This is a genomic window from Pseudomonas sp. Pseu.R1, assembly GCF_045764065.1.
Lineage (GTDB): Bacteria > Pseudomonadota > Gammaproteobacteria > Pseudomonadales > Pseudomonadaceae > Aquipseudomonas.
The window spans coordinates 6346707-6403573 of record NZ_JBJGEE020000001.1 but is presented as its reverse complement, the minus strand read 5'-3'; the positions used below and the strand labels follow the sequence as shown (position 1 = coordinate 6403573).

Here is a 56867-nt window from a genome sequence, read left to right as displayed (position 1 = left end):
GGCGAAGGCTTCGATACCGCTCATCAGTTCGAAGGTTTCACGAATTTCCAGCTCCGACATGCGCGCCACCGTGGCGCCTCGGTTCGGATTGATCTCAATCAACCCCTCTACGGCGAGGACTTTGAGCGCTTCACGCAGCGGCGTGCGGGAAATGCCGAGGATTTCGCACAGCTCACGCTCGTTGAGTTTCTTTCCTGGAGCCAAAACCCCCTCGGTGATGAAACCGCGCAAGTGTTCGACGACGACATCGTGCAAGCGCTGACGCTCGACCTTGAGCAGCGGGCGGGCATTTTCCGGTTCGGCAAACGCTTCGAAATTTTGCATACAAAATCCTCTACAGCGACGTTTTGGACCAACGCCTTATGCTGAAAACACTCATCAGACCCCGGATATTAGCTCAATTGTGACGTTTGACACACTTGGACCCAGTGCTAATGTATTTTGCATTCAAAACACAAAGAACAAAAAGGAGTCATCGAATGCTGAAGCTCGATTACCACCCGGCCGGTCGTCACTTCCTGCAAATCCCTGGGCCAAGCCCGGTTCCGGACCGCATCCTGCGCGCCATGAGCTACCCCACCATCGACCACCGCGGACCGGAATTCGGTGAGCTGGGGTTGAAAGTGCTGTCGGGCATCAAGCAGATCTTCAAGACTCAACACCCGGTGATCATCTACCCCGCCTCAGGAACCGGCGCCTGGGAAGCCGCGCTGTGCAATACCTTGAGCGCTGGCGATGAAGTGCTGATGTTCGAAACCGGCCATTTCGCCACCCTGTGGCAGAAAATGGCCCTGAGCCTGGGCCTCAAGCCACAGTTCATCGGCAAGCTCGGAATCGAGGGCTGGCGCGGCGGCGTTGACGCACAGATGATCGAATCCCACTTGCGTGCCGACAGCGCCCATCGCATCAAAGCCGTGTGCGTGGTGCACAACGAAACCAGCACCGGCGTGACGTCCGACATCGCTTCGGTGCGCAAGGCCATCGACGCCGCAGGCCACCCGGCGCTGCTGCTGGTGGACACCATTTCCGGTCTGGCTTCGGCTGATTACCGCCATGACGAATGGGGTGTTGACGTTACGGTCTCCGGCTCGCAGAAAGGCCTGATGTTGCCGCCGGGCATCAGTTTCAACGCCTTGTCGCCCAAGGCCATCGACGCCAGCAAAAGCGCGAAACTGCCGCGCAGCTTCTGGGGCTGGGACGAAATCATCGAGATGAACAAGACCGGCTACTGGCCGTACACGCCGAACACCAATCTGCTCTATGGATTGTCCGAAGCGCTGGACATGATCCTCGGCGAAGGCCTGGACAACGTGTTCGCTCGCCACAAACGCCTGGCGCAAGCCTGCCGCACCGCTGTCAACGCCTGGGGTCTGCCGATCCAGTGCGCGGACCCCACCGTCTATAGCCCGGTGCTGACCGGCGTCATGACCCCGGAAGGTGTCGATGCCGACCAAGTGCGCAAGCTCATTTACGAGCGCTTCGACATGTCGCTGGGCACAGGCCTTGGCAAAGTCAAAGGTCGCATGTTCCGCATCGGCCACCTGGGCGACTGCAACGACCTGACCCTGATGGCGACCCTGACTGGCTGCGAGATGGGCCTACAACTGGCGGGCGTGAAGCTACAGTCCAGTGGCGTGCTGGCAGCGATGGATTATCTGGGAGGGCAATCGGTCCCGCTGCGACGCGAATGACATGATCCGCGCTGCGGCACTCTTCGCAGCGCCTGTGCAAAACTGACTTACCTATCCCGAATCAACGCGCTGGCCCCAGCGCGAACAACAAGAAAATGGAGATAGAACATGAAGTTTTTACGCCTGCGCCCCACTACGGTGGTGCTCATCATGCTGTGCGCCATGTATTTCATCACCTACCTAGACCGGGTCAACGTCAGCACGGCAGCGGTGGGTTTTGGCAAGGAATTCAACCTCACGAAAACTGAAATCGGGCTGGTGTTTTCTGCCTTCGCTTACCCGTATCTGGTGTTTCAAATCATTGGTGGCTGGGTCAGTGACCGCTTCGGCGCCAAGCGCACGCTGGTGGTGTGCGGTCTGATCTGGGCCGGTGCGACGGTGCTGACCGGGCTGGCCGGTGGCTTCGTCTCGCTGATCATCGCTCGCGTCCTGCTGGGCCTGGGTGAAGGCGCCACCTTTCCCGCCGCAACGGCAGCAATGTCGCGCTGGGTGGCCAAGGATCAACGCGGCTTCGCTCAAGGCATCACCCACGCCTTCGCGCGCCTGGGTAACGCATTGGCACCGGCGGCGATGATTGCAGTGATGGCCGCCTATGGCTGGCGGGAATCGTTCTACGCCTGCGCTGCGATCAGTTTCGTCTGGGTCATGCTATGGATGCTGGTGTTCACCGAGCCCCCCAAAGACCATCCGCGTATCAGCAAATCAGAACTGGACGTACTGCCGCCGCCCAAACCCAAGAGCAAGATCCCGCTGCCGTGGGGCCGCCTGTTCAAGCGCATGGCGCCGGTCACCATTGTCTACTTCTGCTACGGCTGGACGCTCTGGCTACTGCTCAGTTGGGTGCCGATGTACTTCATGAACATGGGGCTGGACCTGAAGAACACGGCGATCTTCTCTTCTACTGTGTTCTTCGGCGGCGTGGTCGGTGACACCCTGGGCGGCATCGTCAGCGACCGCATCTACAAACGCACGGGTGACCTGAACAAAGCCCGCAGCCGGATGGTCGCGATCTGCCTGACCTGCACGCTGTTGGCGCTGGTGCCGTTGATGTTCACCCACAACATGTACGTGTCGCTGGCGTGCCTGGCGGTGGGGTTCTTCTTTTCGGAAATGACCATCGGCCCAATGTGGGCGATTCCCATGGACATCGCGCCCGATCATTGCGGCACCGCCAGCGGCATGATGAACACCGGCTCGGCCATGGCAGCGATTGTCAGCCCGGTCGTCGCAGGCCTGTTGATCGATCAGTTCGGTAACTGGCAGTTGCCGTTTCTGGTCAGCGTCGTGCTGCTGGCGATTGGCGTGTTGTTGTCATTCCGTATGCGCCCACAGAGCAAATTCGATTACGGCAACACTGCTCAGGCAGCGCCCTCGAAAACCCCGGAGGCTCCAGCCGCCGTCGTCACCAGCAAATAACCCCGAACGGCTCGCCTGCGGGCGGGCCATTTTTGATAAGGATGCTTATACACCTCGACATCTTCCCCGGCACGACTCGCGCAACTGCTCGTTCAGGCGCAAACAGACCGCCAACCGCCGGGCAATCTGCCCCCCCTCGTAACGGGTAGATGACGCGTTTCAAGGAGCCTCCAGACGGCGCGATAAGCCCTGATCCCGCTGCCGCATCAGACCTTCCAGCGTAAAGCGGGCCTGGGTCAGCACTACCTCCCTCACCTGCTCCATTTCCTTCTGGTTGATCTGCGTCCACTTAAGCGCTTCGAGCAGCTTCGGTTTCTGCACCCTGAACGCCAGGCCCTGAGTGAACAGCGCCATGGAATGAATCACTGTACGGTCATCCTCGACGGCAAAGCCGGACAGGCGCGCGATCAACTGACGAATGACCACACCAACGCGCTTTTTGAAGCGGTCTTCGAAGGCCATGGTCGCGCTCTCCGGGCACAACCCGGCCTGATGGCGGTCGAGAAAAGCCCGCCACGCAGTGGTCTGCGGGCTGTCCTGAATGGTCGACACCACCGCGCCGAGAATCCCCAATGACGCTTCGATCAACGCCTGATCATCAGCATCGGCGGCGGCCAGCGCGCTTTCGGCGATGTCCACCGTTGGCCCCATCTTGCGCCATAACAGGCCAATCAAATGTTCGACACAGGCCAGGTACACCCCTTCCTTGCCATCGAAGTAGTACTGCAAGGCCGGTGAATTGACCCCGGCGGCGGTGGCGATGTCACGCGTCGATGCGCCGTCGTAGCCGCGTTCACCGAACACCGAAACGGCGGCCTCGATGATCCGTGCGCGAGTCTCTTCGCCGCGTTGATAGCCACCCTCGGCGGCGGGTTTGTGTCGTGCCATGTGCAGCTCCCGTTCGGTACCGGGCCAAAATATACCAGTTGACAAAAATTCGCGAAAAAACGAATTTATTCCACCTGATATAAATTCTGGAGTGACCTGATGTCCGCCGCACAACCCACGCCTCAGGTCGCCCCTGAAGACGCCGCCGACACCACCAACGGTCAACGGGGCAAGGCCCGGCGAATTTTGTTGAGCCTGGTCGGCGTCGCCTTGTTGATCGCGCTGTTCTGGGGCGCCTGGTGGTGGATCACCGGACGCTTCATCGAATCCACCGACGATGCCTATCTGCAAGCCGACAGCATCAGCGTGGCACCGAAAATCAGCGGCTACGTTGGCGAGGTGCTGGTGGTCGACAACCAAACCGTCAAGCGCGGAGATGTGCTGGTGCGGCTGGACGCGCGCAAGTATCAGGCCGTCAGTGATGAAGCATCAGCCACGATTGCGGCTCGCAGCGCTGATCTGGCCAAGGCTCAGGCCGACCTCGTACAGCAGGACTCGACCATCGCCGAAGCCCGCGCGCAATTGCAAGGCGCCGAAGCCGATGCTCGCCACGCCCAGACCGAAGTCGCTCGTTATGCTCCGCTGGCCCGTTCTGGCGCCGAACCCGAGGAGCGTCTGGCGCAGCTCAATAATCAATTGGCTCAGGCCCGCAGTACCGTCGCGGCCAAACAGGCAGCGCTGCGTTCCAGCGAAACCCGTTACGGCACGCTGCAAGCCCAACTCAAACAGGCACAGGCGCAACTCGGCGTGGCCAAGGCCAGCGAGGCGCAGAGCCAACTGGACGTCGACGACGCGGTGATCCGCAGCCCCATCGACGGGCGCATCGCTGACCGTGGCGTGCGTCTGGGCCAATACGTTCAGCCCGGCACACGCCTGCTGACGGTGGTGCCGGTCGATGCGATCTACCTGACCGCCAACTACAAGGAAACGCAGATCGGCGACATGCGGCCCGCCCAAACCGTGAGCGTTCACATTGATGCCCTGCCAGGGCGCACGCTGCAAGGTCATATCGACAGCCTGGCCCCCGGCACTGGCGCGCAGTTCGCCTTGCTGCCGCCGTCCAATGCCACGGGCAACTTCACCAAGATCGTGCAACGGGTTCCAGTGCGCATCGCGCTGGACATTCCCGACGACGTGCGCCCGGCGCTGGTCCCCGGCCTGTCGGCCACCGTGGAAGTCGACACCCGCACCGGCAACGCGGACGCTCACCATGGCTGAAGCCACTGCAACCGTGGCGTACGCCGAGACGCCACGCAACGCTTCGCTGACCGACTGGATCGCCGTCGCTGCGGGTTCGCTAGGTGCGTTGCTGGCAACACTGGATATCTCGATCACCAACTCGGCGTTACCGCAGATTCAGGGACAGATCGGCGCGACCGGCACTGAAGGCACCTGGATCGCCACCGGCTACCTGATGTCGGAGATCGTCATGATCCCCCTCGCTGCGTGGCTGACCCAGGTGTTCGGCCTGCGCCGCTTTCTGATCGGCACCACGCTGATGTTCACCTTCTTCTCGATGTTCTGCGGCCTCTCCTCCAGCCTCGGCGCGATGATCGCCGGGCGTATTGGTCAAGGGTTTGCGGGAGGCGCGATGATTCCCACCGCACAAACCATCGTGCGCACGCGGCTGCCTGCCCATCAACTGCCCATCGGCACCACCATGTTCGGCATGACGGTGATCCTCGGCCCCTTGCTGGGGCCGGTCATCGGAGGCTGGCTCACGGAAAACATCGACTGGCGCTGGTGCTTCTTCCTCAACCTGCCCATCACCATTGCCCTGATCACCCTGCTGTTGACCGGTTTGCCGTCCGAACGCATGAACCTTGAGCGCTTCATCAAGGCCGACTGGGCGGGGATCCTCGGCTTGGCGATGGGCTTGAGTTCGCTGACCGTGGTGCTGGAAGAAGGCCAGCGCGAACACTGGTTCGACTCATCGCTGATTGTCTGGCTGAGCATTGCGACCGTGGTCGGTTTCTTCCTGATCGCCGTCGGCCAGTTGCGTTCACGTACGCCAATCCTGCGCCTGCAATTGATGCTCAACGGCAGCTTCGGCAGCGTCTTGTTGATCGCCACGGCAGTGGGTGCCGGTCTGTACGGAACGGCCTATCTGGTGCCGCAGTTCCTCGGCATCGTGTCGGGCTACAACGCCGAACAGTCCGGTTCGATCATGCTGTTGTCGGGCATTCCGGCATTTCTACTGATGCCGATCCTGCCGCGAATGCTCGGCCGTTATGATTTGCGAATCATGGTCGGGCTGGGGTTGCTGCTGTACTGGGCCAGCTGTTTTCTCGACACCGAACTCACGGCGCAAAGCGTCGGCCATGATTTCGTCTGGTCGCAATTGCTGCGCGGGTTCGGGCAGATTCTGGTGATGATGCCGCTGAGTCAATTGTCGATGCGCTCGGTGGAGGCCAAAGACGCAGGCGACGCCGCCGGGCTCTACAACATGTCGCGCAACCTGGGTGGCACCATCGGCCTGGCGCTGCTCGGCGTGCTGATGGACCGTCGCAGCCACTTTCACGACGACGCCCTGCGCGAAGGCATTCTGGCCAACAGCCAATTGGCCCAGGACCAGATGGCCAGCAGCACGGCCAGCCATCTCGCACAGACCGGCGATGCCTCGACCGCACAACTGCGAGCGTTTGCCCAACTGGCCAACGACATCGCGCAGCAGGCCTCGGTCATGGCCTACAACGACGCGTTTTACGTGCTCGGTCTGGCCATGCTGGCGTGCCTTCCCTTGATCTTCATTCTGAAAAAGCGCGCGGCGCTGGCAGGCACACGAAAATGATTGCTCGCACGATTCCCCTCTTCCTGACCCTCGGCCTGTTTTCCGCCTGCACCGTGGGGCCAGACTACAAAGGTGCACCGGACATAGCCCCCAAAACCCTCGCCGCCGGGCAACTGCCCCATGCCGACAGCACGGCGAGGAAAGCCCCCGCCGTTGCCCAGTGGTGGCAGACCCTGGGCGATCCGCAGCTCAACGGCTTGATCGAGCACGCCATGAACAACAGCCCCGATATCGCCACTGCGCAAGCACGTCTGCGCCAATCCAGGGCCAGCCTGAAAGGTAACCAGGCCAACCAGATGCCCAAGATCAGCAGCAACGCGGCGATGTTGAAACTGCGTTCCCCCGACACCTCGGCCTTCGGCGGTGAAAGCGGCGGCGGTCGAGGCCCGTTGACCTTGTATCTGGCGGATTTCGACGCCAGTTGGGAAGCTGACCTGTTCGGCGGCACCCGGCGCGCCATCGAGGCCGCACAGGCTGAAGCCGAATCGTCTCAGGCCCGGCTGGCCGATGCACAAGTGCAACTCGCCGCTGAGGTGGTGCAGACCTACGCGGATTTGCGTGATCAACAGACCCGACTGGCACTGGTGGACGCCAGCGTCGAGATCGAAGAACAGGCCGTAGACCTGACGCAACAGCGTCGTACCCAAGGCGTCGCCTCGCAGTTACAACTGGAACAAGTGCTGACCCAGGCCGAGAACACCCGCGCACAACGCCTGCCTTTGCAAGCGTCGATCATCGAGTCGATGGATCAACTGGGCCTGCTGTGCGGGCTGGAGCCGGGTGAATTGGACACGCAGTTGAATACCGCGCGCCCATTGCCAAACATTCCGAGCCAGGTGCCCTTCGCTGACCCGGCGGCGATTCTCAAGGCCCGGCCTGACATTCGCGTGGCCGAACGCGCGCTGGCGTCCAGCAACGCGCAGATCGGCGAGAAGAAAGCCGACTGGTTCCCAAAACTGAGCCTGATGGGCGACTTGTCGTTCTCGGCTGCCGATCCCGCCCATCTCGCACGCAAGGACAACGGCACCTGGTTACTGCTGCCACGGCTGAGCTGGAACATTCTGGATTTCGGTCGCGTGGCCGCCAGCGTCGAAGGCGCAGAAGCCGGACACGACGAAGCCCTCGCCCAGTACAAAAGCGTGGTCTTGAGTGCTCTGCGAGACGCCGACGTCGCCCTCGCCCGTTATGGCCATCAGCGGGAAAATGTGGTGCTGTTGAGAAGTGTCGAAGCCTCCGCTGTGCGCGCCGCCGACCTGACGCGCCAACGCTATCGCGCGGGCACCGCGAGCACCCTCGACTGGCTAGACGCCGAGCGCACGCGCTATCAGGCGCAGGAAAGCCGCATCTCTGGCGACGCGGCACTGCTCAAGGATTTTGCCTCGCTGCACAAAGCCCTGGGGCTGGGCTGGACGCTGTAATCATCCGCGATCACACGCAGTCTTTGGCGGCCTGACCGAAACCGGTGGTCAGCAGGCTGCGTTCATAAATGAACACCTTGCCCCCGGCAGGCGCCTTGTACGCTTCGATCACGTTGTCAGCGGCCACCGAACTCGACACGACGATTCGGTAATGGCGTTGGGCCTGAGACAAGATCGGACTCATCGAATGGCCCTGTAACTTGGGCACCACACAGGCGGCGAATTGTTCGGGCGACTTTTTGGTTTCCAGCGTGAGGGTCGGCTCATTGGGTGCCGAGGCGCAGCCGGTCAACAGTGCGAGAGCGGTCAGGGTGGCGGAGATCATCAGAGTGCGCATGGTCAGGTCCTGTCAAAAATGCTGCTCATCAGGCAGTTCTTCTATGCAGGCCATTGTCCGGATTGATCGCCAGAACTGAACTTGAAAGGGCTGATGCTCACTATCACTGCAAGCGATAGTTGAAAACCTATGACGCAAACTCAAAAAAAAACGCTGCATCTTCATGCAGCGTTTTTTATTCATCCATTTCAATCATACCGATAGCGCCAATCCATTAACCGTTTTGACGGCCATAACCTTGAGTGGTGTATTCCAGATTGTGCGAGGCGCCATTGCTGTCGACATAAGTCATTTGAGTTTTGACCAGACCGTCGACTTTCTCAGGGTCTTGAGCGGTTTTGACGCTGACGACCTTGGCAACGTCCAGGCCTTTGTGACGGTTGTACTGCTCGACCTGAGTCAGTGGCTGGGCGCTGGCGGCGCTGGTGGCAAGCTCATTAGCCGAAGCGAAGACACTAAAAAACGAGAGAGCGGCGAAGGCAACGTATTTCATTTTGATTCTCCAGAAGTCGGTTTAAAACGTGAGTGAGCAAAGCGCGGTTTCGTTTGCTTCTGGAATTCATTCTTATGGATTTTTTATCGAAGGATAAATACTTGCTGTCGATAGGAAACATTAGCGGCATCAATACCCGCGATTGTACTATTTGCTGCAACAGTGTTTATTCATATTAAACAACAATAACACCTCAACTAAGTTACACCGCGCAGGGTGGCGCAACCCTGCGCGACCCTTGAGTCTTAACGCAAACCGAAGCCCAGGCGTTTCAGCTCTTCAACCAGATGCTCCCGGCCATGCAGGTTGGCCACGCTGCCCAGGCGAGCGACCACCTGCTCGGACCACCCTGCCGCCTTCAGGCCTTCCTGCCTATAGAACGCACCCAGCCGCGCATCGTACTGTTCAATGGCGGACTGCTCGGGCGCCACCGAGTAAGTCTCACGGTGCAGCACGGCCGACTGAGGCAAACGTGGCTTGACCTGCGCTGGACGCTCAGGCGCCGGATAGCCAATGCACAGGCCAAACACTGGATAGACCTGAGGAGGCAGTTCCAGTTCTTTCGCCACGCCCTCGATGTCATTGCGGATCGCGCCAATGTAAACGCTGCCCAACCCCAACGACTCCAGCGCCACGACGGCGTTCTGCGCGGCCAGTGCCGCATCGATGGTGCCCAGCAGCAGGCTTTCCAGATAAGGCACGGCTTCGAGTTCAACCTGCTGGCGCTCCCCCAGACGCGAGACGCGAGACAAATCGGCGAGCCACACCAGAAACAGCGGGGCCTGATGAATATGCGTCTGATTCCCTGCAAAGCTCGCTAACCGAGCCTTACGCGCGCTGTCTTCAACCGCCACCACGCTCCAGACCTGCAAGTTTGACGAACTGGCCGCCGACTGGGCAGCCGCGATCAAGGCTTCCAGCGTGCCATCAGGCAAGGGCCGATCGGTGAAAGAACGGACGCTGCGATGATTGAGCAGCTCATCGAGCATTGGACTCCAGCTCCCTGGGACCTGAATGTCGGGCTGACCATAGCGAGTGGCGAGGCGTTGTTGAGCGGTGTCTGTCATGGGGAAGTTCCGGAACCGATGAATAAATCGTCTGAGACCGGCATTTCAGGACAGAACGCCCGCAAAAGGCAAGTTTTCGGGCAAACAAAAAAGCCAGCTACATGAGCTGGCCTTTTTGGTGTTTCGTCTGGCTCCACGACCTGGACTCGAACCAGGGACCCAGTGATTAACAGTCACTTGCTCTACCAACTGAGCTATCGCGGAATGAGCGCTATCTTACTGATTGAAAAAGAGAAGTCAAGCAATCGAGTGAAAAAAATTCGCCGGGTAAGTCGACTCCACGTGCGAACCCGCCCGACGCACTTTTCGCCCTCAACGCTTAACGACGGTCCAGCCACACCGTTTGCGCGTTGCAGAATTCGCGGATGCCGAAGTGCGACAGTTCGCGACCGAAACCGCTCTTCTTCACGCCACCAATCGGGACGCGGGCGTCGGATGCAGTGTAGCCGTTGATGAACACGCCACCGGTTTCCAGACGCGCCGCAATATCGCGCGCCTTCTCGACGTCGGCAGTCCAGACGCTCCCGGCCAGGCCGAATTCGCTGTCATTGGCCAGTTCGACCGCATGCTCGGCGTCGCGAGCGACGATCAGCGACGCGACAGGACCGAACAGCTCTTCCTTGAACGAAGTCATGCCAGGGCGTACGTTCGACAGAATGGTCGGCGCGTAGTAGTTGCCCTCGCCTTCGATCTTCTCGCCACCGAACAGCAAGGTCGCGCCTTCGCTGACGGTCTTGAGCACTTGCTCGTGCAGCTCGTCACGCAGATCGTAACGGGCCATCGGGCCGATGTAGTTTTCTTCGTTCAGCGGGTCGCCGATTTTCAGGGCTTTGACCGCCGCCACGAACTTCTCGGTGAACGTAGGCAGCACGCTCTCTTCAACGATGATGCGTTTGGCCGCCACGCAGATCTGGCCACTGTTCTGATAACGGCCGATGGTCGCGGCTTTGACGGCCTCGTCCAGATCGGCGTCGGCCAGTACGATGAACGGATCGGAACCGCCCAGTTCCAGCACGCACTTCTTCAACGCAGCGCCCGCTTGGGCTGCAATCGCAGAACCGGCGCGCACACTGCCCGTCACGGCGACAGCAGCAATGCGTGGATCAGCGATGGCCTTGGACACGCCTTCGTTGCCCACGTTGATGACTTCGAATACACCTTGCGGCAGACCGGCTTCAGCCAGCGTGTCACGCAGCGAGTAAGCGCTGCCCATGACGTTTGGCGCATGCTTGAGCACGTAAGTGTTGCCCGAGAGAATCATCGGAATCGCGCCGCGCATGACTTGCCAGATCGGGAAGTTCCACGGCATGACCGCAAGGATCGGCCCCAGCGGCAGGTAATCGATGTAAGCCTTGTCGTTTTCCACCGGAGTCGTTTCAGGGGCCAGCATGGCCGGACCGTTTTCGGCGTACCACTCGCAGGTCACGGCGGTTTTTTCCACTTCGCCACGGGCCTGAGCGATGGGCTTGCCCATTTCAGCGGTCATCATCTGCGCGAGGGCTTCGGCGTTCTTGCGCAATGCCTTGGCGATACTGCGCAGTTGATCGGCACGGGCGCTGACGGGCTGCTTGCGCCAGGCCTTGAAGCCGGCAGCAGCGCGGGTCAGGGATTGTTCGAGATCAGCGGCGGTTTCGAACGGGTATTGTGCAAACACCTTGCCGGTAGCGGGGTTCAGCGAGACAGCGTGGGTCGACGATACGTGTTGCGACATGACAGATAGTCTCCTGTAAGGGTTGATCTTCACCACTGGGCTGACACCCGTTGCTGAAGTCTTGGCGCCACGATAGGCTCTCTGAAAAATTTCCGATAATGAATAATTATCAAAAATACATTCTCAAAACGAGAAAGATGAGAATTCGCCATGGACCTGACCCAACTCGAACTGTTCAAGGCCATCGCCGAGGAAGGCAGCATCACCGCTGCCGCCCAGCGCCTGCACCGCGTGCCGTCCAACCTGACCACCCGCATCAAGCAACTGGAGCAGGAATTGGGGGTGGACCTGTTCATCCGAGAGAAACTGCGCTTGCGCCTGTCCGCCACCGGCCACACGTTTCTGGACTACACCCGGCGCATTCTGGAACTGGTTGAAGAGGCAAAACAGGCAACCTCGGGGTCTGAGCCGCAGGGCGTGTTTTCCCTCGGTTCGATGGAAAGTACGGCAGCGGTACGCATCCCTTCCCTGCTCGCCGAGTTTCATCAGCGTTATCCAAAGGTTGAGCTGGATCTGTCCACCGGCCCCTCCGGTGACATGATCGATGGCGTGTTGTCGGGACGACTCAGTGCAGCCTTCGTTGACGGGCCGTTGCGCCATCCGGATCTGGACGGCATTGAATTGTTCGAAGAGGAAATGCTGTTGATCACCGCCGCCAGCCACGACCCCGTGACACGGGCACAGGACGTCAGCAGTAAAACGGTCTATGCGTTTCGCCAGAACTGCTCCTATCGCCGCCACTTCGAAGCCTGGTTCAAGGCTGATATGGCGACACCGGGGAAGATTTTTGAGATGGAGTCCTACCACGGCATGCTGGCGTGCGTGACGGCGGGTGCGGGGGTCGCCATGGTGCCGCGCAGCATGCTCGAAAGCATGCCCGGCAGCCGCAACGTCAACGCCTACCCGCTGAGCGAGGAGTTTCGCTACCTGAACATCTGGCTGACCTGGCGCCGTGGCGTGCGCTCACCGGCGTTGAATGCGTTCATCGACCTGGTGCAGAGCGCTGTAACAGCCACCGCCCCTGTCGAAGAATTGGCGGGAGAACCGAGCCCCACCATAACCCCTGTAGGGCATACCTCCTTGTTCAGCACGCAGCCCCTGTGAGCGAGTTTATCTGCGAAAGCGAGGTGTCAGGCGCCATCGATGTAAAGGCTGCCGACGTCTTCGCGAATAAATTCGCACACAAGGGTTAGCGACGCCCATTGCTCACGCTCAGGCGGACGACCTCTACGCCAACATCATGGAGCGCGGTAAAGTGCGGATCGGCGTCAACCTCAGTGGCCTGTCGTTTGGCACCTACAAGCCCGGCACGCAGACGCCGGTGGGGTTTGCCGTCGATCTGGCGCAGGACATCGGCCACAAACCGGGGGTCGAGACGGAAGTGGTCCCGGTCGTCGCCGCCAACCGCGCAGTGTTTCTGCAACAGGGCAAGGTCGATCTGCTGATCGCCAACATGACGGTCACGCCTGAGCGAGCAGAACAACTGGATTATGTCCCCACGCCCTACGAGCAACTGGGCGGCGCATTGGTTGCCCCGCGCCATTCCGGCATCACCCGCTGGGAGGACTTGAAGGATAAAACGGTGTGCATTTCTCAAGGCGCGAGTTTCCAGCAACCGCTGACCCGGGATTATCACGTCAGGCTCAAGGCGTTTCGCGGTCAGTCCGAGGTTCTGTTGGCCTTGCGTGGCAACGGCTGTGACGCGATTGTCCTCAACAGTCCAATCATGCATGAACTGTTGAGGCAGCCTGAGTGGGCGGGTTTCGAGATTCCGATTGCCGAGGATCTGGTGCCTGCAGATTCGGTGATCTGGCTGCGCAAGCGACAGCCCGAACTAAAGAGCGTGCTGGACCGTATCGTGCAGGACTGGCACGGCAGTGGCTGGCTGCTGGCCCTCGGCAAGCAGTACCAGATGCAACCGTCGCCCTTGATTGCTCAACTGCACGAGCAGTACGCATCAAAACCCGCGCTTGCGGTGCCGGTGACGCCCTGAACGGCGCCCACAAAAAAGCCACCCTGAACCGAATCGGGGTGGCTGGTTCGGCCTGACACTATTTGGTGAGTCGGTCGTAATCCATCTCACCGGCCACTTCGCGGAAGTTCATGTGGTCCAGTTTCTGGCCCTGTTCAGCCAGACGACCTGCGCCCACCTTGTCCGAACCGTCAGAGGCCAGGCCACGCTCTGGTTGGCCATTGGCAGCGACGGCGTTAGCGCCGACATGGTCTGCGCCATCCGAAGCTACGCGGTTGGCGCCGACTTTGTCTGCACCATCCGAAGCAACGCGATTGGCGCCCACTTTGTCTGCACCGTCCGAGGCAACGCGATTAGCACCGACTTTGTCTGCGCCATCGGAAGCTACGCGATTAGCGCCGACTTTATCCGCACCGTCCGACGCAACGCGGTTGGCACCGACTTTATCCGCACCATCAGAAGCCACGCGATTAGCACCGACTTTGTCTGCGCCATCCGAAGCCACGCGATTAGCGCCGACTTTATCCGCACCATCAGAAGCCACGCGATTAGCACCGACTTTGTCGGCGCCATCTGAAGCCACGCGATTAGCGCCGACTTTATCCGCACCATCAGAAGCAACGCGATTAGCGCCGACTTTATCCGCACCATCAGAAGCAACGCGATTAGCACCGACTTTATCCGCACCATCAGAAGCAACACGATTAGTGCCCACTTTATCGGCACCGTCCGAAGCTACGCGGTTAGCACCGACTTTATCCGCACCATCCGACGCCGTCGCATTGGCACCGACATGATCTGCACCGTCGGACGCCGTCTTGTTCGGACCTACCTTCTCGGATCCGTACTCGGCGACGGTTTTGCCGTCATTCACGTCGGACGCCGCATACGCAACAGACACACCCATGGCCAGCACGGAAACCGCGAGGCCCATCATCAATTGTCTTTTCATAACCGATTGCTCCACGTGTCATGTCGGTCGGTGCGAGCAAGATGCCCGGCAAGTTGCCTTCCTCGACAATAAAACATCGCACGTCCAATTCAATATGCGCGTACGTTCCTGATAACTAACGCCAGAACAGCCAGCAGGCAGTGATGAACCGGGCCGGTGTCTGGAAGACGACGGCCCACGTTCGCTCAGGATAGACCGCTTTGCGGGCTTGCGCCCGGCCACGCTGGACCGTCCGCCCAATGGCCAAGTCATACGCTACCGAAAGTTTCGAGCGATTACGCGTCCATTAGTTCGTCGCGGCGAAATAAAAGCACAATTGTGCAAGTGCGCGCTGCTACAACTTCGCAAAAGATTAATCGTGTAGCGGTAATAATAGAGGCGTTAACAGTGCCTCAAATAAGTGCACTCTGTGATCCATAAAGTAAGTCGGAGGCGACGCATGACTTAACCGATTGATTTCTCGGTACTCCCATGACGCAACGTTCATCGAGGCATTGCGAACAGACGTCCGCAATACCCCCATTGAAGCGAAATCTCGCAACAGAGCGTCACGTCATCTCGATGAAGTCTTCATCGGGATCACGATCACGACGCCTGACGTGGTTGTCGTATTGTGCACGCAAGGCGGCGCCGGTCGTCACCGCCGCGTTGATTCCGGTGTTCGTGGCGCGGACTGCGGCATTGGCTGTCGCACGGGCTGCCTCGGCGGTGCGGGTTCCGACGAACGAAGCGCTGGTTGACGCGGCATTCTTCACGGTGTTTTGCAACAGATCCTCCGCCGCACGGGTGGCGGGATCGGTCACGACGCCCGCCGTGGTCCATCCTGCGAATACCGCCGATGAAGCCGCCGCGTTGGTGAGTTGGCTGACGGCGGTTTTCGCGTAAGGATTGCTGATGTTTTTCGTCGCCAGTTCCTGCAACTTGCCGACACCTGCAAAGCCGCCCGCCAGCGCCAGGCCATTCTGGGTCAGGCTGCTGGCCGTCACCAGACCGCGCACGGCCTTGCCGCCATCGGTGAGGATGTCGATGGGCATGCCCGCCACCCGCTTTGCGGCGTTCAACGCAGCGCCGGTGTAGCTCGCGTTCTTCATGCCGCGCCAGGCGTCCAGCCATTCGGTTTCCTCATCCAGCGGCTTGGTTTCAGTGTCCTTGCGCCCGAAGACGTAGGCCCCGCCGCGCTGATGATCGCGGTTTTCGGTGGTCTGCATCCGACTGGCAAAGGCTGCGTTGGCCGCCAACCCGCCCACCGCCGCGATACCGGTGTCCATGCCTGCCTGAAGGCCAGGATGACCCGCCAGCGCCGTGGCCACTATCGTTCGCCCCAGGTTGCGTGCGGTGTAGCTCTGGATCGCGCCGCCCATGTCGACGCTTTGCTGAAGCAATCCCGGGGCCTGACGCTTCAGCGAGTCGGCCATGGCGCCATGCAGCTTTTCAGGCGCTGCCTTGAGGTATTGGGTGTCGCCGGTCACGCGATTCATCACCCCTGTGCCGACCTGATCCATGACCCCGGACAACGCGCCGGAAATCAGCGGCGTCAACGGTTTCAGCGGCGTGGGCAGCCAGTCACCCTTGTTGATCTCTGGACGTGCGTATTGCAACACCGTGGCGGCGGCGAACGGAATGGCACGAAAGGCGCTGGAACTGCGCGCCGCCAGGCGATCGAGCTTCTCGGCCTTGGCCAGCGTGTCAGCGATGTCACCCAGGGTTTCACCTTCGCGTTGCAGGACGCGCGCACGACTTTCGGCGATCAGGTCAAGCTGACGATTGTTTTGCGTGGCACGTTCGTTGTACAGGCCGACCTCATCCAGTTCCGCCTGGCTGGCGTCGCGGGGGATATCCTTGAGGGCTTGCCGGTGGGCGGCGAAGACATGGGTTTTCAGGTAATCGGCGATCACCCTGACTTCATGGGCCACCATCGCCGGGGTCATGGCATTGACCGGCCCGGTGCCGTGCTCTCCTTCGGTTTCGTGAATCGAGCTGGCGGCCGAAGTATCGACCGGCGCGACGCCTGGTGACAGCGTTCTTTGAATTCCATTCATGGTTGAACTCTCTGAAACGGGGGCCGCAGCGTTTCAGCGATGCGGCCAATGGCCGACGAGCAGGCACAGCCCGTCGGTGTTGGAAGGGACTGACCAGCGTCAGGCAGGCAGTTGACCCTGACCGCTTTCGATGATTTTGGCGAAGTTCATCACGTTGTTGACGTAGTTCGGATCGCCCACGCCGCCTGCGTTGGACAAATCGCCTTTGCTCACTTTGTCAGGGCCGGAGTTGTATGCCCGCAGCGCTGAACCCCAGTCGCCGAATGCCTGATGCTGGTCACGCATGTACAGCGCGCCCGCCATGATGTTGTCGTGGGCGTTGTTCACGTCGGCGTTGCCCAGCAGGTCGGGGTTTTCTTTCTTCAGACCGGCGAACGTATCGGCGTTGACCTGCATCAGACCGGCATCCGTCTTGCCGTTGACGTTGGTGGTGTCCTGCCCCAACTGGCCACGGGATTCGGCCCAGATTTGCCCGGCCAGAATGTTGGCCGGGACGCCGGTCGCTTGCGAGGCGTCCATGATGTCGTTGCGGTACGGTTCCAGTTGCTTGGGCAGGTGCAGATCGCCAGAGCCGCTGAGGGACGTGTCGTCGGTCACGCCGCTGGCAGCATTGCGGGTGGGAGCGCCCACACCCGAGCCGCCGTCCACGGAGCCACTTCCTCCGCCACCACCGCCGCCATTGTCCACGCCGCCGCCACCGCCGTTTTGCGCAGCGAGGTTCTGTGTGTTCGGCGAGTTGTTGGGGTTGTTCTGCATGAGCATCTGCATCAGTTCCATCAGCAAAGTCATGATCTGCTGCACGATGCCGTTCTGGTTGTTATCACCGGACAGCGCATTGCTCGCATTGACTTGCGGGTCCTGGCTGTTCGGGGGCGCGAAGTTCACTTGTGACTGCTGCGCGGGGTTGGCGAACAGCAAGGTGCTCGGGTCAATGCTCTGATTGCCGCTACCACCGCCGTTCAACGGGTTGTGTTGCCCGGCTTTACCGCTCAGGGACGAGAAGTCCGTGGGCGTGCTCAAGTCCTGCAACGGACGAAGCGACGAAACACCGATACTCATGATCGTTTACCTCTTTCAGCTCAGGGGGGATGAATCAATGGGCCTTGGGAATGCCGAACTGGTCCAGGACCGGGTCGACGTTGTGATCGAAGGCCTTTTGCGCCTTGTGTTTTTTCACCGCTTCGATGATCGCGGAGATGCCAAAACCCAGGCTCATGGCCGCGTCAGCGATCCAGCCCACCACTGGAATCGATGCACCGATGGCCGCGCCTGCCGCCATACCAGCGGCCTCGCCGACGACCATGCCCGCGACGCGGCCACCGACCTTGGCCGCGACTTCGCCCAACCCGGCACGGCCTGCGGATTTGGCCACTGCGTCATAGCCGTGTTTGGCTGCCGACAGCCCGGATTTGGTGCTGTCGTAAATGGTTTTGGCCGCATCGGCCTTGTCGCCACGGGCGAGCATGTCCGAGACCGACGCAAAGCCTGCGATGGACTGAAACGCTTTAGGCCCCATCTGCGACGCCGCCTGCATGAGCATCGAAGGCGCGTGGTCCTTGTCGCCCTTGGCGTTGTCCAGCACCTTGCGCCCGGCCTTGGAGTCCTGGAGCTGATTCAACGTGGACTGCACGTAACTCGCCTGCTGCCCCTGAACGAAATCCTCGGGCAGCACGCTGTCGTAGGCGGCCTTTTGCGCGTCGGCGCTGTTCAGCGCCCGTTCGCCATCGGCCTTCTTCTGGCTGAGCAATTGCTGAACCGCGCCGCCTTCGCTGAAGTTGCGCACGTAGGAGTCTTGCACCCGGCCTTGCAGATCGGGGCGCTGGCCCAGCACCTGTTGCGCGGTCGGGACATTGGCGTCCGGCCCCAGCAGATCCTTCTGCATCTGCAACTGCGCGGACAACCCGCCCAATGCGCTGCTGTAGTCGGCGTTAGGTTTGTCCTTGGTGGTGGCCTTGTCGGCGGTGTTCAGATCGGTTTGCAGCGCCTGCCCGCTGTTGACCCGCTGCATCTGTTCGTTGACCGCCTTTTGCAGTGACGGCGTGCTGCTCACCAGCGCGCGGGACTGCTGCGGAATCTGCTGATCGAGGAACGCTTGCACGTCCGGATCGGCCTGTAACTGGGCAATCTTCTCGTTCAGGGCGTCTTCGGTCTTGCCGGTCTTGCGCAGGTCCTCCCCCGCCACCACGCTTTGCAGGGTCTGCTGGAGTTTCACCATGACCGCCGCTTTCTGTTCCCCGCTGTAGGCCGAGGGGTTCTCGAAGACGTCCTTGCCCAGTTTGCTGATGTCGGTATTGGCCACTGAATTGAGGGTCGCTGCGTCGCTGAGCACACTGGCGAACTCGCCGCCATTAGTGGGCGCCTGCTTCTTGATCCAGTCGCTGATGTTGCTGGCGCTGAACAGTTTGTCCGGGCTGTGGGCGGCCAGCGAACGGCCTTCAAGGCCACCCTGGTCGATCTGTGTCAGAAAGCCGGGCTGCGACCAGGTTTTCGCGGCCTGCCGCAACGGTCCGGCCAATCCCGGGTTGTCGTTCTGCAGGGCTTTGAGGCCATCGGCGCTGGTCAACCCGTTGACCTTGGTTTCGCCCTCGGTGCCCGCCGCGTGCTTTGGATCGGCGGCTTTGGTCAGCGGCTCATTGGCCCGCATCAAGGCGGCGCTGCGGACCAGTTCCAGGGACTGCGGGTCAGCATCTGGATGGTCTTTCTGGTAATTGGCGATGTCCTTGTCGGCGCTGTCAGCGGCCTTTTGCATGTTCTTGGCGAAGGCTTTCAAGTCACCGTCAGTGATTTTTCCGTCGGCCTTGCCGCCATGTTTTCCGGTGTCTACCGCGGTTTTCAGGGCCGGGTTGGCGTTAATGAAATCCATCGCCTTTGCCGCGTCCGGGCCTTTCTCGGCGGCCATGCGGGCCGCGGCGATCGGTCGGTTCAGTTCTTTGGCCGCTTGCTCGCGCTGGTCCGGTGGCAGGTTGGCGACCATCGGCGCCCAGCGCTCCAGCTCTTTGGGTGATGAGTATTTGGAATCGTCGAGAAAACTCGCGTCGTCGGCCTTGGGGGTATCGACCGTGGTATCGGTATCGACGGGTTTCGGGGTGCCTACGTCGCTCACCGCCTGGGTTTGGCTGGTGGTGGTCGTCGTGGGCACTCCCGTGCTGGGTGGCGTTTGTGGCGCATTCGGCGAAACCTGCGTATTGCCCTTGAGCAACTGCGTGAGTTGTGCCAGCAGGGACACCAACTGCTTCTCGGTCGCCTCGGCATTCGCCGCAGGTTGCGCCGCCATGGCACCGAACTGCACACCGTCATTGCCTTGGGACAACAGCGTTTTCGGGGCTGCGGGCAACGCAGCACTCAGTGGTGATTGCAGGTGCCCATCGCCATTGTCGGGTTGAGGTGCGATGCCGCTGTAGGGACTGTTCGAAATGCGCATGGGGTCGTCATCCGGGAATGAGGGATGGCAACTGTGTGGTTCCGACAGAGAGTCAGTTCCGGAAAATGTTTCAGGTTGTGTCGATTTTATGGACAGCACCGCAGGCAAGCCATGCGGCTAGAGGATGATGAGGTGCGTTCAAAGGCCCATTCCAGAGCCTGCAACCGTTCCTATCATTCCCGTTGATGTCCACCATGAAGGCGATTGTCTTCAGGTTTTTCGGGCGTCGCGTAACATCGCGCCCATCGCTTGACTCCCCCTTTGATTGCTCGCACAGGACTATCGACATGACCATCCATCTGATCAATGCTGTTGCCCTCACCGCTGTGACCGTTTTCCTGGTCAACCGCGCTTTCGCCCTGTACGACCTGATCAACGCTGCAACCGTTTCCGAGCACATCTGAAACGGTTCTACCGTTTCGGCTGCGCTCGGCCAACACTGAGCCGGTCTCAGGCGAACGGGTCCATCTGACGTTTCAGTTGTTCCCTGGCCCGCGACAGACGCGAACGCACCGTGCCGATGGGCACCCCCAGTGACGTTGCGGTTTCCTGATAATTGCCGTCCATTTCCAGCGACACCTCGATCACCCGTTGCATGTTCGAAGGCAGTGTTCCGATTGCCTTGACCACCCGTGCCAACTGCCGATGGCCATCCACCTCATGACCAATGTCGCCGTGGGCTTCAAGCTCGGAATGGGTGTGGTCTTCCCAGCTTTCCTGATACGGCTGACGGTACAGTTTGCGAAAGTGATTGCGGATCAGGTTCAGCGCAATGCCGCACAACCAGGTCTGTGGTTTGCTGGCGTTCTGAAACTTGTGCTCGCTGCGCAGCGCCTCCAGAAACGTGCTTTGCAGGATGTCATCGACGTCCTCCGGGTTCATCACGCGCTTCTGAATGAAGGCGCGAATCATCTTGACCTGATCGGTGGACATCTGCCGGATGCCATGGATCGATTGACGGCGATGGGTGGATTCAATGTCGAGTATCGCGAGGCTTGGAAACATCAGGGCTCTTCCTTGTTTGGAGTGTGTTAGCCCTATAGCGATATGCGTGCCAGTGAATTTATCGTCGTATCTATCTGTTTTATAACGTTATTTATTTTTAACCGCCGTTTGGTCGTGCAAAATCTTGCGCGAGGGCGCTGATTCTCAAACGGGATTTGGCACAGATTCGCGTGTTGGCGGATTCATGGAACCGGACAGTCGGCGCGACCACTCAGAGCGCATGACCACGCTCAGAACCGTCCTATGAAGATCGTCGCCCCCGCGCCACAGACGTTGCCTCCTGCTCCGGGCGCCACCGCGCCCAATCCAGCGCTGTCGTCCGCTAAAAGTCCGGCTGTGCCGGTAGCGCCGCCGCGAACCAACGCGCCGAACCCCAACGGGACGTCACCGTTGCAAGTCTCACGCTTTGCCGCCGCGCTGGTGCAGCAAAGCCGCAGCCTGGGCCAGCGAGAACTGATCGCCAGTGGCAATGCCTTGCAGTCGCGGGCGGTGAAGCTGGGCGAGTTGTATCAGCAGTTGATGGGGTCGCAAGACACCGGTCTTGAAGACGCCGCGCGCAACTTGCGCAAGTTTTTGCTCAAGCAGCGTGCGGCCAATCTGGCGCAGGTGCTCAGTTATAGCGATGGCGATCCGGCCAAGGCTCACGTGGTGTTACAAGCCGCTCGCAAACAGGCTCAGGCCGACGGGGCCACAGGCGAACACGTGGTGCTGACTCAGCAACTGAAGCTGCTGCGGCGCAAATACGGCCAGCGTGCTCGGGCCGGTATCAACAGCGCCAAAGCCTTTTCCAAATCCGGAATCGACAGCAAGCGTCGCGGCGCCCTGCGTAACCTGTATGGCGTGGCGACTGCCGGGCAGCAGAACATCACCGGGCTGATCGACGCGCTGCTCAGCGAACGGGAAGAAACCGGCGATTTCGAACTCAACCTGCGCGACATGCGCAGCGCCATCGCCGACGACCTGTCATCCCTCACCCCGTCCACCTCCCCCCAGCAACTGCGCACCTTGATGCACGGCCTGAACACCGCCCGCCACGTCGCGACGCTGCTGCAAAGCTGCGAACACCTGCTGGGCCGGATGCGCAGCAAGAACCCGGGTTTGCAGGTCGACCCGGCGTCGTTCCTCAAGCACCTGTTGGCGCTCTCGGGCAAGGGCATGACCCTGAACGAAACCCTGCAACTGACCCAGCACATCGGTGGCAAGCAGCTCAAGCACCAACTGGCGTTCCTCAACGGCCTGCGACCCATGCTGCAACAACTGCCGATCCTGCTCTGGCGTGACATGAAAAGCCGGCAAAACGCGTTGGGCAACCTGCTCATTCTCATGGCCGAACTGACTCGGCTGGAACAGAACCCGACCCTGGGAGACCTCGCCTGATGGATCGCGTCATCAACCTGCTCAACCAACTGGCCCTGGCGGCGATGCGACGCTCGGAAATCGTCGGTGCCTTCGTGGTCATCGCCATCGTGTTCATGATGATCACGCCGCTGCCCACCGGGCTGGTGGACGTGCTGATTGCCGTCAACATCTGCATTTCCTGCCTGTTGATCATGCTGGCCATGCACTTGCCCCGGCCGTTGGCGTTCTCGACCTTTCCAGCGGTGTTGCTGCTGACCACCATGTTTCGCCTGGCACTGTCGATTTCCACGACCCGACTGATCCTGCTCAATCAGGATGCCGGGCACATCGTCGAGGCCTTCGGCCAGTTCGTCGTCGGGGGCAACCTGGCGGTAGGCATGGTGATTTTCCTGATCCTGACCGTGGTCAACTTTCTGGTGATCACCAAAGGCTCGGAGCGGGTCGCCGAAGTCGGCGCACGCTTCACCCTCGACGCCATGCCCGGCAAGCAGATGTCCATCGACAGTGACTTGCGCGCCAACCTGATCAGCGTCCACGAAGCCCGTCGCCGTCGCGCCGAACTGGGCAAGGAAAGCCAGTTGTTCGGTGCCATGGACGGGGCCATGAAGTTCGTCAACGGTGACGCCATCGCCAGCCTGATCATCGTGGCGATCAACATGATCGGCGGCATCGCCATCGGCGTCGTGCAGCACAACATGAGCGCGGGCGATGCGCTTCAGGTCTACACCGTATTGACCATCGGCGACGGCCTGATCGCGCAGATTCCGGCGCTGCTGATCTCGGTCACCTGCGGCATGATCATCACCCGCGTACCGGACGAAGAACGGGCCGAAGCCAACATCGGTCGCCAGATCGCCGAGCAGATCACCAGTCAGCCCAAGGCGTGGATCATCGCGGCGGTGGCGATGCTCGGCTTTGCCGCCCTGCCCGGCATGCCGACAGCAGTGTTCATTGTCATTTCGATCATCTGCGGCATCGGCGGGCTGTTGCAGTTGCACCGGGCCAAACCCAAGGCCGAGCAGGTCCAGGCCGTGGCGGTGGCCCCTGAAATGAATGGCCGGGAAGACCTGCGCACCTTTTCCCCCAGCCGCCAGTTCGTGTTGCAGTTTCATCCCAGCCAGAACCCGGCGCAGGTCGAAGCGCTGGTCAGCGAGATCCGCCAGCGCCGCAACCGGCTGGTGGTGCAATACGGCCTCACGCTTCCCTCGTTCATCATCGAACAGGCCGAACACTTGCCCCCGGACGAATTCCGCTTTTCGGTCTATGAAGTGCCGCTGCTCAAGGCGACCTTCACTGAAAGCCATGTCGCCGTGGACGTGCGCAGCCTTGAAGACTCACCGGACAACGCGCTTTCCGGCAGCGTCGAACGCCAGGAAGGCCAATGGCTGTGGCTGCCAGCCGACGACCCGCAATTGCTGGATCAACACGTCGAACGGGTCGACGCCATGACCCTGATCATCGAGCGCATGGAGCGCGCCTTGCAGTCGTGTGGGCCGCAATTCATCGGATTGCAGGAAACCAAGGCGATTCTCGGCTGGCTGGAGAGCGAGCAGCCTGAACTGGCTCAAGAGATGCAGCGGGTACTGCCGCTGGCGCGCTTCTCAGCGGTCTTGCAACGCCTGGCGTCCGAATGCGTGCCGCTGCGGGCGATCCGGCTAATCGCCGAAACCCTGATCGAGCATGGCCAGCATGAGCGTGAAGTGACGGTGTTGGCGGACTACGTGCGCATTGCCCTGAAATCGCAGATCTATCACCAATACTGCGGCGCCGAGGGCCTGTTGGTCTGGGTGCTGACCCCGGAAAGCGAAGGCATCCTGCGCGATGGTTTGCGCCAGACCCAGACCGAGACGTTCTTTGCGCTGGACAACGACACCAGTCAGTTACTGGTGCAACAACTGCACATTGCCTTTCCGGTGCGCACCAGCGAGCGGGCGGTATTGCTGGTCGCCCAGGACCTGCGCAGCCCGCTGCGTACGCTGTTGCAGGAAGAGTTCTATCACGTGCCGGTGCTGTCTTTCGCCGAAATCAGCAACGCCGCGCAGGTCAAGGTCCTGGGTCGCTTCGATCTGGAAGAGGATCTCGACGCACTGGATAACGACTATGCCGCCTGATCTGCCATCTGAGCGCCGGAGAGCTTCGCATGTTTGAATTACGGGTATTGAGTGGCCTGCATCAAGGCGCCGCGCTGCCGTTGGTGGGCGATCAATGGGGGATCGGTTCGGACGCTGAGCAGGACCTGGCCTTGCACGATCCGGGCGTCGAACAGTTGCATTGCCGATTGCAGCGCGACGGCGAACGCTGGGTCATGAACGGCGCCGACGGCCAGATTGGCGATCAGGAGGGGCATCGGCACGACACCGCCGAACTGCTGCCCAACACCGCGTTCGTGCTCGGTTCGGTGTGGCTGTGCGTGTCGGCGGCCGAGGATGCCTGGCCTACCCTGCCCGCGGTGACTCAACCACTCCCGAACATGGAGGAACTGGCGCCTGAGCCGGAACCCGCTCCCACGACGCCACCGCTGGAAAAAGTCGAATCCCGTTCGCGTCTGCTCAATCGCACCACCGGCATCGTGGTCGGCGTGTTACTGGGTATCGCCGGAAGCGCCTGGAGCCTGACCCGCAGCAGTGCGCCTGAGCCGCTGGCGGCGGGCATTGCGACGCAGCCATCCGCCCAGAGCATCCACGCGCCGAAAAAAGCCGCCGCGCCTGCGCATAAGCGGGTGCATCTGGCCAACGCCGATGACACGCGACGCCAGCTCAACACCATGCTCAGCGACCGCCTGCTCAGCGACGTCAGCATTCAGGAAACCGCCGATGGCCTGACCCTGAGCGGCAACCTCAAACCCGAGTCGCAGTTGGTTTATCAGCGCATGTTGCAACGCTTCAAAGACCTATATGACAGCCCCGTGGCCCTGATCGACAACGTCACTGCGTCAAGCAGTGGCCTGCCGTTCACCATCGTGCAGATCATGTCCGGCCCCCACGCCCACTTGGTCACTGCCGACGGCCATCGGCTCTACATCGGTGACGAATTGAATGGCCTGCGCCTGACCCGCATCGATGACAACCGCATCCAGTTCGACGGCGAGCGGCATTACGAGGTGAACTGGTGAACGCCGCCCTCGATCAATGGAAAACCGCCCACACCCGGCGCCTAAACGGCTTTTCTGCGGTGCAGGTCAGTGGCCGGGTCAGTGCCGTGAGCGGGATTCTGCTGGAGTGCCAGATTCCCGCAGCCAAAGTCGGCGACCTGTGTGAAGTGAGCAAATCCGACGGCAGCGTGATGCTCGCCGAGATCGTTGGCTTCACTCGCGATTGCACCTTGCTCAGCGCGTTGGGCACACCGGATGGCATTCAGGTCGGCGCGCACATTCGCCCCCTGGGTATGGCCCATCGAATCGGTGTCGATGACGGCCTGCTGGGCAGCGTGCTGGACGGTTTTGGCAGGCCACTGCTGGAGGATTCCCAAGGCGCGTTTGCCGGACCGGGTGACCGGCGGGTGACCTTACCGGTGATCGCCGATGCGCTGCCGCCGACCCAACGCCCTCGCATCACTCAGGCGCTTCCCTCGGGCGTGCGTGCCATCGACAGCGCGATTCTGCTCGGCGAAGGCCAGCGTGTCGGCCTGTTCGCCGGTGCCGGTTGTGGCAAAACCACATTGATGGCGGAGCTGGCGCGCAACATGGCCTGTGACGTGATCGTCTTCGGCCTGATCGGCGAGCGGGGTCGCGAGCTGCGTGAATTTCTCGATCACGAACTGGACGCTACCCTGCGCAGCCGTTCTGTGCTGGTCTGCGCCACCTCCGACCGATCGAGCATGGAACGCGCGCGAGCAGCGTTCACCGCCACAGCCATTGCCGAGGCTTACCGCGAGCGCGGCATGAAAGTGCTGCTGTTGCTCGACTCTCTTACTCGTTTTGCCCGAGCGCAGCGGGAAATCGGCATCGCGGCGGGCGAACCGCTGGGGCGCGGCGGTTTGCCGCCCTCGGTCTACACGCTACTGCCACGGTTGGTGGAGCGCGCCGGGATGAGCGAGACGGGTTCGATCACGGCGCTGTACACCGTGCTGATCGAGCAGGATTCGATGAACGACCCGGTGGCCGATGAGGTTCGTTCGTTGCTCGATGGCCACATCGTGCTGTCGCGCAAACTCGCCGAACGCGGGCACTACCCGGCTATCGACGTGCAGGCCAGCATCAGCCGGATTCTCAGCAACGTCACGGGGCGCGAGCACCAACAGGCCAACAACCGGCTGCGACGGCTGATGGCTGCCTACAAACAAGTGGAAATGTTGCTGCGTCTTGGCGAATACCAGCCCGGTGGTGACCCGGTGACCGATTGCGCGGTGCAATTGAACGAGCCGATCAACGCGTTTCTGCGCCAGGACCTGCGTGAGCCGGTGCCATTGCAGACCACGCTGGAGGCGTTAATGCAATTGACGTCGCAGTTGCCGGAGTGAATGAGTGCGCAAAGAACACCGGTGTGCCTCTGGGAACCGGGTTCGCAACCCGATACCCGTCGTGATCCACCAAGAGGCCGCCGATTCTAAATGGAAGAAGAACTGGAAATCGACCCGAACCATCTGGCCATGGAACAGGTGATCGCCGTGCTCAAGCCCTTGCGTCAGCACCGTCAGGCCAGTGCCGAACGGGCGCAACGCCGGGCGCAGCAGGCGCTGGAGGACATGCAGGTGCATTTGCAGGAAACCCGCGATGCATTGACCCAGGAACGCATCAACCAGCGAGAACGGCGTCAGGTGCTCAGCGACGCCAACCTGAACAAAGCCATGGCGCTGAACGATCTGGACCGCTGGCATGAAAAGGAACACCGCATGCTCGACCGATTGGCCTATATCCGTCAGGACGTCGAACAACAGCGCCTGGGCATCGACGAGCAGCAACAGCGTCTGGAACAGGCCCGTGCGGACGCCAAAGCTTCCCAGCGCGCCGTGGAAAAACTGGCCTGCCTGGCCGAAGCCCTCAACGAACAAGGTTGATTTGCCATGAATACGCCCATCAAAACCACGCCTCGCCCCGTTGCGCAGCCCGCCCAGCGGCCGGTTCAGGCGCAATCTCCGGCGCCTGCGGACAATCGCGCCAGCCTCGGCGGCCCGCGTCGCGGCGAGCTGGATCGCCTGCGCACCGCCTGGCATCAGCCCTCCCCCAACGACGCATTGAACGCCGACGGCCTGTTCTTCTCGCAACTGCTAGTGCCCTCGGTCAGCGAAGAACCGGATCATTCGGGTTTCGGCGGCAGCGGCCTCAATCTGTTGCCTCCCGGTGACGGCATGCCCACTCAATTGATCGACGAGCTCGCCGAGCGCCTCCCCGCACAGCCCGACGGCCCGTTCAACGTGACGTTGATCATGCCCCGTCTGGGCGAGGTCCAGGTCAACGCCAACAAGCGCGACAATCAGTGGAACATCGAACTGGCCTTCGCCCGGCGCGGCGTACTCAAGCGTTTGCAACCCCATCAGCGCGCTTGTGAAAACGCGCTGGCTGAAGCGCTGGGCGAGAACGTGGATTTGTCCTTTGACGAGGTCCTGCCCGCATGAACCCGGTGACGCTACGCACAATCGACTCAACCGCTGCCCACTTCAGCCGCCGTTTGGGCATGGGGGCCAGCCTGACTTTCAACGCACAAGGGTTGCCCGGTGAGTTGACCCTTCGCCCGCAACGCTTGCCCGACGGCGATCAAACACCCTTTCAGACGTTCAACAGTGCCCTCGGTGTGTTCAGCCTCAGCGAAGCCGAAACCCTGCTCAGCCTGCTTGGCGAGCTGCCGGTCACGCTCACGGGCGAGCACCAGCCGTGGTACTGGCAGGTGCTCAATCAACATTTCAGCCCGGTGATCGCGGAACTGCTTTCGCCCCTTGAGCCACTCAGCGGTAACACTGCCTTGTCGACTGTCGATGAAGCGGCTGAAGTGAGCTGTCGGATGGTGCTGCGCTTGGGCCATCAGACCGTGCATGGTGTACTCCGCGCCTCTGCCGACGTCCTGCTGCGCTGGCTGGATGGCGCGGACTGGAAAGTCCATCGTGCGCAGGCCGATGAGCATTGGCCCGTCGACACGCCATTGGAGCTGGGCCGCTTGTCCCTGACACTGGAGCAACTGGCCTCGCTGCAACCCGGCGACGTCGTGCTGCCAACGCTCAGCCACTTCGACAGCGACGGTCATGGCCGCCTGCAACTGGGCGGGCGGCAATGGGCAGTGCAGACCGACAGCCACGACCGGCAGTTGTACGTACGGTTCAGCCATGAGGAAGCACGAAAAAATGACCCAGGAAGCGCTCTATGACGAAGAGCTGGACACCTCGATCGACGATGAATACCACGCGTCCCCCGAGCCGTATGAGGAGGACGACGCTCAGGCGCTGAACGCCGAGGACGTTCCGGCGCACGACGATTACGCCGCTGAAGCGCCGGTGCTTTCAAACGCTGACGCCCAGGCGCTGGACTCCATTGACCAACTGCCCATGGCCCTCACCCTGCGCTGCGGCAGTCTCAACCTGACCTTGGGCGATTTGCGCCGGATCGCGCCAGGCACGGTGCTGGAAGTCGGCGGGGTCACGCCCGGATTTGCCACGTTGTGCCACGGCGAACGCGTCGTCGCCGAAGGTGAACTGGTCGACATCGATGGGCGTCTGGGCCTGCAAATCACCCGTGTGGCGTCGCCCGCATGATCATGGACGGGATGAACCCGGTGATGCTGGCGCTGTTTCTGGGCGCCCTGTCGTTGATTCCGTTTCTGCTGATCGTCTGCACGGCGTTCCTGAAAATCGCCATGACCCTGCTGATCACTCGCAACGCCATCGGCGTGCAGCAGGTACCGCCGAACATGGCGATGTACGGCATCGCACTGGCGGCGACGATGTTCGTCATGGCCCCGGTAGCCCATGAGATTCAGCAACGGATTCACGAACACCCTCTGGAAATGGGCAGCACCGACAAGTTGCAAACCAGCGCCAATACGATCATCGAACCGCTGCAACGCTTCATGAGCCGAAACACGGACCCGGACGTGAGTGCCCACCTGCTCGACAACACGCAACGCATGTGGCCCAGGGAAATGGCCGATCAGGCGACCAAGAATGACCTGCTACTGGCCGTTCCGGCGTTCGTGCTGTCGGAGTTGCAGGCCGGGTTTCAGATCGGCTTTCTGATCTACATCCCGTTCATCGTCATTGACCTGATCGTGTCCAACCTACTGCTGGCGCTGGGCATGCAGATGGTCTCGCCGATGACCATTTCCCTGCCGCTCAAGCTGCTGCTGTTCGTGCTGGTGCAAGGCTGGACGCGCCTGCTCGACAGCCTCTTCTATTCGTACATGTGAGGCGGCCATGGAAGCTTTGGCATTGTTCAAGCAAGGCATGTTTCTGGTGGTGATCCTCACTGCGCCGCCGTTGGGCGTGGCCGTATTGGTGGGGGTGATCACCTCGCTGGTGCAGGCGCTGATGCAGGTTCAGGATCAGACCCTGCCCTTCGGCATCAAGCTGGCAGCGGTGGGCCTGACCCTGGCCATGACCGGGCGCTGGATCGGCGTCGAATTGATCCAGTTCATCAACATGGCCTTCGACCTGATCGCCCGTTCCGGGGGCATGCACTAGATGCCCTTCGACGCGCAAGGCTTGTTCGAGCTGATGCTGGGGATGGGGCTGGCCGCTGCGCGCCTGCTGCCCTGCATGATTCTGGTCCCGGCGTTCTGCTTCAAATACCTCAAGGGGCCGCTGCGCTATGCAGTGGTGCTGGTGGTGGCGATGGTCCCGGCGCCGGCCATCAGCCGTGCCCTGTCGTCGTTCGAAAACGACTGGTTTTCCATCGGCGCATTGCTGCTCAAGGAGGCGGTGCTCGGCACCCTGTTGGGCCTGTTGCTGTACGCGCCGTTCTGGATGTTCGCCTCGGTGGGGGCGTTGCTCGACAGCCAGCGCGGCGCGTTGAGCGGTGGGCAGCTCAATCCGGCACTGGGGCCTGACGCGACGCCCTTGGGTGAGCTGTTTCAGGAAACCCTGATCATGCTGGTGATCCTCTCGGGCGGGTTGTCGTTGATCACGCAGGTGATCTGGGACAGCTACCAGATCTGGCCGCCCACCGCCTGGTTGCCGGGCATGACGGTGGATGGCCTGAACGTGTTTCTCGAACAGCTCAACCAAACCCTGCAACACATGATGCTTTACGCCGCACCGTTCATTGGCCTGCTGCTGTTGATCGAGGCGGCATTGGCGATCATCGGTCTGTATGCGCAGCAACTGAACGTGTCGATTCTGGCGATGCCCGCCAAGAGCATGGCCGGGATCGCCTTTTTGCTGATTTATCTGCCCACGCTGTTGCAACTGGGCAATGGACAGATTCTGCAACTGGCGGACCTCAAACACCTGCTGTCGCAATTGGTCCCGACGCCATGAGCGGGAGAACACAGCCGTGAGCGAAAAAACCGAAAAGGCCACCCCCAAACAACTGCGCGACGCCCGTGAAAAAGGCCAGGTCGGGCAAAGTCAGGACGTCAGCAAATTGCTGATCCTGCTGGTGGTCAGCGAGATCACCCTGGGCCTGGCCGACGAAAGCGTCGAACGCCTTCAGCATTTGATGTCGCTGTCGTTTGGCGGCATCGGCAAACCCTACCTGCACACCCTCGAACAAGTCGCCAGCGAAGGCGCCTCGATGCTGATCGGCTTCATTCTCAGCAGCGTCGGCATGGCCATGTTGATGCGGCTGGTCGGGAGCTGGATGCAGATCGGCTTCCTGTTCGCACCCAAGGCCCTGAAGATCGACATCAACAAACTCAACCCTTTCGCCCACGCCAAGCAGATGTTCTCGGCGCAGAACCTCACGACCTTGCTGCTCAGTCTGCTCAAGGCCGTGGCGATCACCGCCACCCTGTACACGGTGGTCAAGCCATCGCTGGGGGCGTTGATTCTGCTGGCCAACACCGACCTGACCACTTACTGGCATTCGCTGCTGCAACTGTTCCGCCATATCCTGCGCGCCACGTTGGGGCTGCTGCTGGTGATCGCCATGGCGGACTTTGCGCTGCAAAAATACTTCCACGCCAAAAAGCTGCGCATGAGCCACGAAGACATCAAGAAGGAATACAAGCAGTCCGAGGGCGACCCTCACGTCAAGGGCCACCGGCGGCAACTGGCCCACGAGTTGCTCAACCAGGCCCCGACCGCGCCGCCCAAACCGGTGGAAGACGCCGACATGCTGGTGGTCAACCCGACCCACTACGCTGTGGCGTTGTACTACCGACCGGGGCAGACGCCACTGCCGCAGATTCACTGCAAGGGTGAAGACGACGACGCGCTGGCGTTGATTGCACGGGCGAAGAAAGCCGGGATTCCCGTGGTGCAGAGCATCTGGCTGGCGCGCACGCTGTACAAGGTCAAACCCGGCAAATACATCCCTCGCCCGACGTTGCTGGCCGTGGCGCATATTTATCAGGTGGTCAGGCAGTTGGAAGAAGTGACGGACGAGGTGATTCAGATTGAGGAGCCGTAAGGACGCTGGTCGCTGTCTTTCGCCAGAAGTCCGGCCCAAGCGCAACACTCGCCTACCCGCCCGGCACCCGCACCAACACGTAATCCTCCTTATCGAATCGCCCACTGAGCAGCACCGGCAGTTTCCAGAATCGCGTGCCTTGCAGCTTCTGGAAATCGTTGTTGCTCATTACCACATTGGCCGGTCCGACGATGCGCTCAAGCTGGGCGGGCGAATCGGTGAACACCGGTTGCAGATCCTCATCGACATTGACCATGAACTTGATGCCCTTGGCGTCCTTGCCCATGCCGTGCAGCACCAGCGCGGCGCTGTCGGTACGGGTGACGTCACGCACGGCCTGCGTGAAATGGCGGGTGTCGTACAGCATGCGTTCGGTCTTTTCGAACACCCCGATGTAGCCGATCCACACCGCCAGCACGGCGCACGCCGGCAGCCCGTACAACCGCAGCCGAGGGCGCATCAACAGCGGCAAGGCGATCAACTGCAACAACCCCAGCACGGTCAAGATCGGCCCGATCTCGCTCAGTGCTTCAGGAAACCGCGGACGCACCGCCAGCAAACCGGCCATCAAGGTGCCGGGGATGAAGCAGCACAAGGTCAGGATCAAACCCCGTAACCACCAGAAATACTGACCGGCGCGAACCTGAAACGGGTACGCCGCCACAATCGCCGCCATGGGCAACATCGGCAGGATGTACCGGGCTTTTTTCGCCTGGGGAATCGACAGCCCGACCATCACCGTCAGCCCGGCAAACGCACACACGTAGAGCAGGTTCAACGCCTCGCTGGGCTGACGCCGCCCCCAGATCGCGACGACCACCAACACCAGCAGTGCCAGCGGGTAGGCCAGCGCGTAATTGCCGAACGAGCTGCCGAAATACCAGAACACCGGGCTGGCGCCCTCGCTGCCATCCATGCGCGAGGTGATCTGCATGCGCAACACCTCAGCGAGCAGGGCCTCGCCACCGCTGAGCCGCGCCAGCAACAACAATGCGCCCATGCAGGCCACCAGCAGCACCAACGCGATCAGCGCGACCATCCAAAGACGCTGCCACTGGCGATTGAGCAGGTAATAGCTGCAGAGAATGCCCGTGGGCACGACCAGCCCGATCGGACCACGGATCGCGAAACCCAGCACCAGCAGCATCAGAATCCACCCCAGCCGCCGGGCGGAACTGAAATGATCGTGGGCATAGGCCAGATAGAAGACGGCAAAGGACACCGTCGCCAGCATCTGGTCCAGCGACACGGCACGGGTTTCGGTGATGAAGGTGTTGCTCAACAGCAGCAACGCGATGCTCAACCAGGCCCAGCGTCGCGAGTACGGGGCCAGCAGGCGGTACATCAATCCGACCGTGACCGCTGACGCAATGCACGTGGGCAACCATGCCGTGAAGCTGGTCACCTCGCCAAACGGCCACGAAAACAGGTAGATCAGCCAGGTCGAGAACCCGGAATAATCCGGGTAGGGCTCGCCATAGGTGGTGGGAAACACGCTGGGGCCGTGGCGCAACATTTCCTGGGCGAACAACACGAAGCGCGAGTCGAATCCGATGATGCTCAGGTGCCAGCTGGCGGCGACGAACAGCAGGAACGCCAGCCCCCCTGCGCGCCACGCCTGACGTCGGGCTCGCGCCGGGGTGACCCCGGATAAAAATTCGGAAGCGACTGCTGTCAATGCACACCCCTCAGCACGGCGATACCGGTCAACGACTGACGAAATAGTAGACGCGATCCCCCACCTTGACCTGCTCCACGATATTCAGTGGCGGCCGCGGCGCCTCTTCGCTCTCCATGATGGCGACGGTGCGGGCCGAACCGCTCAGCATCGCCTGCAACTGGCGATCGTCGTGGGCTGTGCCGAGCAGGCTCTGGCTGTAGAACACGCTGGCGCCGGCCAGCCGCTCACTGGGTTGAAACAGCACCACCTCCTTGCCTTCGGCCTGAAGCGCACGGACGCGTTCGGTCAACGGGACGAATGACAGTTTTTTGTCCAGCCTGGGCGCCAGCCAGAACGCCGAGGACAGATACCCGGCGCACACAATTCCGACAACACCGACGGCCAGTGCCGGGCTGCGTTCGAGCCAGCGTTGTGCCCGGACCGACGACCCGGCGCGATCACGCAAGCGTTGACGCAACACCGCCAGGTATTCCGAAGCGATCACCGCCGCCGCCGGCGTCAACGACATCAGGTACACCATGCGTTTGCTCGATGCCAGGGTCAGCAACAGAAACTGGGCCAGCAGCCACAGGCTGAAGAACAACAGATGGCGGTCTTGAACGAGCTGCTTTCTGAAGTGCCACAGCCCCAGGTACACCAACAGGTTCCACGGCAGGAAGGCCTCCGGCAGTTTACTGAAGTAGTAATAGAACGGCTCGTAGTGACCGGCTTCAACGAATTCACCATTGAAACGGCCCACGCTGTTGGTCCACAGCACAGCCTTGAGGGACTCGATGCCACCCTGTCCGTAGAGAAAATAGAGCCAGATCAGCAACGGGATCAGCGCCAGCAACGTAAACATCAACGGGCGCAGCCAGTGGCTCAGCACGAATCGACGTTCCAGCATCGTTTCCACCACCAGATAGGCGAAAATCACCACCCCCGGCAATGCCAGCCCCAGCACGCCCTTGCTCAGGGTAGAAATCACGATACCCAGGCTGAACAGCAACCAGCGCCCAACGGGCAGTGTGGTGAATTGACGATGCCGACTGGCATGAAAAAACGCCAGCAGCGCCACGGTCACGCCTAGGGTCAAGAGGGCGTCTTCGCCCACTTGCCGGGCATTGCTCCAGAAGGTCGCCGTGGTCAGCAGCAGGCAGACTGCGCCCAGCGCAACGAAATGGGGTCGGCCGAAGCGGCGCAACAGGTGGTACAGCGCCCACAGCGTAAGCAATCCGGCGAAGGCCGAGGCCAGACGCACCGCCAACGGCACAGGCCCAATGACCCGAATCGCTGCGGCATCCAGCCACAGGCTCAGCGGCGGTTTTTCCAGAAAGGGTTCGCCGTTCAGCGTCGGTGTGACCCAGTTGTTGCTCAAATGCATTTCCATCGCGATCCCGGCAACGCGAGGCTCAGTGGAGTTCTGCAACTGATGATTGCCCAACGCAAAAAACAGCAATAACGCGCACAGTAATGCCACCGCATGGCTATAACGAACATTCACAATAAGTGTCCACCTTGAGAACAGGATCCGCGGCCGCAGCTTAAAGGCAAATTGTTAACGTTATGCGTGACGCCCTCTTAAAATCAAACAACAACATTCCGATGTAAAACTTTCGTGAAAATACCCTTTAAGCGACGTTTGGATTGTTAACGAGGCAACGCCTTCGTATTCGTCAAACACGCTTCCACCCACCGCCCGCCTTCTGAATCACCCAGTGAATACGGGGCTTTCGAGCAAAGGTGAGATGTGAAAGTGTTTTTCACATGCGCTTCACTCCTCATTGACCCTCCTCTTTTTAAGCTACCCCCGCCTGATTCAAACCGTTTCCCTTTACGTTGAATGCCTGAGTGTAAAGGCGAGGCGCGCGTGAACACAGACCCCTCTTTTTTATTGAACGAGCCGACCATGAACTCGAACTTCACCCATGTGCTGGATGAACTCGGCACGCGTTATCACGCGCTGGGCACTCTTTCTCGACGTTTTCTTTTTCTGGCGGGGCTGTTATCGCTGATCGGGCTCGCTGCATTTGTATTGCGCCCGGCGCCACTGGCGGATCTCGCACAGGGACAGCGACTGCATCGGGCCAACTTCTTCTCTTTGTGGGAGAAAGGTGATCTGGTGGTCCTGGTACGCCATGTCGAACGCTGCGACCACTCCACCAACCCCTGTCTGGCGCAGCCCGACGGCATCACGGTCAAGGGCCGCGTCATGGCCGACCGGCTCGGACAAGCCTTTCAATCGCTGGGCATGCAAGGGGTGAACCTCTACAACAGCCCCTTGCGGCGCACCGAGCAGACCGCAGCGTTCGCCTTCAATCAGACGACCGAGGGCCAGGACTGGCTGGCCAACTGCCGTAAATCGATGCTGAGCAATGTGATCAACCACAAACAGGACGGCCACAACCTGGTGCTCGTGACGCACAGCGAGTGCATCGCCGACCTGGAAAAATCCCTCAACGTGCCCTCCCCGTCGTCGCCGGATTATGGCTCGGCGCTGATCGTGTCGGTCGACCCGCAAACCCACGTCGCCAAGGCATTGGGCTACATCGACCCGCAGGACTGGGTCAAAGTCCTGGCCAAGCGCCCCTGAACCCTGACCTATCCTTCACCCTCTATCGAGACACCCCACCGTGCACAACCGCCGAAGCCGCTTTTACTTCAACAACCTGGGCATTCCCCTGTTGCTGGCGCTGGCCCTGTTCGTCAGCTTCGACCTGACCGGGCTTGATGTCATCCTCAGCGACTGGATGTACAACACCAGCACTCACGCGTTCCCGCTGCAACACAGCAAACTGTTCGAAACCATCACCCATAAATGGGCGCGGATCATCCCGAACTGGACCGGCGAACTGGCGATCATCGGCGCCCTGCTGTCGTTCATCTGGCCGCGCTTCAAAGCCGAGAAACACCAGACACTCATGGCGTGGCTGGAAAAGGTCCGGATCGCACCGCTGTTGCGTTTCCTGACCCGCCATCGTCGTGATTTGTTGTTCGTGGTGTTCGCGTTCTCCATCACCACGGGCGCCATTCACTACTTCAAGAGCCACACCAGTATTTACTGCCCGGTGGAGACCACGTTGTACGGCGGGGTCGAGCAGAAAAAAGAGTGGTTCGAAAATTTCAATCTGCTGCACGACGCGGGTGCGGGACGCTGCTGGCCCGGCGGTCACGCGTCGGGGGGCTTCACCATGATGGCGCTGTTTTTCGTGGCACGTCGCTATCGCTGGCGACACGCCCGTACGCTGTTGGCCTTTGCCCTGACACTGGGGATGGTGTACGGCACGACGCGGGTCTTGCAGGGCTGGCACTTCATGTCCCACACCTTCTGGGCCGGGATCATCGTCTGGTTCTCGATGTTCCTCACGGCACTGGTGTTCTATGGCAGGGCCAGGCTGGATCCTTCGATTCCGTTGGCGCCCAACGCCAAGACCTTCAGGCCGACACGCGTCCAGACGACCCCAGTACCACGGTGAAACAGCAACCCGCCGGTTCACGGCTGGTCAATGTCACGGTCCAGTGCTGATTGGCACAGATGCGCTGGACCAGCGACAGCCCCAACCCCAGCCCCTCCCCACGCTGCTCGTCGCCCCGCACGAAGGGCTGAAACATCGCCTGCTGCTTCTCCAGCGGAATCCCGATACCGCTGTCTTCCACCCTGAAACCATCAGGGCATATCGTCAGCCGGATAAAACCGTTGTCGGTGTAGTGCCAGGCATTGCGCAGCAGGTTGCCCATCACTGACCGCAGCAACGCGGCGTTGTACAGGCCATCGGCGTCAGGGCACGGGACAAAGATGAAATTCAGCCCCTTCTCCCTGATCGGCTCACGCCAGATATCCACCAGTTCTTCTGCCACCTGCCCCAGGCCAGCCTGCTGCCCATTCGGTGCCTTGTTGCCTTCCGTACGGGCCAGCAGCAGGAAGGTTTCGACCAGTTGGTTCATACCCGCCGTGGCTTTGCTGATGCGCTGCACCTGCGTGCGGGAACGGTCGTCCAGACGCGGGTATTCCAACAGCAATTCGCAAGAGGTGGCCAGCACCATCAACGGCGTGCGCAGTTCGTGGCTGACGTCGCTGGTGAACAGTTTTTCCCGGCCCAACGCGGCGCGCAGACGCCCCAGCGTGTCGTCGAAGGAGCGCGCCAGCGCCCCCACTTCGTCCCGGGCGTAATCGTTGGCCAGCACAGGGGCCAGTTCCAGCAGTTGATCCTGATGCCGCACTTGACCGGCGAGCCGCGAGACCGGCGCCATCACGCGGGACGCCAGCAGTCGCCCCAGCAAAATGGCCAGCAACACACTGAGAATGAAGCCCACCAGCACCACAGCGAACAGAATGCGTTCGCGCTTTCTGAAACTGCGCTGGTCACGCAACAGGACATAGCGGCGCCCGCCGACGTCCTCGACCATGGCGTAATAGCCCTTGGTGCCGCGAAAGAACTCCTGAAAACCCGGTTGCAGGGGCTTGAGATCCTCGACCATCGCCACGTCGTCAATGCCGTCGTCGGCATAGAACAACTCGCCTTTTTCCGGACGATGCCGCCAATCCTCGATACGGTCCTGCGTCAGCAACCGATGCAGATTGCCGCCCAGGCTCATGATCGTCAGGCGCTTTTCCACCACATGCACCGTGGCGATCACCCCCACCGCAAACACCCCGGCCACCAAGGCGCTCATCAGGGCGAAGACGATCACGATCCGTTGTTTCAAGCTGTGTTTGATATCCATCCGACTCTGCGCACACCCAAGCTGACCACGACTGCCTCAGGGTTCGAACGCCCACGGCCTGCGCGCATTATCGGCATCCGGATGTCATGGTTTCGTCAATTGCCACGCGCGGGCGACGGGGTGCCTGCATAAAAACCGGATGCCTTCGTCCACAGAAAGGCCGTGGGTCAATTGCCCATTGATCGCGGCATCAGCGCCATCGCCATCGCGCAGCCGCCCATCAACACACAGGTGACGATGAACACGATCGACATGCCGAAATGGCCGCCCAGGTAACCACCGGTCAGCGGCCCGAGTACCTGTCCGACGTATTGGCTCGATGTGGAGTAGCCCAGCATTCGCCCGGCCACTGCGTCAGGCACGGCGTGGCGAATGATGGCCGCAATGCAAGGCAACAAGCCGCCCAACGCAACGCCCATCAGGAAACGCAGCGCGACCAGTTGCCAAGCGTTGGTGACAAACGCCTGGGGGATCAAGAGAATGGCCGCCGCCGTGAGACAGCCGATCACCACCTTGCGATGGCCGATCCGGTCCGCCAGCTTGCCGATGCGCGACGCTGACAATACGCTGGCCAACGCCGTGGCCGACATCACCAGCCCCGCCATGAACGTCACGTTTTCGGTGTGCAACTGCGTCAGGTACACCGTGATGATCGGCTCGATGGACATGATCGAGAACATCACCAGGCTCGCCACCACGAACATGGCGATCACCGGTTTGCGGTCAGTGATCAATTCCCATGGACGCCGGGACGCAGTCGCCTTCGCATCGGCCTTCGGTTTGGGGCGAGGCGCCTCTTTCATCAGAAACAACGTGGCCAGGAAGGTCACGAAGATCACCCCACCGGCCAGAAAGAACGTGTTACGAATGCCGATCAGTGGCGGCAACGACCCACCAATCAGCGGGCCTGCCAGATTGCCAGCCATGATGCCTGACGACAGGGTGCCCAGCGCCCAGCCCGAACGCTCCTTGGGGGTCTGAGTGGCGACCAGAATCGTCGCGCCCGAGGCATATCCGCCCAGCAACCCGGCCAGCAACCGCAGGCCCACCAACTGATAGATGTTCTCCGCCAGGCCGATCAACGACATCGCGATCGCCATGCCAAGGCTGGCGCGAATCAGCATCAACTTACGCCCGTAACGGTCCCCCAATCGCCCCCACAACGGCGCGGTGAGCGCAGCAGAAAAGAACGTCGCGCCATAGGCGACGCCGGACCATTGCACCACTGCCGCAGCATCGCTCACGCCCAAATGCTCGACATACAGCGGCAGAAAAGGCAGCAGCAAGGTCATCGCGACGATGGTGGTGAAGGCGCCGATGACGCACACGGCCAAATTACGTTTCCAGTGCTGCTCGATGACGGCGGTGGGCGGCGCGGCGGACATTTCGACTTCCTTGCTGGGTGATATCCGCACACGGTAGAGGGTCAAACGCCATAAATAAAATTCATGTTTTTCATACAGTGAATTCCCGTCTGGAATACCATCAAGGCGCTTTAAGGTCTATCAAAGGTGCAACAACAGTCCATTACTTCATCGTTAATCCTACGAAGTGCTTCACGCATCATCGCGGCTGATGACGTTTATCGACAGACAGTATTTCTTCGCGGCGCTCGCCCGTTTTTAAAATAGCGCCATCGACGGGTTAATCCCCACCTCACTTTTACACCCTCCGATGAACTGGAGTTCGCCATGAAATATGTACTGTTTGCTGCCTTATCGATGTTCAGCCTGTTTGCCTCGGCCAACGATAATACCCACAGTCCGTCGGCGGCCGTTCAGGACACTCAATACGACTACACCCACGATCTGGACATCGCCAAAATCATCCGTATCAGCAACGCCAACGTGGCCTCCAGCGAATGTGGCCCGCTGAAGGCGCAGATGGAATACGTGGACAGCAAAGGGGTCAGCCACACACTTGAGTACACCCGTCTGGGGGACGATTGCGAAAAAGGCTGAGTGTTTTGCAAGACACTTTTACCCATCCGTTAATAATTAACGCCACATCAATATTCACCCTGATTATCAATTCCCGTGATGCGCTGTATCGAGACTCGCCATTTCCGGACATCGCTAACTTGGCGAGATACTGCGGCCCTACCTACCGATCACTCTGTTTAATGCTGATGCTCTTTCTGGAGAAAGACCATGAAATACGCACTGTTTGCCGCGCTGTCGATCTTCAGCGCTTTTGCTTCGGCCAATCAAGCTGTCAACGCGGACGCCGCCGTCCCCCCTGCCGTCGAGTACACCTACTCGCAGCACCTGGACATCGCCAAAGTCATCAGCATGACCAGTGCCAGCGACCTGTCTACCGCCTGTGGTCCAGTGGAGTCGCACATGGTGTACGTCGACAGCAAAGGCGTGACTCACAATCTGGAGTACACCCGTCTGGGCGATGGTTGCCAGAACGGTTGATTGCCGACGCAGGGTTCTGCGTTATCGGCAAATAGGGTTAGAGTAAACGCGCTGGCTCCACAACCGGCGCGTCAGGTTGTGGGGCGCTTTCCATTCAATTGACTGAAGGAAGTCCCGCGTGAATCAACCGTCTCACCCAGCGAACATTGCCGAACTGATTGTCGACGCCATGCGCGACGGTCGAAAAATCACCGAGATTCGCCCCGATTACATCCCCGCAGACGCCTCCAGCGCCTACGCGCTGCAACGGGAAATTCTGCGCCTGCGCGACACCACCGTCGGCGGCTGGAAAGTCGGCTCCAAATCCACCAGCGGCGGCCCGATCAACGGCGCACTGTTGCCCGAAGACGGCCTGTTTGCCAGCGGCAGCCAGGTGGAAATCGTCGATTACCCCCAGCCCATTCTCGAACTGGAAATCGCGTTCCGCCTGAACCGCGAGTTCGCGCCCCGTGCCGAGCCGTATTCCGATGAAGAGGTGCTCAGCAGCATTGGCTCGATGGGTGCAACCATTGAGGTCGTTTCCAGCCGTTTCATTGCCTGGCCAAAAGTCGATCCGCTGCTGGCGCTGGGCGACCTGCTGAACCACGGCGCGCTGATCGTCGGTGATTTCGTGCCTTACGACCCGACATTTCCGTTCCTGGAGCCGGCGCTGACCTTCACATACGCGGGCGAAGACATCGTGCCAGGCGACGGCGCCAATCCGGCGGGCGACCCTCGCCGCCTGTTGCCGTGGCTGGTGAACCATCAAACGCAGAACGGTTTCAGCGTGACACCCGATCTGGTCATCACCACCGGCTCGTACACCGGCATGTACCTGACCAAAGGCGCGGGTGTGGCCGAAGGTGAAATCCGTGGCCTGCCGCCGATTTCTGTGGAGTTGATCTGATCGCTCATTAAGCGACTGCCTCCTGCCCACACGCCCTTTCCCTGCTTGCGAATACAGTGGCCCAGACACCATCCCGGCGTCTGGGCCACTGCGTTTGCGGCCTAGACCTCCCCCGCGCTCACCTCATTTCACTCTCTGAAATCCCGCCAGGGCGACCATCGCTTGCCTGTCGCTGACCGTGCCCGGTTTTCCGCTCATCACTTTTATTTAAATAGTCACTTGCATAGTGAAAGTCACACGCTTAAATTATGACCATAATTTATTCACACCTTCACGCTTGAGAGGCTGTTCATGAAGAAGAAAAGCTTCGCCGACATGCCCTGTCCCATCGCCCTCAGCCTTGAGCACGTGGGGGATTGGTGGAACATCCTGATCCTCCGAGACCTGGCCTATGGTCTGAGTCGCTTCGACGAATTCCAGAAAAGCCTGGGCATCGCGTCCAGCACCCTGACCCGCCGCCTGAACGACCTGATCGCCTCGGGTCTGGTGGAGCGTCGCGCTTATACCGACAAGCCGCCGCGCTACGACTACCTGCTCACCGAGCGTGGTCGCGACTTTCGCCCGGTGGTGCTGACCCTGATGAAGTTCGGCAACAAGCACTTCGCCCGTAATGGCACGCGCATTCAGCTGTTCGACGAGCAAACCGACCAGCCCGTCGATCTGCAACTCACCGATGGCAACACCGGCAAGCCCATCAGCTTCCTCGAACACACCGTGCGTTACAGCGGCCCGCCCGAGAGCCTGTCCGCCTGGCGTGTCGAGACCGGCCGTACGCGTCGCGAGGGCTATCGCAACAGCCTGACCCCATCCCCCAAAACCGCCTCTTGACCACTGCAGCCCACAGGTAATCCGCCATGAATCAGCCACAAACCGTCACCGAGCCCGCTGCCGCTGCAGCACCGCCCAAATCCGCTCGGGGCAAACGCCTGATGTTGCTGTCGCTGGGCAGCGCCGCCGTGATCGGCGCCGTGCTGTTCGGCGCGCACTGGTGGACCGTCGGCCGTTTTCTCGAATCCACCGATGACGCCTATGTCGGCGGCGACGTGACGGTGATCGGGCCAAAAATCCCCGGCTACATCACCGAACTCAAGGTGATCGACAACCAGTTCGTTCACGCAGGCGATCTGCTGGTAAAAATCGATGACCGCGACTACGTGGCCGCGTTGAAAAAAGCCGAAGGGGCCGTGGCCGCCGAAGAAGCGCTGCTGGCCAACCTTGATGCCACCGAGCAGCTGCAACACGCGGTGGTCAGCCAGGCGAAAGCCGGGATTGACGCAGCCAACGCCGAAACGGTGCGTTCGCGGGATGATCAGGTGCGTTATCAGGTGTTGTCGGGGCGCTCGGCGGTGTCCATCGAAAGCTTCCAGCGCGCTGACGCGACCTACAAGACTGCCCAGGCCAACGGTGCCAAGGCCCAGGCCTCGATGCTGGCCTCACAACGGCAACTGGACGTGATCGCCACCCAGAAACAACAGGCGCGTGCCGCGCTGGAGCAGGCGAAGGCCGAGCGGGACCTTGCGCAACTGAACGTCGGTTACACCGAACTGCGCGCTCCGGTCGATGGCGTGATCGGCAACCGCCGCGCCCGAGTCGGCGCCTATGCTGCCGCCGGGACGCAGTTGATTTCGGTGGTTCCGGCCACAGGCCTGTGGGTCGATGCCAACTTCAAGGAAGACCAACTGGCACGCATGCAGCCGGGCCAGGCCGTGACGATTGAAGCCGACGTGTTGCCGGGCCAGGTGTTCCATGGTCATCTGGACAGCCTGGCCCCCGCCACCGGTTCGCAGTTCAGTGTGCTGCCGCCGGAAAACGCCACGGGCAACTTCACCAAGATCGTGCAGCGGGTACCGGTGCGGGTTTATCTGGATGGCGAAGACGGCCGCCTCGGCAAACTGCGTCCGGGCTTGTCGGTGATCGCTGAAGTCGACACGAAAAACCAGCCCCGTGACACCCATGATCAAGTCGCCAGTGCCGTTAACGGGAAGACCACGCCATGAGCTCGGTCGCCGCCAAAGCCAAAGGCCCGGTCGACGTTGCCTCAATGACGACGTCCACCAAAGTCCTCGCGTTCGCCACCATGTGCCTGGGCATGTTCATCGCGCTCCTGGACATCCAGATCGTGTCTGCCTCGTTGCGCGACATCGGCGGCGGCCTGTCGGCAGGTGCCGATGAAACCGCCTGGGTGCAGACCAGCTACCTGATCGCTGAAATCGTGGTCATTCCGTTGTCCGGCTGGCTCGCGAGGGTGTTCTCCACCCGTTGGTTGTTCTGCGCCTCGGCGGTCGGTTTTACCGTCGCCAGCCTGCTCTGCGGTCTGGCCTGGAATATCCAGAGCATGATCGCCTTTCGCGCACTGCAGGGCTTTCTCGGCGGTTCGATGATCCCGATGGTGTTCACCACCGCCTTCGTGTTTTTCACAGGCAAACAGCGGGTCATCGCCGCCTCGACCATCGGTGCCGTGGCCTCCCTCGCGCCCACGCTGGGTCCGGTGATCGGCGGCTGGATCACCGATGTGTCGTCGTGGCACTGGCTGTTCTACATCAACCTGGTGCCGGGCATTTTCGTCGCCATCGCCGTGCCGATCATGGTCAATATCGACGCCATGGACCTGAAGCTGCTCAAGGGCGCCGACTACTTCAGCATGGTGTTCCTGGCGCTGTTTCTGGGCTGCCTGGAATACACCCTCGAAGAAGGCCCACGCTGGAACTGGTTCAGCGACCAGACCATTCTCACCACCGCCTGGGTATCGGGGCTGGCGGGGCTGGCGTTCATCGGTCGTACGTTGAGCGTGAACAACCCGGTGGTCGACCTGCGCGCCCTGAGCGATCGCAACTTCGCGCTCGGTTGCTTCTTTTCTTTCGTCACCGGCATTGGCCTGTTTGCCACGATTTACCTGACGCCCTTGTTTCTGGGCCGGGTGCGCGGTTACAGCGCGCTGGAAATCGGCGAGGCGATTTTCTCCACCGGGGTGTTCCAGTTGATGGCGATCCCGGTGTACGGCTTCCTCGCCAACCGCGTCGACCTGCGCTGGATCATGATGTTCGGCCTGTCGCTGTTCGCGTTGTCGATGTGGGACTTCTCGCCCATCACCCACGACTGGGGCGGTCATGAGTTGATGCTGCCCCAGGCCATTCGCGGGTTCGCTCAGCAGATGGCCGTGCCGCCTACCGTGACATTGACCTTGGGCGGCCTTCATCCTTCGCGACTCAAACAGGCCTCCGGGCTGTTCAACCTGATGCGCAACCTTGGCGGCGCCATCGGCATCGCAGCCTGCGCCACGCTGCTCAACGACCGCACCAACCAGCACTTCACCCACTTGGCGGAGCACCTGAACGTCAGCAACGAGGCCATGAACATCTGGCTTGCGACGGTCACCGACAACTTCGCCAGCCTGGGCCAGAACAGCGCCGAAGCCAGCAACTCAGCGTTGCATCAATTGTGGCTGTTGACCTACCGCGAAGCCCAAACGCAAACCTACGCCGATACGTTTCTGGTGATCATGGTCTGCTTCATCGTAGCCGTGGCGATGGTGCCGCTGATGCGTAAAGTTGCGCCGCCCAAAGCCCCCTCTGCCGACGCCCATTGAGACCGCCATGAAAACGCCTTCTTCCTTTTCAGCTCCCGTTCCGAGGACCGCTCCATGAACACTCTGGCGTCTCGTTTCAAACGCAACGGCGTCTTTGCGCTGAGCACGTTGTTCATTGCGCTGGCCGGTTGCACCGTCGGCCCTGACTACCACCAGCCGGACAACCCACTCACCGCGCACTACCAGAATCAACCGCTGCTGCAACAGCGGGTCGGTGAAACCCCGGCGCCTGCACTCGACAACTGGTGGACCGGTTTCAACGACCCCGAACTGAGCCGCATCATTCAGCGCGTGCTGGACCAGAATCTCGATCTGGCGAAATCCTTCGCTCGCGTCGAACAGGCCCGCGCCGTGGCACAGCAAGCCGGGGCGATTCGCTTGCCTCAGGGCGCACTGGACGCAAAGGCCGTGCGCCAGCGCCAGTCCACCGAAAGCTCGCAAGGCCAGATCGGCAGCACCTTTCCCGGTTACGACCGCAATCAAACCTTGGAAACACTCAGCGTCGGCGCCAGTTGGGAGGCTGATCTCGCAGGCGGTCTGAAGCGGGGCGAAGAAGCGGCCGTCGATGAAGCCCAAGCCGCAGAAGCCGCGCATGTCGGCGTGCGTATTTCCGTGGCGGCTGAAGCGGCAGACGCCTATTTCCGCATCCGGGGTGCGCAGCAGCGGCTGGCGGTCGCGGAGGATCAGGTCAAGACCCAGAATGGCCTGCTGGACCTGATCAAGGACCGCATGAGCATGGGCCTGGCGACGAATCGCGAGCAGGCGCAAGCTGAAGCGTTGGTCTTGCAGGCTCGGGCCACGATCCCGCCATTGCGCACTGAACTCGCCACCCAACTCAACCGGCTGGACGTGCTAATGGGCGCTCAACCGGGCACCTACGCCCAAGAGCTGACAAACAGTCCGCAACACTACAGCGTGCCCACCATCAGCGACTCTGACGGCCCGGCTGACCTGTTGCGTCGTCGCCCCGACGTGGTCGCGGCTGAACGCAAACTGGCAGCGTCCAATGCGCGCATCGGCGCGGCGATTGCCGAGTACTACCCCAAAGTTTCCCTGTCTGGTTTGCTGGGCTTCGACACGGCACATAGCGGCCAGTTGTTCACCGCGTCGGCCTTCCAGCCTCAAGCCATTCTCGGCCTGCATTGGCGGCTGTTCGATTTTGGCCGGGTCGACGCAGAAGTCGCGCAAGCCAAAGGTGCCAACGCCGAAGCGCTGGCCGAGTTCCGACTGGCGATGTTGAAAGCCACTGAAGATGTCGAGAACGCCATCGTCACACTGGTGGAACTGGAGCAACAACGGGAGGAAGTGAACGCCGAAGTCGCGGCGCATCAAACCGCACGGGATGCGGCGCAGGACGCTTACAAAGGGGGCGCGATCAGCCTGGTGGAAGTGCTCGACGAAGACCGCCAGTTACTGGTGTCGCGAGATCAATTGGCGCAGTTGCACGCCAATGATGCGCGAGCGGCGGTCTCGACCTTCCGCGCCCTGGGGGGCGGCTGGCCGCAGTCGGCAAAATCGGATGTCGCACACCGCTGAACCGTGCGCCCCACCCTCACCCTGTAGGAGCGCACGAGCAACGCGAGGCCGCGATCGGCTGCGCAGCAGTCGTAACACGCACAACACGGCATCAGCTGACGAACCGCGTTCTCAGCGTTTACTGCCGCTTCGCGCCAGATCGCGGCCTCGCGATGCTCGTGCGCTATTACGGGGTCTGCGGCAATGAATCACCCCTTGATGAAGCCCAGCAGGATTTCGTTGATCTCGGCGGCCTGAACAGTGCACATGCCGTGGGAGCCGCCTTTGACGATGTGCAAAGTCGAGCCTTTCACCAGTTTGTGGCTCTTCTCGCCCGAGGCCACCAGCGGCACAATCTGGTCGTCATCACCGTGCAGGATCAAGGTCGGCACATCGATCTTTTTCAGGTCTTCGGTGAAGTCGGTTTCCGAGAAGGCCTTGATGCAGTCGAACTCGCCCTTGACGCTGCCGAGCATGCCGATGGACCAGAACGAATCGATGGCCCCTTGAGAAACCTTTACGCCCTCACGGTTGAAACCGAAGAACGGCACCGCGAGGTCCTTGAAGAACTGCGAGCGGTCAGCCGTGAAACCTGCGCGAATGCCGTCGAACACATCCATCGGCAGGCCTTCCGGGTTGGCAGCGGTCTTCAGCATGATCGGCGGCACGGCGCCAATCAGTACGGCCTTGGCCACACGGGACGAGCCATGACGGCCAATGTAACGCGCCACTTCGCCACCGCCGGTGGAGTGACCGATCATGATCGCGTCTTTCAAATCCAGCGCTTCGAACAACTGCGCGAGGTCATCGGCGTAGGTGTCCATGTCGTTGCCATCCCAGGTCTGGCCGGAACGGCCATGGCCGCGACGGTCATGGGCGATCACGCGGTAGCCTTTCTGGCCCAGATACAGCATCTGCGCATCCCAGGCATCGCCATCCAGTGGCCAGCCGTGGGAGAACACGATGGGCTGACCGGTGCCCCAGTCTTTGTAGAAAAACTCGGTGCCGTCTTTCAGGGTCAAGATAGACATGTGCCGCAATCCTCGGGAAGTGTGCAGGGAAGATTGAGCGTAGACTCGGTTTTCGGATGTGCCTTGTAGATATGTGCTGGTTTCATGGAGACAGACTTATCAGGCCTGACGCTCTCCACGGCTCAACGCTCCCAGCCTTGTCGAGATCGACTGCATCCCCTTACCCAGCTCACGCAAGGTGCTCGCGTCGCGCGCGCCCTGCTCGCTGGACGCATGAATACGCACGGCCAACTCGTTGATCTCATGGGTGACATGGCTCTGTTCCTGCGCGGCCACGGCAATCTGATGGGCGCGCTGCACGATGTCGTCGAAGCTGTAAACGGTCGTCCCCAGCGTCGCCGCCACCGAGACCGCCTGTTGCACCGATTCCCGGGTCCGCTCGGCGCCGGCCTGCATGGTCGAAACAGCTGACGTCGAGGCGTGGCGCAACTGGGCAATCATTTCCTGAATCTCGTTGGCCGATGATTGGGTCCGGCCTGCCAGCGTTCGGACTTCGTCAGCGACCACGGCGAAGCCACGGCCTTGCTCTCCGGCACGGGCCGCTTCGATAGCTGCGTTAAGCGCCAACAAGTTGGTCTGTTGGGAAATCGACTTGATCACCTCCAGCACACCGCCCACTCGCTCGATGTCATCGCCGAGCTGAGTGATCGCTGTCGCGGCACCGGAAATGTCGGTGGCCAGGGTTTCAATGAACTGGCTGTTGCTGTTCACCTGATCCTGACTCTTCTGCGCCTCGCCCAGTGAGCGGCGCGCCGTGTCTGAACAGTCGGTGGTGTTGTGGGCCACTTCGTTGGCACTTGCCGACATTTCGGTAATGGCGGTAGCCAGCAAAGTATTGTCCTGACGCTGGGCTTCGGCTCGCTCGGCCAGCCCGTGGGACAGTTGCGCCAGATCGTTGGCCTGACGTTCCAGCGACACCGACTCCTGCGCGATGCGCTGCAACATCTCACGCAGCGACCCGGCATAGCGGTTCACCGATCCACGCAATGCACCGATTTCGTCCGCCCGCACGATGGCCAGTTGCGCTTCGCTGTGCCCGCCCCGTCCAAGGCTTTCGATCTGCGCAGTGGTTTCGTCCAATTGCGCTAACAAGCGCCTGCCCGCCAACCACGCCAGCCCCAACAACACGCCCAGAAGCGGCAGCAGAAACAACAGAATCTGCCCGGTCAGACGATTGGCCAGGCCGACCACTCGCGCCTCCGGCGTCACCAGGCCGATGCGCCAGCCGGTGCCCTCCATCGTCGCCAGTGTCACATAGGCCGGGCCGTCGAGCCGCCCGTCACGCTCCAGACGCAAAGTAGAGATCGACGGCAGTTTGCCCGCCAGACGCTCTGCGACCGACTTGAACCAAGGCTGTTGCTGAGTCAGCCCCTCCACGGTCAGCAATCCCTTGGCACCTTTGGCGTCGGGAAAGTACAGCAGGTTGCCCGACGGATCGACCGCAAACGCATAGCCATCGGTCACACCGCCCTTGTCTTTGAGAAAGGCGGCCAGGCCGTCGAGTTTCAAGTCGATGGTCGCGACGCCCGCAAACGCGCCCTTTGCCCGATACGACACGCTGCAAGTGGTCATCGCCACACCGCTGACCGGATCCTGATAGGCATCGGACCAGACACAATGCCCCGGCGCAGAGGATTTGGCGCCGGTGTACCAGGACTCGGCCTGATACGGCGGGGTTTTGCCATCGTTGTATTCGTTGGAAAATTCCAGTCGATTGCTGGCGTTACGCGCCCAGAAAAAACTGCGTCGCTCGGTGCCCGGCGTAAAGGCGTTGGGCTCAGGCCACACGCCGCCACCGGCGATGGCGGTATCGCCCTGACTGTCGATCAGGCCGGGGAAATTGCTCATGAACAGCGCTTCATCATGAGGGAGGGATTCGGCCAGCAACGCCATCGACGCTGCGGTGCCTTCAATACGGCTCAAGGGCAACGCCAGTTGCCGGGTGATGGCACTGGCAGATTGTTCGGCCGCTTCGGTGCCGGCGTCCACCAACTGCGGTTTGCCGCCCAGGGTCATCACCGCAAAAATCGCCACGGCGGTGAGGATCAGCAATATCAGGATTCCCAAGGTCATTCGCCCTGCAATACGGCTGGGAATCAAAGGCATGGTGAAGCTCCAAAGAAAGGTGGTGGTACCTTTGCTACGGCCACGTGTGCAGAAAGTTGAACGTAAACCCCGTGTTTGACGCCTCCACCGACCAGCGGTCATGCACAGCGTCGCGGGTGTAAACCCAGCGTTACACGCCCATGCCGTCTTTAGCGGCCACGACGTGTTCTGGCAGGTCTGCCGCATGCCCGATCCACCACGCATCCAGCGTGTGCCCAACATGGCTCAGCACGCCTTTTGCCGGCTTCAAGGTGTCGATGATTTGCAACGCCAGACTCAGATCATTGTGATTGCGAGGCGCCTGCGGCTGCGGGGGCATCGAGCAGTCGAGGATCAACACATCCAACGCTTGTCGCTGCAAAAACGCGGTGGTGTCGTCTGGCAGGCCCACGGTGTCAGTGAGGTAAGCGACGCAACGTCCGCCACCTCGCAGCAGATAACCCAACGTCGGCTTCGAATGCAGCAGCGGCAACGCGGTGACACTCAACTCGCCAAACACGCGGGTTTCGAACGCGCTGAACGGCTGGCTGAAATCGAGAATCCCCGGGTGTTTGTACAAATCCGACAACCCCTCGGGGTCTGCCGGGCCGTGCACCGGGATCACCAGCCCCTGCCCCCAGCGCAAGTGCAGCAAGCCTTGGGCGTGGTCGGCGTGGTAGTGAGTCTGGAGAATGCCGCTGAGGCTATGGGGCGGGAAACGTTCAGTAAGGTCCGGCAGGCCGCTGTCGATCAACCAGCGCTGGTCCCCCAGTTCGACCAGTGCCGAGCACGGTCGTCGGCGCAGAGATGGATCGTTGTGCGCTGCTTCGCACGCCGGGCATCGGCAGCCATAGACCGGTACCTGCCTTGCATCTCCAGTACCGAGCAAGGTCAGGCGCATGCGTGCTCCCGATCAATGCGTTGTAGCAGGCGCCCGACGGTCTGATCCAGCGCACCGGAGTTGTCCAGCAGCAGAATGGAAGGGTCGTTCGAAAGCAGGTCGTCCGCAAACTGCGCATTGCGCGACAGCCGCGCCTCGATCTCTTCGGCGGACTCCCGACCTCGTGCCAGCAGGCGCTCCCGCAGGACCACCTGATCGACACTCAGCAGCACCACCAACAGGTCGGGATAGCGCGCCCGCGCCTGTGGCAGATGACCGCGTGAACCGTTGATCAGCACGTCATGCCCCTCAGCAAGCCATTGATCGATCTCGACTGGAATCCCGTAATGCAGGCCGTTGGCAAACCAGCTCAAGGCAAACGCACCCTGAGCTTGCATGTCCGCGAACCGTTCGGCGCTGACCGCCTGCGCAGCCTCGCCCTTGGCTTCCGCCGAACGGGTGATGACCCGCCGCACGATCCGACCGCCGCGAGCGGCCATCGGTTCGCGCGCGGCATCCAGCAGGCTGTCCTTGCCCGAACCGGACGGTCCGATGAGATAGATCAACCTGCCTGCCATCAGAAAACCCTCTTCGCTTCTCGCCAGACCTGCCGGATCACCGGCAGGTTGTCCACGGCACGGGCGTGAATCAGATCGCCGCGCAGACCGACGCGGATTTCACCCCGGTCGTGCAACCCTGCCGAACGCGCCGGGGCCAGACTCACGGTGGTCATCGCCTTCGCCAGCCCGACACTCGGCGTCTGCTGATCAGGCTGCTCGTCCAGTTGCTTGCCTAACGTGAACGCTGCCTGCAGCAGACTGGCCGGATAATAATCGCTGGACAGAATATCCAGTAGCCCTTCTTTAGCAAGGGTCGCCGCCGCGATGTTCCCCGAGTGCGAACCGCCACGAACGATGTTCGGCGCCCCCATCAGCACGCTCATGTCCAGACGACGGCAGGCCTGCGCCGCTTCCAGGGTGGTCGGAAATTCGGCGATGGTCATGCCGTAACCCGCCGACTCTTCCACGTGCTCGACCGTCGCGTCGTCGTGGCTGGCCACCGACAAGCCGCGATTCAGGCACATGTCGACGATGGCTTTGCGGTAGCGGTCACTGTAGATCTTCGAGTTGGCGACCTGCTCGACGATGAATGCGTCCATTTGCTCGCTGCTCAAGTGGTACTTGCCCATGTAGTACTCGCGATACTTCGATTCCAGGGCGAACTGACGCTGGCCCGGCGAATGGTCCATGGTCGAGACCAATTGCACCAGTGGCTGCTCCACCAGATCGCGGAATACGCTGAGGGTGTCCGGGTGGCAGACTTCGCAGCGCAGGTGCAGGCGGTGTTCGGCGCGGGTCATGTCGGCGGCATTGGCCTTGGCGATCGCTTCGACCATGCCCGGCAACTGCTGCATGCGTTTGCCCTTGGGGTTGACGTCGCCGATGGACAAAGCGTCGAACACCGTGGTGATGCCTGCGGCGATGATCTGCGCGTCGTGGCTCATCACTGCCGAAGCCGACGGCCAGTCCACGCCGGGGCGCGGACTGAGGTGTTTTTCCAGATTATCGGTGTGCAGCTCGACCAACCCCGGCAGCAGGAAATCACCGTCGAGACTCTGCGCTTGAGGTACGTGACTGATGCCCGGCTGCACGTCGCTGATCAGGCCGTCGCGCAAAACAACGGTGCCAGTAAACACCTCATCAGCAGTGACAATGCGGGCGTTGGTCAGGATCTGTTCGTTCAGCATGCCATCTGTTCCTTCGCAGTCAGTTCAAGGGGGGTCATGTCCAGCACGCGGTCCGACACCGTTTCCCGGGCCAGCCGGTCGTGGAAGATGCCGATCAGCGCGACACCCGTATGTTTGGCCTCGTTGATCAGTTCCAACACCACTTGGCGATTACTGTCATCCAGCGACGCGGTGGGTTCGTCCAGCAGCATCACCGGCCACGGCACCATGAAGCCGCGGGCGATGTTGACCCGCTGTTGCTCGCCGCCGGAGAACGTCCCCGGCGCCAGTTGCCACAAGCGCTGCGGAATATTGAGGCGGGTCAACAGGTGCTCGGCGCGTGCCTGGGCGTCCTCGCGATCCCAGCCGCGAGCCAGCGCCGGCTCCATCACCACGTCCAGCGTGGCGACCCGAGGAATGACTCGCAGAAACTGGCTGACGTAGCCCAGGGTCTGTTGGCGCACCTCCAACACGTCCCGAGGCTCAGCGTCCACCAGCTCCCACCAATCGCCCTGATGCAGCACTCGAATGCTGCCGCCCGCTGGCAGGTAATTACCGTAAATCGTGCGCAGCAACGTGCTTTTGCCCGCGCCCGAATGGCCGTGCAACACCAGACACTCACCGCCACGCACCGAGAAATTCAGGCCACGCAGCACATTGAGAACCACCCCGTTCTGTTGATGAAGGGTGAAAGTTTTCGAGAGGTCACGGACCTCGATCAGCGTGTTCATGTCAGCCCCTTGCGAAAGTCCGGTCATGGTTGCAACACCGACGACACCAGCAATTGCGAATACGGGTGTTGCGGGTCGTCGAGGACCTGATCGGTCAGCCCGGTTTCCACCACCCGGGAACGACGCATCACCATCAGGCGGTCCGCCAGCAAACGGGCCACGGCCAGGTCATGGGTGACGATCACCACCGCCAGGTCCAGCTCCCGCACCAAGCCACGCATCAGGTCGAGCAAACGCGCCTGCACTGACACATCGAGGCCGCCGGTGGGTTCGTCCATGAACACCAGCCGGGGACCCGACACCAGGTTGCGGGCGATCTGCAAGCGCTGTTGCATGCCGCCGGAAAACGTTCGTGGCAAGTCGTCGATGCGTGCCGGATCGATCTCCACCTGCTCCAGCCAGTCCAGCCCCGCTGCGCGCAGTTGCGAGTAATTGCGCACGCCTTGAGCCATCAGCCGTTCGCCGATGTTGGCCCCCGCCGACACCGCCATGCGCAAGCCGTCACGCGGATTCTGCTCGACGAAGCCCCATTCGGTGCGCAGCAAAGTGCGGCGCTGGGCTTCGCTGGCGCTGTACAGGTCGAGCCACTGACCGTGAGTGCTTCGGTAATCGATACGTCCGTCGTCAGGCGGACAACGGCCACTGAGTAGCGACAACAGGGTCGACTTGCCCGAACCGGACTCGCCGACGATGCCCAGCACTTCGCCGGGATACAGCTCGAAACTGACGTCCTGACAGCCCTTTTCCTGGCCATACAGTTTGCTCAGGCCACTGACCCTGAGCAGCGGCTGGCTGCGATCAGAAGCCCACTGCGGTTGAACTTGCCGAGCCGCGATCATGGCGCGTCCCTCCCCTCATTGACGCGCTGGGCGCAGTAATCAGTGTCCGAGCACACAAAGCGTTGCGTGCCCCGATCGTCGAGAATCAGTTCGTCGAGGAACGACTCATGGCTGCCACAAATGGCGCAATGCTGATCCCATTTCTGCACTTCAAAGGGGTGATCCTCGAAATCCAGGCTGGTGACGCGGGTAAATGGCGGCACTGCGTACAAGCGTTTTTCACGACCGGCACCAAACAGCATCAGGGCCGGGTTCATGTCCAGTTTCGGGTTGTCGAATTTGGGGATGGGTGACGGGTCCATCACGTAACGCTCATCCACCGTCACCGGGTAGGCATAGGCCGTGGCGATGTGGCCGAAGGTGGCGATGTCTTCGTAGAGCTTGACGTGCATGACCCCGTAGTCGTTGAGCGCGTGCATGGTGCGAGTCTCGGTTTCCGACGGCTCGATGAAGCGCAACGGCTCGGGAATCGGCACCTGAAACACCAGAATCTGGTCGGCGTGCAACGGGGTTTCCGGGATGCGGTGGCGGGTCTGGATGATCGTCGCCTCTGGGGTGCGCTCGGTGGTTTCAACACCAGCGGTGCGGGCGAAGAATCGACGGATCGACACCGCGTTGGTGGTGTCGTCGGCGCCCTGATCGATGACTTTGAGCACGTCTTCAGCGCCCAGAATCGCGGCGGTCAGTTGCATGCCGCCGGTGCCCCAACCATAGGGCAGCGGCATTTCCCGACCGCCGAACGGCACCTGATACCCCGGAATCGCCACGGCTTTGAGCAGGCCACGGCGAATCATGCGTTTGGTCTGCTCGTCCAGATAGGCGAAGTTGTACGCCTCGTCCCGCGGTTCTTGAGGCAGACGACGCGGTTGTGCAGCAGCATTCATTGGGCCGACTCCTCGATAGGCGTATTGGCAGGCTTGCGCAGCTTGCGGATCAGTTCCAGTTCGGACTGGAAGTCCACGTAGTGCGGCAACTTCAAATGGGAAACAAAGCCCGAGGCTTCGACGTTGTCGCAGTGGGCCAGGACGAACTCTTCCTGCTGCGCGGGCGAGATCACCTCTTCGGCGTATTCCCCGGCGCGCAGCGAGCGATCCACCAGCGCCATGGCCATGGCCTTGCGCTCGGCGTGGCCAAAGGTCAGGCCGTAGCCCCGAGTGAACTGAGGCAGTTCAGTGGCCGAGCCGACAAACTGGTTGACCATTTCGCACTCGGTGACCTCGATCGCGCCCATGCAGATTGGAAAGCCCAGCTCTTCCGGCTCGATCCAGACCTCGACCTCGCCCACGCGAATTTCCCCGGCGAAGGGGTGATTGCGGCCATAACCCCGTTGCGTCGAGTAGCCCAGCGCCAGCAGAAAACCTTCATCGCCACGGGCCAGCGCCTGCAGGCGCTCGGCACGGCTGGCCGGGTACTCCAGCGGTTCGCGGGTGATGTCGGCGACCGCTGCGTCCGTGTCTGCTTCCTCTTTGATCAAGCCTTCTTTGGCCAACAGACCGGACACCCGGGGGCAGGCCTCAACGTTGGCATCAGGCCGGGTTTGCGGCCCCGGAAACTCACCTTCGGCCAGCAGGGTGAAATCCAGCAAACGGTGGGTGTAATCGAAGGTCGGACCCAACAACTGGCCCCCCGGCACATCCTTGAAGGTGGCCGACAAGCGACGGCTGATCTGCATCGCCGAGGTGTCGATGGGCTGGCTGGCGTTGAAGCGCGGCAATGTGGTGCGGTAGGCGCGCAGCAAGAAGATCGCCTCCACCAGATCCCCCGCCGACTGCTTGATGGCCAACGCAGCCAGTTCTTCGTCGAACAGCGAACCTTCGGTCATCACCCGAGCCACAGCCAATGGCAATTGCTGACGAATCTGCTCGACGCCCAGCTCCGCCACCGAGGTGTCACCCCGACGCTGTTTGGCCAAGAGTCTGTGGGCGTTGTCGATGGCCTGCTCGCCCCCTTTGACGGCAACGTACATCAGGCACCTCCCATGGACGACTGCGGGTTGGACAGCACTTGGGTGCTGCGCGGCAAGCCCATCAGTTCGCTGCCCGCGACAAAGAACACGTCGATGCCTCGGGGAAAGTCATTGCGCGATTCACGCTCGGCCCAGAACGCGTCCTGCAAGGGCAGGCTGACGTGGTTCTTGCTTTCGATCCCCGGCCCTTGCCAGGCCAGTTGACGCCCGCCTTGCAGGCTCGGCAGCTGCACCAGCAGCGTGCAGGACTGGTCGGGATAACGGTCGTTGCCCAGATCGAAGCCGCTCAGGTCATGCAACTGGCTGTCGTCGAGCAAGGCGAAGCGTGCGTTCTGCCGATCACTGACAATCGGGCAACCGCAGTGAAAGGTCAGGTTGGCGCGAATCGCCTGGGTGTCGAACGCCGGGGCCAGCCACAGCGGGGTGTCGACGTCCAGTAGCGCCAGGCACAGGGCGTGACTGGCCGACGCCAGCCCTTCCAGATGCGGCGGGATCTGCGCCGACGACAGGCTCTGGGCCACGCCCGGCCCGGCCAGCGCTTTGAGGGCCGCGCGGAAGCTGCGCTGGGCGTCCAGCACCGGATCGTCGAACCCGGGCTGCAAAAAGGACTGCAAAAGGGAGCCAGTTGCGAGCGTCGTACTCATCAGTTTTCTCCTCTGACCAGCGTGAAGAAATCCACTTTGGTCGCGGCGGTTTCGGCTTGTTGTCGGGAGCGGCGCACAGCCTGAGCCTGCGCCAGGGGGTCGATCAGTTCAGCGATCCAG

54 protein-coding genes, 1 tRNA gene and 1 pseudogene (2 of these 56 cut by a window edge) are annotated in these 56867 nt (G+C 61.2%); 28 read left to right on the top strand and 28 right to left on the bottom strand.

Features of this window, described 5'->3' with window-relative positions:
* Positions 1-324: the 5' end (the start) of a GntR family transcriptional regulator gene (locus ACI5GA_RS29050; RefSeq protein ID WP_421425408.1), read on the bottom strand. Its footprint begins 402 nt before the window's first position; 324 of the gene's 726 nt are visible here — the first part of the coding sequence; it begins with the start codon at positions 322-324; the stop codon falls past the left edge of the window.
* A gap of 155 nt (positions 325-479) precedes the next feature.
* Here ACI5GA_RS29050 and ACI5GA_RS29045 point away from each other — a divergent pair, with 155 nt between their 5' ends.
* Both ACI5GA_RS29045 and ACI5GA_RS29040 read left to right on the top strand, forming a co-directional pair.
* Positions 480-1691, top strand: a complete 1212-nt coding sequence (locus ACI5GA_RS29045; protein WP_421425407.1) for a pyridoxal-phosphate-dependent aminotransferase family protein — start codon at positions 480-482, stop codon at positions 1689-1691.
* A gap of 108 nt (positions 1692-1799) precedes the next feature.
* Positions 1800-3107: an MFS transporter gene (locus ACI5GA_RS29040; protein WP_421425406.1), complete on the top strand. Its 1308-nt coding sequence runs from the start codon at positions 1800-1802 to the stop codon at positions 3105-3107.
* A gap of 159 nt (positions 3108-3266) precedes the next feature.
* On the opposite strand, the gene ACI5GA_RS29035 is transcribed toward ACI5GA_RS29040, so the two are convergent.
* The gene (locus tag ACI5GA_RS29035; protein ID WP_404637679.1) at positions 3267-3995 is read right to left on the bottom strand and encodes a CerR family C-terminal domain-containing protein; all 729 of its coding nucleotides are present in this window, start codon (positions 3993-3995) and stop codon (positions 3267-3269) included.
* 99 nt (positions 3996-4094) lie between these two features.
* On the opposite strand from ACI5GA_RS29035, the gene ACI5GA_RS29030 reads away from it, so the two are divergent.
* Genes ACI5GA_RS29030 through ACI5GA_RS29020 form a run of 3 tightly spaced genes read left to right on the top strand, consistent with a single transcriptional unit; the run spans position 4095 to position 8204 of the window.
* The gene (locus ACI5GA_RS29030; RefSeq protein ID WP_421425405.1) at positions 4095-5213 is read left to right on the top strand and encodes an HlyD family secretion protein; all 1119 of its coding nucleotides are present in this window, start codon (positions 4095-4097) and stop codon (positions 5211-5213) included.
* The gene (locus ACI5GA_RS29025; protein WP_421425404.1) at positions 5206-6786 is read left to right on the top strand and encodes a DHA2 family efflux MFS transporter permease subunit; all 1581 of its coding nucleotides are present in this window, start codon (positions 5206-5208) and stop codon (positions 6784-6786) included. Before ACI5GA_RS29030 ends, ACI5GA_RS29025 begins: the two co-directional genes overlap by 8 nt.
* The gene (locus ACI5GA_RS29020; RefSeq protein ID WP_421425403.1) at positions 6783-8204 is read left to right on the top strand and encodes an efflux transporter outer membrane subunit; all 1422 of its coding nucleotides are present in this window, start codon (positions 6783-6785) and stop codon (positions 8202-8204) included. The genes ACI5GA_RS29025 and ACI5GA_RS29020 overlap by 4 nt, the downstream gene beginning before the upstream one ends.
* A 10-nt stretch (positions 8205-8214) precedes the next feature.
* On the opposite strand, the gene ACI5GA_RS29015 is transcribed toward ACI5GA_RS29020, so the two are convergent.
* The 5 genes from ACI5GA_RS29015 to ACI5GA_RS28995 all read right to left on the bottom strand — a co-directional run bounded on the left by ACI5GA_RS29015 (position 8215) and on the right by ACI5GA_RS28995 (position 11812).
* Positions 8215-8541 carry a hypothetical protein gene (locus ACI5GA_RS29015; protein WP_421425402.1) on the bottom strand — a complete coding sequence of 109 codons (327 nt, stop codon included), beginning with the start codon at positions 8539-8541 and terminating at the stop codon, positions 8215-8217.
* Positions 8542-8755: 214 nt separating this feature from the next.
* Positions 8756-9034 (bottom strand): DUF2790 domain-containing protein, encoded by a 279-nt coding sequence (locus tag ACI5GA_RS29010; protein ID WP_404637669.1) that lies wholly within the window; start codon positions 9032-9034, stop codon positions 8756-8758.
* Positions 9035-9279: 245 nt separating this feature from the next.
* Positions 9280-10101, bottom strand: coding sequence for an NADPH-dependent oxidoreductase (locus ACI5GA_RS29005; RefSeq protein WP_421425401.1), 822 nt, complete (start codon positions 10099-10101; stop codon positions 9280-9282).
* 128 nt (positions 10102-10229) lie between these two features.
* Positions 10230-10305, bottom strand: a tRNA-Asn gene (locus tag ACI5GA_RS29000).
* A gap of 115 nt (positions 10306-10420) precedes the next feature.
* A complete protein-coding gene (locus tag ACI5GA_RS28995) occupies positions 10421-11812 on the bottom strand; it encodes an aldehyde dehydrogenase family protein (RefSeq protein ID WP_421425400.1) in 1392 nt (463 codons plus the stop codon).
* A gap of 150 nt (positions 11813-11962) precedes the next feature.
* On the opposite strand from ACI5GA_RS28995, the gene ptrR reads away from it, so the two are divergent.
* Positions 11963-12916, top strand: a complete 954-nt coding sequence (gene ptrR / locus ACI5GA_RS28990; protein WP_404637663.1) for a putrescine utilization regulator PtrR — start codon at positions 11963-11965, stop codon at positions 12914-12916.
* A gap of 136 nt (positions 12917-13052) precedes the next feature.
* A complete protein-coding gene (locus ACI5GA_RS28985; protein WP_421425399.1) occupies positions 13053-13805 on the top strand; it encodes a transporter substrate-binding domain-containing protein in 753 nt (250 codons plus the stop codon).
* Between the two features lie 58 nt (positions 13806-13863).
* Here the strand turns inward: ACI5GA_RS28985 and ACI5GA_RS29145 are convergent, their stop codons facing one another.
* From ACI5GA_RS29145 to ACI5GA_RS28960, 5 genes are all read right to left on the bottom strand, one after another.
* Entirely contained in the window at positions 13864-14736 is an 873-nt protein-coding gene (locus ACI5GA_RS29145; RefSeq protein WP_423246545.1) for a hypothetical protein, read from the bottom strand.
* Positions 14737-15284: 548 nt separating this feature from the next.
* On the bottom strand, positions 15285-16775 hold the full coding sequence (locus tag ACI5GA_RS28975) for a type III effector (RefSeq protein WP_421425398.1): 1491 nt from the start codon (positions 16773-16775) through the stop codon (positions 15285-15287).
* 99 nt (positions 16776-16874) lie between these two features.
* Complete coding sequence (locus ACI5GA_RS28970) at positions 16875-17693, bottom strand: transglycosylase SLT domain-containing protein (protein WP_421425561.1); 819 nt, start codon at positions 17691-17693, stop codon at positions 16875-16877.
* A gap of 175 nt (positions 17694-17868) precedes the next feature.
* Positions 17869-20196 (bottom strand): type III effector HrpK domain-containing protein, encoded by a 2328-nt coding sequence (locus ACI5GA_RS28965; protein ID WP_421425397.1) that lies wholly within the window; start codon positions 20194-20196, stop codon positions 17869-17871.
* A gap of 450 nt (positions 20197-20646) precedes the next feature.
* Complete coding sequence (locus ACI5GA_RS28960; RefSeq protein ID WP_421425396.1) at positions 20647-21201, bottom strand: RNA polymerase sigma factor; 555 nt, start codon at positions 21199-21201, stop codon at positions 20647-20649.
* A gap of 243 nt (positions 21202-21444) precedes the next feature.
* Between ACI5GA_RS28960 and sctW the strand changes: the two genes are divergently transcribed.
* The 12 genes from sctW (at position 21445) to sctU (ending at position 32053) form a co-directional block, all read left to right on the top strand.
* Positions 21445-22578, top strand: coding sequence for a type III secretion system gatekeeper subunit SctW (sctW, locus tag ACI5GA_RS28955; protein WP_421425395.1), 1134 nt, complete (start codon positions 21445-21447; stop codon positions 22576-22578).
* On the top strand, positions 22578-24671 hold the full coding sequence (sctV, locus tag ACI5GA_RS28950; RefSeq protein WP_421425394.1) for a type III secretion system export apparatus subunit SctV: 2094 nt from the start codon (positions 22578-22580) through the stop codon (positions 24669-24671). Before sctW ends, sctV begins: the two co-directional genes overlap by 1 nt.
* A 29-nt stretch (positions 24672-24700) precedes the next feature.
* Entirely contained in the window at positions 24701-25672 is a 972-nt protein-coding gene (sctD, locus tag ACI5GA_RS28945; RefSeq protein ID WP_421425393.1) for a type III secretion system inner membrane ring subunit SctD, read from the top strand.
* Positions 25669-27018: a FliI/YscN family ATPase gene (locus tag ACI5GA_RS28940; RefSeq protein ID WP_421425392.1), complete on the top strand. Its 1350-nt coding sequence runs from the start codon at positions 25669-25671 to the stop codon at positions 27016-27018. Before sctD ends, ACI5GA_RS28940 begins: the two co-directional genes overlap by 4 nt.
* A 90-nt stretch (positions 27019-27108) precedes the next feature.
* Positions 27109-27555 (top strand): type III secretion protein, encoded by a 447-nt coding sequence (locus tag ACI5GA_RS28935; protein WP_421425391.1) that lies wholly within the window; start codon positions 27109-27111, stop codon positions 27553-27555.
* A 6-nt stretch (positions 27556-27561) separates the two neighbouring features.
* The gene (locus tag ACI5GA_RS28930; protein ID WP_421425390.1) at positions 27562-28113 is read left to right on the top strand and encodes a type III secretion system HrpP C-terminal domain-containing protein; all 552 of its coding nucleotides are present in this window, start codon (positions 27562-27564) and stop codon (positions 28111-28113) included.
* Positions 28110-28856 carry a type III secretion system protein gene (locus tag ACI5GA_RS28925; protein ID WP_421425389.1) on the top strand — a complete coding sequence of 249 codons (747 nt, stop codon included), beginning with the start codon at positions 28110-28112 and terminating at the stop codon, positions 28854-28856. The genes ACI5GA_RS28930 and ACI5GA_RS28925 overlap by 4 nt, the downstream gene beginning before the upstream one ends.
* Complete coding sequence (locus ACI5GA_RS28920) at positions 28834-29241, top strand: FliM/FliN family flagellar motor switch protein (protein WP_421425388.1); 408 nt, start codon at positions 28834-28836, stop codon at positions 29239-29241. Before ACI5GA_RS28925 ends, ACI5GA_RS28920 begins: the two co-directional genes overlap by 23 nt.
* A complete protein-coding gene (gene sctR, locus ACI5GA_RS28915; protein ID WP_421425387.1) occupies positions 29238-29891 on the top strand; it encodes a type III secretion system export apparatus subunit SctR in 654 nt (217 codons plus the stop codon). Before ACI5GA_RS28920 ends, sctR begins: the two co-directional genes overlap by 4 nt.
* Before the next feature lie 7 nt (positions 29892-29898).
* Positions 29899-30165 carry a type III secretion system export apparatus subunit SctS gene (gene sctS, locus ACI5GA_RS28910; protein ID WP_108240629.1) on the top strand — a complete coding sequence of 89 codons (267 nt, stop codon included), beginning with the start codon at positions 29899-29901 and terminating at the stop codon, positions 30163-30165.
* Positions 30166-30960, top strand: coding sequence for a type III secretion system export apparatus subunit SctT (gene sctT / locus ACI5GA_RS28905; protein WP_421425386.1), 795 nt, complete (start codon positions 30166-30168; stop codon positions 30958-30960).
* A 16-nt stretch (positions 30961-30976) separates the two neighbouring features.
* Entirely contained in the window at positions 30977-32053 is a 1077-nt protein-coding gene (gene sctU, locus ACI5GA_RS28900) for a type III secretion system export apparatus subunit SctU (RefSeq protein WP_404637631.1), read from the top strand.
* Between the two features lie 52 nt (positions 32054-32105).
* On the opposite strand, the gene ACI5GA_RS28895 is transcribed toward sctU, so the two are convergent.
* Together ACI5GA_RS28895 and ACI5GA_RS28890 are read right to left on the bottom strand one after the other, a co-directional pair.
* Positions 32106-33731: an ArnT family glycosyltransferase gene (locus ACI5GA_RS28895; protein WP_421425385.1), complete on the bottom strand. Its 1626-nt coding sequence runs from the start codon at positions 33729-33731 to the stop codon at positions 32106-32108.
* 28 nt (positions 33732-33759) lie between these two features.
* On the bottom strand, positions 33760-35217 hold the full coding sequence (locus tag ACI5GA_RS28890) for an ArnT family glycosyltransferase (RefSeq protein ID WP_421425384.1): 1458 nt from the start codon (positions 35215-35217) through the stop codon (positions 33760-33762).
* A 405-nt stretch (positions 35218-35622) separates the two neighbouring features.
* On the opposite strand from ACI5GA_RS28890, the gene ACI5GA_RS28885 reads away from it, so the two are divergent.
* The gene (locus tag ACI5GA_RS28885; protein ID WP_421425383.1) at positions 35623-36306 is read left to right on the top strand and encodes a histidine phosphatase family protein; all 684 of its coding nucleotides are present in this window, start codon (positions 35623-35625) and stop codon (positions 36304-36306) included.
* 40 nt (positions 36307-36346) lie between these two features.
* Positions 36347-37189: a phosphatase PAP2 family protein gene (locus ACI5GA_RS28880; RefSeq protein ID WP_421425382.1), complete on the top strand. Its 843-nt coding sequence runs from the start codon at positions 36347-36349 to the stop codon at positions 37187-37189.
* On the opposite strand, the gene ACI5GA_RS28875 is transcribed toward ACI5GA_RS28880, so the two are convergent.
* Positions 37149-38438 (bottom strand): sensor histidine kinase, encoded by a 1290-nt coding sequence (locus ACI5GA_RS28875; RefSeq protein ID WP_404637621.1) that lies wholly within the window; start codon positions 38436-38438, stop codon positions 37149-37151. The two genes, ACI5GA_RS28880 and ACI5GA_RS28875, sit on opposite strands and share 41 nt — an antisense overlap.
* Before the next feature lie 167 nt (positions 38439-38605).
* Positions 38606-39823, bottom strand: coding sequence for an MFS transporter (locus ACI5GA_RS28870; protein WP_421425381.1), 1218 nt, complete (start codon positions 39821-39823; stop codon positions 38606-38608).
* A gap of 306 nt (positions 39824-40129) precedes the next feature.
* Here ACI5GA_RS28870 and ACI5GA_RS28865 point away from each other — a divergent pair, with 306 nt between their 5' ends.
* The 7 genes from ACI5GA_RS28865 to ACI5GA_RS28835 all read left to right on the top strand — a co-directional run bounded on the left by ACI5GA_RS28865 (position 40130) and on the right by ACI5GA_RS28835 (position 46866).
* Positions 40130-40399: a DUF2790 domain-containing protein gene (locus ACI5GA_RS28865; protein WP_404637617.1), complete on the top strand. Its 270-nt coding sequence runs from the start codon at positions 40130-40132 to the stop codon at positions 40397-40399.
* A gap of 189 nt (positions 40400-40588) precedes the next feature.
* Entirely contained in the window at positions 40589-40858 is a 270-nt protein-coding gene (locus ACI5GA_RS28860; protein ID WP_421425379.1) for a DUF2790 domain-containing protein, read from the top strand.
* Between the two features lie 118 nt (positions 40859-40976).
* Positions 40977-41744, top strand: a complete 768-nt coding sequence (locus ACI5GA_RS28855) for a 2-keto-4-pentenoate hydratase (RefSeq protein ID WP_404637613.1) — start codon at positions 40977-40979, stop codon at positions 41742-41744.
* Positions 41745-42035: 291 nt separating this feature from the next.
* On the top strand, positions 42036-42572 hold the full coding sequence (locus tag ACI5GA_RS28850; RefSeq protein ID WP_404637611.1) for a winged helix-turn-helix transcriptional regulator: 537 nt from the start codon (positions 42036-42038) through the stop codon (positions 42570-42572).
* 26 nt (positions 42573-42598) lie between these two features.
* Positions 42599-43741, top strand: coding sequence for an HlyD family secretion protein (locus ACI5GA_RS28845; protein WP_421425376.1), 1143 nt, complete (start codon positions 42599-42601; stop codon positions 43739-43741).
* Complete coding sequence (locus ACI5GA_RS28840; RefSeq protein ID WP_421425374.1) at positions 43738-45330, top strand: DHA2 family efflux MFS transporter permease subunit; 1593 nt, start codon at positions 43738-43740, stop codon at positions 45328-45330. Before ACI5GA_RS28845 ends, ACI5GA_RS28840 begins: the two co-directional genes overlap by 4 nt.
* Positions 45331-45384: 54 nt before the next feature.
* The gene (locus ACI5GA_RS28835; RefSeq protein WP_421425373.1) at positions 45385-46866 is read left to right on the top strand and encodes an efflux transporter outer membrane subunit; all 1482 of its coding nucleotides are present in this window, start codon (positions 45385-45387) and stop codon (positions 46864-46866) included.
* A gap of 188 nt (positions 46867-47054) precedes the next feature.
* Here ACI5GA_RS28835 and ACI5GA_RS28830 read toward each other — a convergent pair whose 3' ends face one another.
* From ACI5GA_RS28830 to phnG, 12 genes and pseudogenes are all read right to left on the bottom strand, one after another.
* A complete protein-coding gene (locus tag ACI5GA_RS28830) occupies positions 47055-47876 on the bottom strand; it encodes an alpha/beta fold hydrolase (protein WP_404637603.1) in 822 nt (273 codons plus the stop codon).
* 99 nt (positions 47877-47975) lie between these two features.
* Positions 47976-48683 carry a methyl-accepting chemotaxis protein gene (locus ACI5GA_RS28825; protein WP_404638054.1) on the bottom strand — a complete coding sequence of 236 codons (708 nt, stop codon included), beginning with the start codon at positions 48681-48683 and terminating at the stop codon, positions 47976-47978.
* A gap of 417 nt (positions 48684-49100) precedes the next feature.
* Positions 49101-49769: pseudogene (locus ACI5GA_RS28820) on the bottom strand (PDC sensor domain-containing protein); the annotation flags it as partial.
* 343 nt (positions 49770-50112) lie between these two features.
* The gene (phnP, locus tag ACI5GA_RS28815; RefSeq protein ID WP_421425371.1) at positions 50113-50862 is read right to left on the bottom strand and encodes a phosphonate metabolism protein PhnP; all 750 of its coding nucleotides are present in this window, start codon (positions 50860-50862) and stop codon (positions 50113-50115) included.
* Complete coding sequence (phnN, locus tag ACI5GA_RS28810) at positions 50853-51419, bottom strand: phosphonate metabolism protein/1,5-bisphosphokinase (PRPP-forming) PhnN (protein WP_404637599.1); 567 nt, start codon at positions 51417-51419, stop codon at positions 50853-50855. Before phnN ends, phnP begins: the two co-directional genes overlap by 10 nt.
* Positions 51419-52588 (bottom strand): alpha-D-ribose 1-methylphosphonate 5-triphosphate diphosphatase, encoded by a 1170-nt coding sequence (locus tag ACI5GA_RS28805; RefSeq protein ID WP_421425369.1) that lies wholly within the window; start codon positions 52586-52588, stop codon positions 51419-51421. Before ACI5GA_RS28805 ends, phnN begins: the two co-directional genes overlap by 1 nt.
* A complete protein-coding gene (gene phnL, locus ACI5GA_RS28800; RefSeq protein WP_421425368.1) occupies positions 52582-53298 on the bottom strand; it encodes a phosphonate C-P lyase system protein PhnL in 717 nt (238 codons plus the stop codon). Before phnL ends, ACI5GA_RS28805 begins: the two co-directional genes overlap by 7 nt.
* Before the next feature lie 23 nt (positions 53299-53321).
* The gene (phnK, locus tag ACI5GA_RS28795; RefSeq protein ID WP_421425367.1) at positions 53322-54137 is read right to left on the bottom strand and encodes a phosphonate C-P lyase system protein PhnK; all 816 of its coding nucleotides are present in this window, start codon (positions 54135-54137) and stop codon (positions 53322-53324) included.
* Complete coding sequence (locus ACI5GA_RS28790; protein WP_404637591.1) at positions 54134-55021, bottom strand: alpha-D-ribose 1-methylphosphonate 5-phosphate C-P-lyase PhnJ; 888 nt, start codon at positions 55019-55021, stop codon at positions 54134-54136. The genes phnK and ACI5GA_RS28790 overlap by 4 nt, the downstream gene beginning before the upstream one ends.
* Positions 55018-56103 (bottom strand): carbon-phosphorus lyase complex subunit PhnI, encoded by a 1086-nt coding sequence (locus ACI5GA_RS28785; RefSeq protein WP_421425366.1) that lies wholly within the window; start codon positions 56101-56103, stop codon positions 55018-55020. The genes ACI5GA_RS28790 and ACI5GA_RS28785 overlap by 4 nt, the downstream gene beginning before the upstream one ends.
* Entirely contained in the window at positions 56103-56747 is a 645-nt protein-coding gene (gene phnH / locus ACI5GA_RS28780) for a phosphonate C-P lyase system protein PhnH (RefSeq protein WP_404637587.1), read from the bottom strand. Before phnH ends, ACI5GA_RS28785 begins: the two co-directional genes overlap by 1 nt.
* Positions 56747-56867, bottom strand: the 3' portion of a protein-coding gene (phnG, locus tag ACI5GA_RS28775) for a phosphonate C-P lyase system protein PhnG (RefSeq protein ID WP_404637585.1). 335 nt of this gene lie beyond the right edge of the window; the window shows 121 of its 456 coding nt (coding positions 336-456); its start codon lies off the right edge, out of view; it ends in the stop codon at positions 56747-56749. The genes phnH and phnG overlap by 1 nt, the downstream gene beginning before the upstream one ends.

Bases quoted from the DNA above. Each gene is read 5' to 3' on its own strand.
- ACI5GA_RS28850 (WP_404637611.1), top strand. From the start codon at position 42,036: ATGAAGAAGAAAAGCTTCGCCGACATGCCCTGTCCCATCGCCCTCAGC.
- ACI5GA_RS29020 (WP_421425403.1), top strand. From the start codon at position 6,783: ATGATTGCTCGCACGATTCCCCTCTTCCTGACCCTCGGCCTGTTTTCC.
- ACI5GA_RS28825 (WP_404638054.1), bottom strand. From the start codon at position 48,683: ATGTCGGCAAGTGCCAACGAAGTGGCCCACAACACCACCGACTGTTCA.
- ACI5GA_RS28975 (WP_421425398.1), bottom strand. From the start codon at position 16,775: ATGAATGGAATTCAAAGAACGCTGTCACCAGGCGTCGCGCCGGTCGAT.
- ACI5GA_RS28965 (WP_421425397.1), bottom strand. From the start codon at position 20,196: ATGCGCATTTCGAACAGTCCCTACAGCGGCATCGCACCTCAACCCGAC.
- ACI5GA_RS28790 (WP_404637591.1), bottom strand. From the start codon at position 55,021: ATGAATGCTGCTGCACAACCGCGTCGTCTGCCTCAAGAACCGCGGGAC.
- sctS (WP_108240629.1), top strand. From the start codon at position 29,899: ATGGAAGCTTTGGCATTGTTCAAGCAAGGCATGTTTCTGGTGGTGATC.
- ACI5GA_RS28885 (WP_421425383.1), top strand. From the start codon at position 35,623: ATGAACTCGAACTTCACCCATGTGCTGGATGAACTCGGCACGCGTTAT.
- ACI5GA_RS28865 (WP_404637617.1), top strand. From the start codon at position 40,130: ATGAAATATGTACTGTTTGCTGCCTTATCGATGTTCAGCCTGTTTGCC.
- ACI5GA_RS28985 (WP_421425399.1), top strand. From the start codon at position 13,053: ATGGAGCGCGGTAAAGTGCGGATCGGCGTCAACCTCAGTGGCCTGTCG.
- ACI5GA_RS28845 (WP_421425376.1), top strand. From the start codon at position 42,599: ATGAATCAGCCACAAACCGTCACCGAGCCCGCTGCCGCTGCAGCACCG.
- ACI5GA_RS28875 (WP_404637621.1), bottom strand. From the start codon at position 38,438: ATGGATATCAAACACAGCTTGAAACAACGGATCGTGATCGTCTTCGCC.
- ACI5GA_RS29010 (WP_404637669.1), bottom strand. From the start codon at position 9,034: ATGAAATACGTTGCCTTCGCCGCTCTCTCGTTTTTTAGTGTCTTCGCT.
- phnN (WP_404637599.1), bottom strand. From the start codon at position 51,419: ATGGCAGGCAGGTTGATCTATCTCATCGGACCGTCCGGTTCGGGCAAG.
- ACI5GA_RS28930 (WP_421425390.1), top strand. From the start codon at position 27,562: ATGAATACGCCCATCAAAACCACGCCTCGCCCCGTTGCGCAGCCCGCC.
- ACI5GA_RS28960 (WP_421425396.1), bottom strand. From the start codon at position 21,201: ATGTTTCCAAGCCTCGCGATACTCGACATTGAATCCACCCATCGCCGT.
- ACI5GA_RS28935 (WP_421425391.1), top strand. From the start codon at position 27,109: ATGGAAGAAGAACTGGAAATCGACCCGAACCATCTGGCCATGGAACAG.
- ACI5GA_RS28830 (WP_404637603.1), bottom strand. From the start codon at position 47,876: ATGTCTATCTTGACCCTGAAAGACGGCACCGAGTTTTTCTACAAAGAC.
- ACI5GA_RS28860 (WP_421425379.1), top strand. From the start codon at position 40,589: ATGAAATACGCACTGTTTGCCGCGCTGTCGATCTTCAGCGCTTTTGCT.
- ACI5GA_RS28785 (WP_421425366.1), bottom strand. From the start codon at position 56,103: ATGTACGTTGCCGTCAAAGGGGGCGAGCAGGCCATCGACAACGCCCAC.
- ACI5GA_RS28925 (WP_421425389.1), top strand. From the start codon at position 28,110: ATGAACCCGGTGACGCTACGCACAATCGACTCAACCGCTGCCCACTTC.
- ACI5GA_RS28840 (WP_421425374.1), top strand. From the start codon at position 43,738: ATGAGCTCGGTCGCCGCCAAAGCCAAAGGCCCGGTCGACGTTGCCTCA.
- phnP (WP_421425371.1), bottom strand. From the start codon at position 50,862: ATGCGCCTGACCTTGCTCGGTACTGGAGATGCAAGGCAGGTACCGGTC.
- sctW (WP_421425395.1), top strand. From the start codon at position 21,445: ATGAAGATCGTCGCCCCCGCGCCACAGACGTTGCCTCCTGCTCCGGGC.
- ACI5GA_RS29035 (WP_404637679.1), bottom strand. From the start codon at position 3,995: ATGGCACGACACAAACCCGCCGCCGAGGGTGGCTATCAACGCGGCGAA.
- sctT (WP_421425386.1), top strand. From the start codon at position 30,166: ATGCCCTTCGACGCGCAAGGCTTGTTCGAGCTGATGCTGGGGATGGGG.
- ACI5GA_RS28835 (WP_421425373.1), top strand. From the start codon at position 45,385: ATGAACACTCTGGCGTCTCGTTTCAAACGCAACGGCGTCTTTGCGCTG.
- ACI5GA_RS28995 (WP_421425400.1), bottom strand. From the start codon at position 11,812: ATGTCGCAACACGTATCGTCGACCCACGCTGTCTCGCTGAACCCCGCT.
- ACI5GA_RS29030 (WP_421425405.1), top strand. From the start codon at position 4,095: ATGTCCGCCGCACAACCCACGCCTCAGGTCGCCCCTGAAGACGCCGCC.
- sctV (WP_421425394.1), top strand. From the start codon at position 22,578: ATGGATCGCGTCATCAACCTGCTCAACCAACTGGCCCTGGCGGCGATG.
- ACI5GA_RS29025 (WP_421425404.1), top strand. From the start codon at position 5,206: ATGGCTGAAGCCACTGCAACCGTGGCGTACGCCGAGACGCCACGCAAC.
- ACI5GA_RS28805 (WP_421425369.1), bottom strand. From the start codon at position 52,588: ATGCTGAACGAACAGATCCTGACCAACGCCCGCATTGTCACTGCTGAT.
- phnH (WP_404637587.1), bottom strand. From the start codon at position 56,747: ATGAGTACGACGCTCGCAACTGGCTCCCTTTTGCAGTCCTTTTTGCAG.
- ACI5GA_RS29015 (WP_421425402.1), bottom strand. From the start codon at position 8,541: ATGCGCACTCTGATGATCTCCGCCACCCTGACCGCTCTCGCACTGTTG.
- ACI5GA_RS29045 (WP_421425407.1), top strand. From the start codon at position 480: ATGCTGAAGCTCGATTACCACCCGGCCGGTCGTCACTTCCTGCAAATC.
- ptrR (WP_404637663.1), top strand. From the start codon at position 11,963: ATGGACCTGACCCAACTCGAACTGTTCAAGGCCATCGCCGAGGAAGGC.
- phnK (WP_421425367.1), bottom strand. From the start codon at position 54,137: ATGATCGCGGCTCGGCAAGTTCAACCGCAGTGGGCTTCTGATCGCAGC.
- sctR (WP_421425387.1), top strand. From the start codon at position 29,238: ATGATCATGGACGGGATGAACCCGGTGATGCTGGCGCTGTTTCTGGGC.
- ACI5GA_RS29145 (WP_423246545.1), bottom strand. From the start codon at position 14,736: ATGAAAAGACAATTGATGATGGGCCTCGCGGTTTCCGTGCTGGCCATG.
- ACI5GA_RS29040 (WP_421425406.1), top strand. From the start codon at position 1,800: ATGAAGTTTTTACGCCTGCGCCCCACTACGGTGGTGCTCATCATGCTG.
- ACI5GA_RS28920 (WP_421425388.1), top strand. From the start codon at position 28,834: ATGACCCAGGAAGCGCTCTATGACGAAGAGCTGGACACCTCGATCGAC.
- ACI5GA_RS29005 (WP_421425401.1), bottom strand. From the start codon at position 10,101: ATGACAGACACCGCTCAACAACGCCTCGCCACTCGCTATGGTCAGCCC.
- phnL (WP_421425368.1), bottom strand. From the start codon at position 53,298: ATGAACACGCTGATCGAGGTCCGTGACCTCTCGAAAACTTTCACCCTT.
- ACI5GA_RS28870 (WP_421425381.1), bottom strand. From the start codon at position 39,823: ATGTCCGCCGCGCCGCCCACCGCCGTCATCGAGCAGCACTGGAAACGT.
- sctD (WP_421425393.1), top strand. From the start codon at position 24,701: ATGTTTGAATTACGGGTATTGAGTGGCCTGCATCAAGGCGCCGCGCTG.